This is a genomic window from Oleiphilus sp. HI0125 (assembly GCF_001635355.1).
Map to the genome: position 1 here is coordinate 1 of NZ_LWGF01001421.1, position 41,774 is coordinate 41,774.

A 41,774-nucleotide genomic window follows, 5' to 3' on the forward strand; every position below is an offset into this window, starting at 1 on the left:
GACCATAGCCTACGAGGCGTTGCGTGAGTTTGGGGCGAATAATGTCGATTATCTTGTTCCTGATCGCTTTAAATTTGGTTATGGGCTAACGCCTGAAATTGTTGATCTGGCCGCTCAATCAAATCCTACTCTAATAGTAACGGTTGATAATGGGATATCTAGTCACGAAGGTGTTGCGCGCGCGCATGCCTTGGGTATTAAGGTTATTGTCACTGATCACCATTTACCTGGCGACGAACTTCCAGATGCAGACGCGATTGTGAATCCGGCTCAGTACGGTTGCAACTTTCCCTCTAAGAATATGGCTGGTGTGGGTGTTATTTTTTATGTGATGTCCGCATTACGAGCCTCTCTCCGTACGATCAATTGGTTTCAAGATAAGAACCTTGTTGAGCCAAATATGGCTGCATATCTTGATCTTGTGGCATTAGGTACGGTGGCTGACTTGGTTGCTCTGGATTTTTATAATCGAATCCTCGTAGAGCAGGGTATGCGGCGAATTCGTGCGGGTAAAGCACGGCCGGGTATTTTGGCGTTATTTGAGGTTGCAGGTCGGAATTACGAAACAGCTGTTACAAGTGATCTTGGTTTTGCGGTTGGTCCTCGTTTAAACGCGGCGGGGCGATTAGATGATATGTCGACAGGTATTGAATGTTTGCTTTCGCGAGACATGCTTGATGCGCGTCAACGTGCTCAGGTTTTGAATGGCTTGAATCAGGAGCGCAAGCATATTGAGGAAGATATGCGAAGAGACGCCGATGCGGCATTTTCCCAAATCAATATAGACCAGCCTCCAAAGGCCTTTGTGCTATATGAAGAGCACTGGCATCAAGGTGTGATTGGTATTCTGGCTTCTCGCGTGAAAGAAAAGTTTCATCGTCCTGTTGTCGCGTTTGCACCTGAGAGCGATGACCCTGATCAGATCAATATATTGAAGGGGTCTGCACGCTCTATTCCTGGTTTGCATATGCGCGATGCCTTAGATGTCGTTGCGAAAAAGTATCCAGACGTTTTAGTTAAGTTCGGTGGTCATGCCATGGCCGCAGGTATGAGTATCGAGGTAGCTAAATTAAGTGTATTTGAATCAGCTTTCCAGGATGTTGTTGAATCTTTGCTCGGTGAAGAGGATCTTGAGGCGATCATTTATACGGATGGTGAGCTCGATCCAGCAGCGCTGACAATTTCAAATGTCGAGCAAATTGAACGTGCAGGGCCGTGGGGGCAAAAGTTTCCAGAGCCTTGTTTCGATGCACAAGTAAGGGTTGTGCAGAAGCGCGTATTAAAAGAGAAACACCTAAAGCTTGTTGTTGAGTTTGAAGGTGGCGAGCTATTCGATGCTATTCAGTTTTCAAGCCCCTATTGCTCGGAAGATCTCACTAATATTCGTTTAGTATTTCGTCCTTCAATCAATGAATTTAGGGGGCGACGGAGCGTTCAATTAATGATTGATTACATCGAGCCAGTAGACTAAAAAATAGCTGCGCTTAGTTTGTTTCTAAACGCGTGATGTTGATTTCGTACTTCTCGCCATCTGACTCTGTTTGAATGAACTTCAAAAGGGCATATGGTGATTCTGTATCGATCCAGAACTTTGTTTCTCTCTGGGCTTCTCCTTCACGAACCTTTTCGATTATCGTCGCTGTCTTTGTGCCAATCTTAGTTTCAATTGTTTGCTCTCCAATTGCTTTAAAACGATATTTCCTGATGCTGCCTTTATGAGCGACTTGATAGTCAAATTCGTCGGCGTTTGAAAATGCATTGTCGAGCTGTATTTGAAGTTGGTAGCTTAATCGATCTAAGGTTGGTCCTGCGTTAGTGTAAGTCCATTCTTTTTTCTTGTAGCGTTCTTTGATTTTCGTGTCGTCAAAAAATTCAACACGTTGATAGCGGTTTTTTATGAATGTTCCTTCGAGGGCGTAGCTATACAAAGAGGGAGTGATCATTTGATCAGTGATAGAAAAGGTCGATTGTTCATGGATTGTTGCCGGTAGCGTGTCGACATAGAACGTGTAAAGCCAGGCGTCATTCTCTAATTTGCGTAGCTCTCTCGTTGCTGTCCCGCTGAGCGATAATCCGTGATCAATGTGCGCTTCATAATGGGCTTTATGTGGGACTAACTGATGGGATGAGAGGGAGGTCGTTTCTGCATAGCATGACAATGCTATTAGGTTCGTTAATACGCAAATGAACTGTTTCATACCAACTCCCTTTAATCTTCAGCTATTTGTATTTAATGCAGTGTGCGCTTGTTATCCAATATTAAGCCCGAACCTGGGATTTCCTGAGAGTCGAGGTATACATTGTTTCCGTCAAGTGACAAGCGACCCTCTGCCATCCATTTTAGTGCAATTGGGTAAATAATGTGCTCTTGTTCTTGAACTTTTTTTGCAAGCGATTCTTGAGTCTCTGTTGCAGAAACGTCAACCTTAGCTTGAATGATATTCGGCCCCGCATCTAGTTCTGGGACAACATAATGCACTGTGACGCCATGCTCAGCATCCTGATTTTCTAGCGCTCTTTTGTGCGTGTTAAGTCCAGGATAAAGAGGAAGTAGCGACGGGTGAATATTTACAAGTTTGCCCAGATATTGGTTTACAAAATCTTTGCTCAAAATGCGCATAAAGCCGGCAAGTATGACTATATCCGGCTGGTATTCGTTTATTTGGCGAATCAACTGTACGTCAAATAATTCTCGTTGAGGATATTTTTTGTGCTCAATTACATGCGTTTTGATTTCTGCATCTGCCGCGCGTTCTAGTCCCTTTACATCTGGCACGTTCGAGATAACGGCGCAGATGTCTAAAGGGAGTTCGCCAGAGCTTGATGCATCAATAATGGCTTGAAGATTTGAACCATTTCCAGATATAAGGACGACAGCTTTTGGTAGAGGTGCTGGTTCCGCTTCCATTTTTTCTTAGCCTCTTAATTCAACGGCTTCTTCGTCGTCACTTTTGTCTTCAATTAGACCAATTAACCAAGCTTGTTCGCCTAGTTCATTGAGCTTGTTGACTGCCGCGTCGGCTTGATCTTGAGGTACGCAAACCACCATACCCACACCGCAGTTGAAGGTTCGATACATTTCGGTCGCATCAACGTTACCGTTGGCTTGCAGCCACTGAAAGATTGGCGGAAGCTCCCATGAAGAGCTATTAATGACGGCTTTACAGCTGTCGGGCAACACGCGTGGGATGTTTTCTAGTAAGCCGCCGCCGGTGATGTGCGATAGGGCATTTACTTGCAAGTCTGAGATAAGTGAAAGCAAATTCTTCACGTATATGCGCGTTGGTTGCATCAATGCGTCGGCAATGACTTGGCCATCATCTAACTGCGCTGAAACGTCTGCGCCAGATACTTCAATGATCTTGCGGATAAGCGAGTATCCATTAGAGTGTGGGCCACTTGAAGCGAGGCCGATAAGTGCATCACCTTGGCGAACATTTGAGCCATCTATGAGTTGTGATTTTTCGGCAACGCCTACGCAGAATCCTGCTAAGTCGTAATCATCACCGTGATACATGCCGGGCATCTCTGCGGTTTCACCGCCAACAAGTGCGCAGCCTGACTGTAAACAGCCTTCACCGATACCATTGACTACTTGCTCAGCTACATCTATGTTCAGTTTTCCTGTTGCATAGTAATCTAAGAAGAATAGAGGCTCTGCGCCAGCTACGATAAGATCGTTGACACACATAGCAACTAAATCGATACCGATGCTATCGTGCTTATTGAGATCCATGGCCAAGCGTAATTTAGTTCCAACGCCATCTGTGCCCGAAATGAGCACTGGCTCTTTGTAGTTCTTGGGAACTTCAAACAAGGCGCCAAATCCACCTAGCCCGCCTAAAACCCCTGGACGGGTAGTTTTCTTTGCAACGTTTTTGATTCTATCTACTAATTGATTTCCAGCATCAATATCAACGCCAGCGTCTTTATAACTTAGGGATTTCTCAGACATTATGAAGGGAACTCGCACGTGTGTGATCAAAGGTCGAGAGTTTACAGGTAGGATTAAGGGGATTCCATACGTGTTTGGCTTTAAAGGGGGCTAACTAATTTATTCAGCTTATTTGTTTCAGTTATTGTCATATCGGGAAAGGGCTAATATTATGACGCTAATTCTAATTATTCACCTCGGAATCACGCTCCTTGCTTAGGTTTACATCTATTTTTCTTCTGGTATTTACTTGCGTTGATTTTGCGGTGGCGGCGGAGCGCGTCCAGCTCTTCTATGCTGTCGTTCAGGTCGAATCACAGGATGCTTCTGAAAGAGACGAAGCATTTCCAGTCGCAATGGAGCAGGTACTTGGCAAGCTTACAGGTGCTTCTGTTCAAGATAATCCTGAACTATCTCCAATTATTTCTCAGGCTCAGCGTTATGTGCTGAGTTTTAGTTATAGAGCGAATCCAGACTTTTCGCCTGTGCTAAGTGATCAGGCGGAAGGTGAGGGCGAGACTGAAGTTGAAAAGAGCCTTAAGCTAGATTTTCCCGCGTCTGCACCTGAGAAACAATTTCTGCTGACTGTAAATTTTGCTGATCAAGCTATTTTGAAAGCATTGAGGGCAAGCAATGTTGCGATTTGGGGAAGCTTGAGGCCATCCATTTTAAGCTGGGTGGTTGTGCAAAGGGGCTATGAAAGACAATTGCTGACATCTGATTTACCGCAATTAGAAACGAGTTTTATGGAGTCAGCTTCTGAGTATGGCTTGGTCTCTTTTTTACCGGTCGGTGATTTAAGTGATCAGAATGCGATAGATATGGCAGGTCTTTGGGGCTTGTTTGACAGTTCAGTCAGCGAAGCTGGTAAGCGCTACCCGCACGATGCCGTATTACAAATGCGTGTATTTGAGGCAGAGGAAGGCTTAGATGCTAAATACGCCTTTCGGGAGAATGGTGTTGAAATAGAAGGGCGCTTTCGTGCAGCGGATTATTCTGCGCTGTTTGGGCTGGTCAACCAAGAGATCGCTTCAAACCTTTCTTCTCGCTACGCGATAAAAGCGAGCGAGCAAGATCAATATTTGCGTATCTCTGTTAGTAATGTGCAAACATTCTTAGATTATGTAAAAGTCGTTGAGCATTTGGGTAGCTTATCGACTGTCACTAACGTTCAGCTCGGAGCCTTGTATGGCAGTGATCTTTTGTTGGACCTCGAGTTGCGCGCAAGTGAAGATCAATTTGTACAGCAGCTAGCACTTGCAGGTATTTTAAAAGAAGAGTCTGCTCCATCATCGTCAGGTAATGTGTTGGCAACCTCTATTCAGCCTCAGCTTTATTATCAATGGCCGACTTCAATAGGTCTCAAATAAGTGTTGCGTCAAATACCAAACTTATTGACGCTATTGCGTATATTTCTTGTTATCCCTTTTGCGTTGTATTTTCTTCAAGGTCGATATGACTTGGCCTTGTTGTTGTTTGCTATAGCTGGCGTGTCGGATGGCGTTGATGGCTTTGTGGCTCGACAGTTTGGTTGGCACTCTCGTTTTGGTGCGATTGCAGACCCCTTAGCCGATAAGTTGCTGTTGGTCTCAACTTTTATCATTTTGGCATGGCTGAAATATATTCCTATGTGGCTATTCATTTTAGTATTTGGAAGAGATTTGTTATTGGTTTGTGGTGCTTTGTTTTTTCATTTCAGGATTGCGCATTACGACGTGAAGCCATCTTATTTAGGTAAGGCGTGTACGTTTATTCAAATTGCCTTTGCGGCGATTATGCTTCTGTATTTGTCAGGCTACCTTTTGAATGAGTCTTATATTGATGTAGGTATCGCGAGTGTGTCCATTATCACGTTTCTGAGTGGTATCCATTACATTTATCTATGGGTTAAAGAAGCCAAGTTCGCTCTTAATAAAGGTGTAGATAGTGAGCGCTGATAAATCGAGTCAGTTGTTATTAGGGCTAGGGTTTAAGAAAGAACTGTCATTTAGTAATTTTGTATCTCCTGCTGAACTGAATATTCCCCATCGTTTGAATCATTTACTCTTCGATCAGGCGGTCCCTTTTCTGTACTTAGTTGGCGCCAAAGATAGCGGGAAAACGCATTTATGTTCTGCGGCATATAGTGTTGCAAAAGAAAAAGGTATGAACGCCTATTTTGTATGTGGTCAGGATGTACGCCAAACCATGTCGGGTGAAGAGTTCTTAGGCTATTTGGAATTTCTAAAAGAATTCAATTTTCTTGTTGTTGACGGGATAGAGTGGTTTAGCGGTGACTCAGATTTTGAGTTTGCTTTGTTTAGTTTGTTTAATCACTTTCGAGATGCCGGCAATACTTTGGTGGTTAGTGCCTGCGATGTCCCTGGTCATTTATCTTTTTCGCTTAAGGATTTAGTGTCGCGATTAAGTTCTGGAATGACACAAAAAATTGAAGTGTTGAGTGACTTTGAAAAGAAGGCCGCTATATCTCAATATGCCGAGCAACGTGGTATTAGTCTGTCTGATGATGTGCTGAGCTACATATATGCTAGAAGTTCTCGTAGTTTAGGCGCATTATTGGAGGTTCTAGATAAGTTGGATCATGCCCAATTGCTTGAAAAGCGAAGTATTACAGTTCCGTTTGTAAAAAAGGTGTTGGGCTGGTGAGAGTGTCCTCGTCAAAGTTTAAGGAGAAGCGACAGTGATTCGAGTGGTGTTTAATCAAAAAGGTGGTGTTGGTAAATCTAGTATCACATGTAACTTGGCTGCAATTAGCGCATCCAAGGGGCGTCGTACGTTAGTGGTTGACCTTGATACTCAGGGCAACTCTACGCATTACTTGTTGGGCGTCTCCTCAAGTGAATTGAAACACACCGTCGCAGATTTTTTTGAGCAGACCTTGTCGTTTAATCTTTTCAATAAAGATGCGAGCGAGTTTGTTCATCAAAGCCCTTACGATAATTTATCGGTAATGCCTTCACATCCTGAGTTGGAGTTTCTAGAGCGTAAATTAGAAGCAAAGCACAAGATTTATAAATTAAAGACGGCATTAAGAGAAATGGAGTCTTTCTTCGATGATATTTACATCGACACTGCGCCAGCATTAAATTTTTATACCCGATCGGCGCTCATTGCTGCAGATCGTGTTTTGATACCTTTCGATTGTGATGACTTCTCTCGCAAAGCGCTCTACCAAATCATGGGTGAAATTCAGGATATCCAGGAAGATCATAATGATTCACTTAAAATAGAGGGAATTGTTGTGAATCAGTTTCAGCCAAGAGCAAGCCTACCTAGGAAGTTGGTTGAAGAGTTGGTTGAAGAGGGATTGCCTGTTCTCGATGTTAAATTATCAGCCAGCGTAAAAATGAAAGAGTCCCATCAAAATAATAAGCCGCTGGTCTATTTTGCACCTAAGCACGGTTTGACTGAACAATTCTTGGCATTGCATGAAGAGATTGTTGGTGAGCTACAGGACGCTTAAAGGGCGTCTTATAGTTCTGTGATCCCGAGTGGTAATGCTATTTGATCTCCCGAATGTAATTCTTTCTCACGGGCGTTGTTTAGCAGCAAGGCAATAAGGTGTTCGGCAGGTAGCGCCTCCGAATACATAAACCCTTGCACGTATTGGCAGTGATTTCTCTGCAAAAATGATTCTTGCGACAGGTTTTCCACGCCGGATGCAAAGCTCTTTATGCCAAGTTGTTTGGCAATCGCGAGCAAAGATTCAATAACAAGTTTGTTCTTTTTGTTGTGCAGGCAACTCGCTACGGTTTGTCGATCGAGTTTGATCATATCGATGGGGAGACTGTCGAGCTGCGTTAGCGATGATGAGTTCGCGCCAAAGCCATCAATAGTAATGACACAACCGAAACTCTTGAGTGTTTTGAGTTGTTTAATGGTGTCGCTACTAGATTGAGCAAGAGTGTTCTCTGACAGCTCTAGTATTAGACGATTGGGATTAAAGCTGTGCTCTATGCAGGCTCCTTTAAGCATATTCAGCAGACTAGGGTGGTTGTATTGTTTGCGAGTAAGATTGAACGCATAAGAAAGTTGTTTACCACAAGCTTTCTCGATTGATTTTGCTTCAATGCATAATTGGTTAAATGCCCATTTTCCAATGATCTGCAATAGTCCTGTTTGATCCGCAATGCTTAAAAAGTCATCCGGAAGTAATATTCCTTTGCTCGGGTGATTCCATCGGGTGAGCGCCTCAAGTGCAACGATCTCTCCATTATTGATGTCGATAATGGGCTGATAATAAAGCTCAAATTGATTTGTGTTGATGGCAGTCCGCAATGCTTGTTCAATTTCGCATTGTCGTTGCATCTCTTTGTTCATTTCTTCGTTATAAAATTGAATGTTATTTCTACCCGCATTTTTTGCTTTATACATCGCCATGTCGGCATTTTTGAGTAGTTTTTCATAGCTGTCACCATCGTCGGGGAAAAGTGTAATCCCTAGGCTTGAGGTGATAATTAGCTCATTGTTTTTTACTTCTATAGGCTTTGTGATGTGTTCGATTAGATTGCGGCCGACGAGCTCAGCGCCGTCTTGACCCGAAATATTCGATAGTAGTATTGCAAATTCATCTCCGCCGAGGCGTGCGATGGTGTCTTCTTTGCGCATGCCCTGCGTAAGACGTTCGACTAGCTCTATCAATAGTGCGTCGCCAATATCATGACCGAGTGTGTCGTTTATCTTTTTAAAGTGATCGATATCGATGCTAATTAAAGCTAGTTGGGTGTTATAGCGCTTCGCCGTTTCTATGCCTTGTTTGCAGCGGTCTTCAAATAATCGCCGGTTAGCGGCGCCAGTTAGTGTGTCAAAGTGAGCAAGGTAGTGTAGTTGGTTCTGTGTTTCTTTAATGTTTGATATATCTTGCCCAATGAGTAAAAACTGGCCATGTTCTTCCAAGTTTTCGTCGGATATGAAGTTAATATTCCACAGCATTGATCGTTTTGATTGTTGTGCAGTGAACAGCTTTGTTTCTACGTTTTCTTGATTCGTTGAGCTGGCAGCTGCTTTGTTGAGGCGCCAGATTAGGGATTCATGTTGTTCGCTTGGAATGCAGAGTCGTAGGAAATCTTTGCCCAACACTGCTTCATATCGATATCCGCTGACCGCTTCGCAAGCCGAATTCCAGTGTTCAATGAGATAATTATCGTTAATAACAATGACTGGAATGCCTGCGGTTTCGATGAGTGCGCGGTAACGTTTGTTCGATTTCTTTAGCTCGTCCTCGGTTGCAAAGCGCGTTCTTATTTCTTGGCGAAGTTCTTGATTTGCTTCATCTAATGCTTGGGTTCGCTCGATAACGCGTTGTTCTAGATTTTTTTCAGTTTTTCGTTGGTCTGCAAGTAGTGATGCTAGATAAAGAACTATCGCGCTGAGTGCGTACCAAGCGATTAGCTCAATATTGTGCGTGATCCAACTTGAGACTGATTGAGCCTCATAGGTTGAGTTCGTTTGCATAGGTGCAATAAATAGAGTTGTGATACCCAGAGCCAAGCACACACCGAACCAGCTAAATCTGACCACAGCCCATATTAGTAGTAACGCGCAAAGTGCTAACCATTCTCTCGTGAAAGATAAGCTGAGTAGGCTGATTACAATCAGGCAAACACTCCAAGCGGCATACTCTTTCGGATCCGAAGGTAAGCTAGGCCATTTTCGTTTGTATTTCCATATTGTGAGTGCGGGGCATAGGCAAGTAATCATCATTGCAGAGCTAACTGTCTGTCGCATGTATGTGGCAAGTAGGTCTGAGTGTATGTCGGCGCCGATTTTTATTGTTAGAGTGTACAGGCCAACACTGAGTGTTGATGCAATAAATGCCAGTACAATAAATTGAATTGTTTCGGTGCTATCTCCGAGTATTCTGTCACTTAGTTTTTCGTTTTCGTGCTTGTAGTAAGGGAGCAAAATAGATAATGACAAGGTCGTTAAATAGATTGATGTAGCTAGAAGACCTGTCAGTCCAATAGGGTAACTCGTGATATGTTGTGTGAAGGTGTTTGCACTGAGAGCTAGCACTAGCCCTGTGAAGCCGAATGTGTAGGTGAGTCCTACAGCTAGAGCGCCTAATAGCCATGTTAATGACTCAATACTTAGTGTTTGTGGTTGGTTTGCTAGGGCTAAATGGAGTGTAAAGAAAAGAACAACAATTAACGTGTAGTGATGACTATCCGATTGCGTCAGCCATGAGCGCATAAAGGGGATATTATCTTTGTTTATCAACGGCTTGAGCTTAAACACGTCTTTCCCTAGCATGAGCTGAAATCAATGTTTTCAGCGATCAATGTGGTCTTGGTTTTGAGGTGTAGAACTCTAGTCGTTAATCTGTGTTTCGCTATGTGAGATTGCGTGCAAACTGTAACGGTTTGTTACTGGTGCGACCGTTATTCTTGATGTTGGAAGCGCATCGATAAATCAATCGCTTTAACATTCTTCGTTAGTGCGCCGATAGAAATATAATCGACGCCCGTTTCAGCGATGGGTACGAGCGTCTTGTCGGTTACGTTGCCTGAAGCTTCTAGCTTGGCTCGTCCGCGAGAAAGCTCAACGCTTTTGCGCATCATGTCGAGACTAAAGTTATCAAGCATGATGATATCTGCGCCTGCATCAAGAGCTTGTTTGAGTTCGTCGAGAGACTCAACTTCTACTTCGACGGGTTTTCCGGGTGCGATTGTGTGAGCGTTGGAAACCGCATTTTCAATGGAGCCGCAGGCAATGATGTGGTTTTCCTTAATTAGAAATGCGTCGTATAAGCCGACGCGATGATTAGTGCAACCGCCAACGGCTACTGCGTGTTTCTGCGCAATACGTAGTCCAGGAAGCGTTTTTCGTGTATCAAGAATCTTTACGTCGGTATGCTTTACCAGTTGATGATAGTTGTTTGCGAGTGTAGCGGTCGCAGACATAGTTTGGACGAAATTTAAGGCGCATCGCTCTGCTGTCAAAATTGAGCGAGCATTTCCTTCTAGACTCAGAAAAGTTTGATTTGCCTCGAGTGAGTCTCCCTCTGAATAATGCCAAGTCACCTTTAGTGATGAGTCTACGGCTTCAAATACAGCATTAGCCCAATCTATGCCGCACAAAATGGCGGTCTCTCTAGTTATGACGGTGGCTGTTGCGCGTTGGTTTTCTGGAATGAGCATGGCGGTTATGTCGCCTGAGCCAATATCTTCACTTAATGCTAGCGAAACATTCGATTTAATGGCCTCAGCTATGGTGCTTTGCTCAATCATATGGGGTGCTCTCACATTGGTTGGACGCCGCATTATAAGGACTCTTGAAAAATAATCTATCTGTAGGATGAGTGTGCCGGAGTTATTTAAATTCTCTATCTATGTGAACTAATTCGCTTTGCAACATATTGTCACAGGCGATTATAAAATGACGCTATATACTTATATTGTGCGTTGATAAATTGACGCTCCAGCATCTTCATTTTGTTTAAATTATCGGAACAGTTTTATGGCGAGCGCTAAAGTAGTTGGTATTCATGGAGTTAAGGCCCCTCGAGGAGCGGCCGGTGTTCCATTGCCAAAAGAGCTTGTGAAAATTAGGGATATTGGCAAGGAGCAAATTCGTGCTGCCTTGATTGAGCTGTTTAATAACGCGGATGATGCTTTGTTTGCTATGGCTGACAAGGCTGAAAGTAATAATGATCAATCGTTGTATTTTGAGGCGATGCGGGAGCTTCGTCTCCAGAAAAAACAAATTGTACTATCAACGCTAAGTGCCGCGGTTAAGTCTTTTCAGCATCCATCTAAAAAGGAAGCTGACCCGAAAGTTAGCGAAGATGCTCCATCCATCGATTCGCTCAGTTTAGTGGATGATGAAAGTTTAGAGTTCGATGTAGCGATCGAAGGAATGGTGCAACGAGTCCGGTCTGGTTCGTCTGAAGACCTTTCAGCATTAAAAGCGCGTATGAAAGTGCTGTGGAACACGAGCGAATGTGAAGATCGAAATATACCGCTCGCGCCAGAAGCTTTGTGTGAAGGTTTTGTGGATGCGTGCAAAAGCTTAGAAGCGAATATTCGTGTTAAGCTGACCTTGTTTAAGCTTTTTGAACGTTATGTTCTTGTTGCTTTGCCGAAATTGTATGTTGATGTAAATCAAAGTCTTATTAACGATGGAGTATTGCCTGAATTTAAAGTAAGGCAGACAAACCGATCTGTACAGCAAAGCTCCGTTCCTTCTTCGAATGGCACAGCCTTCTCACCAAATTCAAGCATCGGCTCGGGAGTTGAAGCGCCTGAGTATGCGGATGCAGGCAATAGTGGAGTTAATCTAGACGCATTACGTCAACTTCTGCATCCTCAAGGTCAGCCTATTCAGGGTAATACGCCGGTTTCAGGATTGCATGCCAGCTCTTCCTCAGCCTCAGCTGCACCAGTTATTTCACAAAACGAGTTAGTTGCGATTTTATCTCGCGCTCAGTCACTTAGCTTAGAGCAAGCTGGGTCGTTCGTTGGAGAGAATCAAGCCATTGATTTTGCTGCTTTGCTAAGAGATCAGAGCGCTGGAGCGGTTGGAAAGGCTTATGAAAGTCTCGATGCTGACATGATCAACCTTGTGTCGATGCTATTTGAATTCATTCTTGAAGATCGTCAATTGCAGCCTGAAATGAAAGCCATCATTTCACGACTGCAGATACCTATTTTGAAAGTGGCGTTGATCGATGACAGTTTCTTTAACAAAGGTGGGCATCCTGCACGTAAGCTTCTTAATGAAATCGCGTCTTCAGCGATTGGTTGGAATGCGCCGCGTGAAGGAAGGCGTGATCGCTTTAAAGAAAAGCTTGAGGGTATCGTAGAGCAAATTATTAACGGCTTCGAGCAAGACGTGTCTATGTTCGACGGTTTATTGAGTGACTTTGAAAGCTTCGTTGATTCGGAAAGAAAACGAGGCCTGTTAGTTGAACAGCGTACTAGAGACTCTGAGCGTGGTAAAGCTGCAGCTAACGATGCGCGCCAAGCGGCGCAAGATGTTATCAACGAGGCGATTGAAGGGAAGTCAGTTCCGGATCTTGGTGTTGAACTACTACGCGATGCGTGGAGTAAAGTGTTGGTCTTTAAACTTCTGCGCGAGGGAGAGCAAAGCGAAGCTTGGAATGGGGCTAAAGCAATTGTAAATGAACTGGTTTGGTCCTTATGTCCAGATCCTTCAGAGCAAGATGCGAGAGCTAAACTTCTTAAAATGATTCCATCACTCGTTAAGCGTGTTCGTTTAGGGTTTGACGAGGTTGCTTTAGACGATACTTTGGCAAAAAGACTTCTGTCAGGTCTAGAGGATCAGCACGTATTGTCGCTTCAAGCTCTCCAGCAACAAATTGATTTGAGTGAAATTGCGCCAGTGGGGGAGGTTGACCAGCAAGAAGCTAGTGAACTCCTGCAAGATGATTTTTCAGAACAGAGTGATGAAGTAAGCGATCTAGTACGTTCAACTTTAGAGCTCGAAGATGATTTCAAACAATTACAAGAGGCATGCGAGCAGGCTAATGAGAAACGCGCGGCAATTGAAGCAGAAAACGAAAAGCTCCCCAAAAAACAGGAAAGTATCGTACTGGTTGACCAGCAAGCCGAAACTCGCGCGCCCGAGTTAGCGCCAGACAACCCTTTTGTTCAACAAGTCGAGCGCTTTGTAGTTGGATGTTGGTTTGAGTTTGGCGGTGGTGACAATAAAGAGCGCTGTAAGCTTGCCGCGATTATTAAATCAACGGGTAAGCACATTTTTGTAAATCGAGCTGGTGTGAAGGTTCACGAGAAGTACAAAGATGAGCTTGCTAAAGATTTATGTGAAGGCCAGCTCGTCGCGTTGAACGATGGCTTGTTATTTGATCGCGCGCTTGAATCCATCATCACAAATCTTCGTTCTTGATATAAGCTTACTGATAAAGCTTTTAATAATGGTTTTATCAATATGACCGTAAATGAAGGGTGGCTAACGCAAGTTCGTCGCCTTGATTCACCAAATTTCAATCAACGTCCTGATGGCTCTGAGCCGTCTTTATTGGTCATTCATAACATTAGTCTCCCGCCCGGCGTTTATGGTGGTAATGAGGTGGATGACTTTTTTCTCAATCGCCTCGACCACGATATGCATCCTTTTTTCGATGAAATTCGTGGAGTGGAAGTATCGGCTCATTTTTATATTCGACGTGATGGGCGTGTTACGCAGTTTGTGTCGTGTTTAGATCGCGCTTGGCATGCTGGTGTGTCCACATTCTGTGGTCGGGAAAACTGTAACGATTATTCCATTGGTGTTGAGCTTGAAGGGCAGGATGATGATGCTTTTACTGATGCGCAATACGAGTCTTTAGTTCACTTAACGCGTGCACTAATGGATGAGTACCCAATAGTTTCGAAAGATAATATTGTTGGTCATAGTGATATTGCGCCAGAAAGAAAAACAGACCCAGGACCTATGTTTGATTGGAATCGCTATTTCTCAATGATCTAGCTTCGAGCTATCTTCCTAGCCAAGCCGCGCCCCTTACGCCACTTGCATCGCCATATTTTGCGGGTTGTATTGGTGTTTCAAATTGTTCTGAAAATACATATTTTTTAATGCGTTTAGGAACCTCGATATACAGATCACGAAGATTGCTTAGTCCTCCTCCAAGAACAATTGCATTGGGGTCTAAGACGTTAACGACTTGGGCTAAAGCATACGCTAATCCTTCGTAGTAACGTTCAAATGCATCTTTAATCTGTGTGTCTTCAGTACTTAGCTTTAAAAGTTCTTGTACTGAAGAGGCCTCCGCTCCGGTTGTTTCTATAGTGCGTCTAACGAATGCTGGGCCGCTGAGGTAGGTTTCTATGCAATGTGTTTTTCCGCAATAGCATTGGGCAGCATTAGAATTAGTTTGCAGGGGTGCTGGCATGACGTTATGGCCCCATTCTCCTGTAATCGCATTTGGGCCTACCAGAATGTGTTGATTGATGCAGATTCCACCACCCACTCCAGTTCCGAGTATTACACCAAAAACACAGGTTTGATCTTTCGCTGCTCCATCTGATGCTTCGCTGAGCGTGAAACAATCAGCATCATTTGCTAAAGCGACAGGTCGACCAATGCTACACTCGAGGTCTTGTTTAAGGTTGTTGCCAATTAGCCAGGTTGAGTTAGCGTTTTGCACCAAGCCTGAAGTTGGCGATATGCTGCCAGGGATCCCAATTCCTATCGTGCACCTCTGTCCGAGTGATTTCTCTGCTTCGAGGATAAGTGAGGAGAGATTGGTCAATGTTTTTGTGTAATCGCCTTGTGGGCTCGCAACGCGCTTGTTGTAGACGGCCTTGTTATCAGCGTTTAATACCATGATTTCGGTTTTTGTTCCGCCTAGGTCAATTCCTAAGTGCATTTACGCGCTCCGTTAGCATTGTGTTCGTTGTTGCTGACAAACCTGATGCTATTAATTGTTTGGCCGCAAAACCGTTAATGTCGTTAATCTCGGTGTTCTTTCCTTGCCGGACGTCTTGAAGGGTAGAGCTGATATTAGCAGCGGTCGTTTCACAAACAGATAAGATCATTTCGACTATATTGGTTTTAGTCAGTTCTAACTTATAGATATTTGAAAGTCCGCTCAACTCGTCAATCAGTGAAGGCCAATACTGTTGGAAACTTTGAGTTGATCGTATTTGGCCGTTGGAACAATTCTCGATCGCAGTGAACGCGTTAATGCCGCAATTGATGAGTAATTTACGCTGCAAAGTAGATTTAATATTGTGCTTATAGTCTGCGTGAGAGCTTATTTTTGCTAGTGATGACGGCCAGTCATCATGTTGTGAAGCGTGCTTATTTAAAGGGCCGCAATGGGTTGTACCTTCACCAGCTAGAACGAGTCTATTTGGCTTCTCTATATTGGCGCCACTAGTAGTACTTGCTGCGTAGATAGGGCGATGCTGAATCCCTTCAACGATCTCATGTTGGCTTCCCATCCCATTTTGGAAAAGAACGAAAGGAATAGCTTTCAGTAGATTAGTGTCCAGAGCATGTGCTGTTGAACAAGCAGCATGACTTTTGGTGCAGATTAATACTGCTTCGATGTAGAGCTTAGTTTCTTTGAGTGTCTGTAGATTGTGCTGGCGAACAGTTAGCTCATTGGTAACTTGTTGATCTTGAACAGTAATGTTGATCGTTTTACTGGTTCCATTCGGTCTGGTATCGAGAAAAACGCAGTTGTCCGCACCCAGTTTATAGGCCCACATTTGACCTATGGCACCGGCACCAACAATTGCGATCATCGTGCTGACAGAATCTACTAAAACGAGGTAAACCGCATCGAATTACATCGATGCGATTTTTTCCATTTGCTCGCTTAGCGTCGCTAAGCTTTGCTCGGCTGCAGCAAGCTTTTCTTTTTCTTTTTCTACAACGTCAGCAGGCGCGTTGGCGACGAATTTTTCATTGCCAAGTTTTCCTTGTAAGCGTTTGATTTCTCCTTCCGCTTTACCTGCTTCTTTCTTCAAGCGCGCAAGCTCCGCTTCAACGTTAATCAAGCCTGCCATTGGTACAAGTACTTCCATTTTGCCAACCAACTGTGTTGCGCACATTGGCAGTTCTTCGCCATCAACCCAATCTAAGGATTCAAGTTTGGCGAGTGATTTGATTAGTGCGCCATTTTCTTCGAAACGGCGTTTATCTTCGTCGTTGCCGTTATGGATCAACGCTGGTATTGCTTTGGCTGGAGAGATGTCCATTTCGCCGCGAATATTACGCAAGCCAACGATGACACCTTTGACCCAATCAATATCAGCAATGGTTGCTTCGTCGATCTTGCTTTGATCACAAACAGGATAGGCTTGCGTCATGATGGTTTCGCCAGATTTTCCAGCAAGTGGCGCAATGCGCTGCCAAATTTCTTCTGTAATATATGGCATGAATGGGTGTGACAAGCGCAAGATTGCTTCAAGTACACGAACGAGAGTGCGGCGCGTACCAGCAAGAAGCTCAGCAGAGCTATTCTCGTCATTTAAGATCGGCTTAGAAAGCTCAAGATACCAGTCACAGTATTCATTCCAAATAAAGTCGTAAAGCGTTTGTGATGCGAGATCTAAACGGAATTCACTAACGGCTTTTTCAATAGTCGCTTCAGTTTGTTGAAGGCGAGAGATGATCCACTTGTCTGCGATACTTAACTCGTAATTATCATGATTCTGCGCGCAATCGTGCTCTTCTGTATTCATTAGAACATAACGTGCAGCATTCCAAATCTTGTTACAGAAGTTACGGTAGCCTTCTAAGCGCTTCATGTCCCAATTGATGTCGCGGCCAGTTGAAGCGAGTGAGTATAGGGTGAATCGCAATGCGTCAGTGCCGTGCGCTGAAATACCATCCGCGAAAGTTTTTCGCGTGCGCTTCTCGATTTTTTGAGCAAGCTGCGGCTGCATCATGTTACCAGTGCGTTTTTCGACGAGTGACTCTAAATCGATGCCATCAATCATGTCGAGAGGGTCTAGTACGTTACCCTTAGACTTTGACATTTTGTCGCCGTTTTCATCGCGAATAAGGCCGGTAACGTACACATATTTAAATGGTACTTGCGCTTTGCCATCGTCATCTTTGATGAAATGCATTGTCATCGTGATCATTCTAGCGACCCAGAAGAAAATAATGTCAAAACCGGTGACTAGTACATCTGTTGGATGGAAGGTCTTTAAGCGCTCAGTTGCTTCAGGCCAGCCAAGTGTGCCGAATGTCCAAAGTGCTGATGAGAACCATGTGTCTAGAACATCTTCATCTTGTGATAAGGCTACATCATCAGAAATGTTGTTATGCGCACGCGCTTCTTCTTCTGTGCGTGCAACATAGACATTACCTTCATTGTCATACCATGCTGGAATACGGTGTCCCCACCATAGCTGGCGTGAGATACACCAGTCTTGAATGTCGCGCATCCATGAGAAGTACATGTTTTCGTATTGCTTAGGTACGAATTGAATGTCGCCATCTTCTACAGCTTTAATCGCTGGCTCAGCTAGCGGGCCGGCACGAACGAACCACTGATCGGTAAGCAGCGGCTCTATCACGACGCCAGATCGGTCGCCATAAGGAATTGTTAGCGTGTGGTCGTCGATCTTGTCTAATAATCCAGCTTCGTCAAAAGCAGCAACGATTGCTTTTCGCGCAGCGAAACGCTCGAGACCTTGGAATTCGCTAGGAATTGTTACGTCAATGTCGGTGATGGCTTGGCCTGACACATCATACACTTCTGCTTGATCAAGAATTTCACCGTTCTTGTTCATGACATTGATCATTGGAAGCGAGCATCGCTTGCCGACCTCATTATCGTTAAAGTCGTGTGCAGGAGTAATCTTTACGCAGCCTGTGCCTTTTTCCATGTCTGCATGTTCGTCTCCGACAATCGGGATGCGACGACCGACTAATGGAAGAATGATTTCTTTTCCGATCAACGCTTTGTAGCGAGGGTCTTCAGGGTTTACCGCAACACCTGTATCCCCAAGCATCGTTTCGGGTCGAGTGGTAGCAACAACGATGTAATCTTTGCCTTCGCTTGTTGTTTCACCGTCTGCAAGTGGATACCGAAGATGCCACATATTGCCCTGTTTTTCTTTGTTCTCGACTTCCAGATCAGAAATAGCGGTGTGTAGTTTTGGGTCCCAGTTAACAAGGCGCTTGCCGCGATAAATAAGATCGTCTTTGTACAAACGAACAAATACTTCTTGAACAGCTTTATAGAAGCCGTCATCCATCGTAAAGCGTTCGTGATCCCAATCGACAGAGGCTCCTAGACGACGAAGTTGACGTGTGATGGTGCCACCTGATTCTTCCTTCCATTCCCAAATTTTATCGAGAAATGCTTCACGACCTAGGTCGTGTCGAGTTTTATCTTCTTCAGCGGCTAATTTTCTCTCAACAACCATTTGAGTCGCGATACCCGCGTGGTCAGTACCAACTTGCCATAGCGTGTTGTTGCCTTTCATTCGATGATAGCGAATTAAGGCATCCATGATGCTGTCTTGAAACGCGTGCCCCATGTGGAGGCTGCCAGTGACGTTCGGTGGGGGGATCATGATTGAATATGGCGTGCCTTCACCACTTGGTTTGAAGAAGCCTTCGTCTTCCCATTTTTGATACCAAGTTTGTTCAATTTCACTAGGTTGGTAGGTTTTATCCATCGTTGTGTTTCACTACTTTTTTGGCGTTGATTTTAGAAAGAGGCGCATTATATATCTGCGGGGGCAAACAAGGTAGTTATGTTCCCAATTAACGACGTAAGTCGTGCGTATTTATGTCTTCGCCGTTAGATTTAAGTTGCTTGAACAAGGCTCGTGCAGATTCCAGTTGCTTCTGGTCATTACGAACTATGAACATTCGTCGTTTCATCTGAGGTTCTTCGGCTAGCTTGGTCGGGCCAAGGTATACGCAAATGTTAGTGTCTGTGGCTTTGAATGAAGGATCATTCGCGCCCTGCGATGACGCAATAGCTATGGGGTAACTTGGGCTTGGGGATACTGATTGCTGATGCGGAAGAAAAGAGCTATCTCGATAAGACCAGAGCAGCTCGTCAAGACTTTTAGCATCGATGTCGCTTTCACACACAAATAATATAGTTTGATTTGCTGCGATGGCTTTTTCAGCGATCCGACAAGCTATGCTTGCCAGATCACTAAATGCATTCCCTTTGGAAATATAAATGTCGGTTTGTTTGTGCATTTATTTTGCGTGATTCATTAAGTAATTCAGTAGCAAAGGAACCGGTCGGCCTGTTGCGCCCTTGTTGGCGCCGGAAGTCCATGCAGTTCCAGCAATGTCTAGGTGTGCCCATGTGTATTTTTTGGCGAATTTAGACAAGAAGCAAGCGGCTGTGATACTGCCAGCGCCTTTTCCTCCAATATTTTGCATGTCGGCAAATGGGCTGTCTAATTGCTTATGGTATTCATCCCAGATTGGCAGTTGCCAAGCTTTATCATTTGCTTCTTGGCCACACTGTAATAGCGTTTCAGCGAACTCATCATTATTGCTCATTACGGCGCTAGTAGAGTGGCCAAGTGCAATAATGCATGCGCCCGTCAGCGTCGCAATATCAATAACTGATTTGGGTTTGAATTTCTCAACGTAGGTGAGTGCATCACAAAGAACGAGTCGTCCTTCTGCGTCCGTATTAAGAATTTCAACAGTTTGACCTGATGCGGTTGTAACGATATCTCCCGGCTTTGATGCGTTGCCCGCAGGCATATTCTCTGCAGCGGCGATTACGCCGATAATATTCTTTTTTGGAGCAAGTTCGGCTATTGCGCGCATTGTACCGAGCACGCTGGCTGCGCCGCACATGTCATACTTCATCTCGTCCATTGCTTGGCCAGGTTTTAAGCTGATACCGCCCGTGTCGAACGTAATGCCTTTACCAACCAGTACGTGAGGCGCAGATTTAGCTGCGCCGCCTTTGTATTCTAAAACAATCAGCTTTCCTGGCTCAGTACTGCCTTTGCTCACCGATAAGAATGCACCCATATTGAGCTTTTCCATATCTTTTTCTTCAAGAACTTTGCAGGACAAAGAGTTGAATTCTTTCGCCATTTCTTTTGCAACTTTTGCGAGGTAGCTTGGTGTCGCGACATTTCCGGGCTCATTTCCTAGGTCACGTGTGAGCGCCATACCAATTGATTTGGCTTGAGAATAACCAAGGGCTTTTTTGACTCCATTTTGTTCTTTTTTATCGCAAACAAAGGTGAGCTGTGTTGGTGTTGGTTTCTTTGATTTTTCAGATTTGTATGTTTCGAAGCGATAGCTTGCACTAGCGATTGAAGAGCTAAATGCCTCTGCAGCTTCAGCGGTGTGTTCCGCAAGGTCAGAGATGCCAAGGGTAATAGTCTTTGGCGTATGTGCGAGGATATCTTTAGTTGCTGATGCCGCTGCTTTTAATATTGACGCTTTATTAAGGGCTTTTTGCTCGCCCAGCCCAACAATAATTATTTGCTTCGAATTTGCGTCAAGAGAAGTGATTGTAATTGATGAGCCAAGCTCACTTTTGAAACCAAGGTTTTTGATAGATTTGCTTAAGCTTTGGTTAGTGGCTGTATCTAGGTCACTCGCTTGTTGCCCTAATGCCGATTTCTGGAAGCTAAATATGCAAGTAATATCGCTTTTAATTTCACTTAACTTGCGGATTGACGCGTTGTATTTCATTATTCCCACCTAAATTTCTTATTTCTAACTCTAGTTTAAGAGACGAATTACGCTTTGACTATTCGATTGTGCTGACTAGCTTTTAGAGTAGTACGTAAAGCGATATTTCTCGGGGTTTTCTTTGATTATTTTTTCATATTTGGCGAGACAAGTGTTGGGATCAATGCTTGCGGTCACATTTATCCTTTTGCTCATTTTTATGAGTGGCCGTTTTATTAAGTATTTATCGCAAGCTGCCGTCGGGAATATTTCTGCTGATATTCTGTTTTTAGTCATGGCATTTCGCTTGCCAGGTTTTTTAGAGTTGATTCTTCCTCTAGGGCTTTTTATGGGAATCCTCTTGGCGTACGGACGTATGTACATGGAAAGTGAGATGACTGTCCTGCATGCCTGTGGTTACAGCCAAAATAAGTTGCTTGCTTCGACTTGGGTAATCTCTGGCTTTGTTGCATTGAGTGTTGGTCTATTAACTTTGTACGTGTCGCCTGCGGGCATGGCCAAGGTAGAAAAGTTGTTTGCTGAACAAGCAAGTAAAACAGCGTTCGAGTTGCTTGTTCCGGGGCGCTTTCAGAATCTGAATATCGGAAATCGTATTACTTATGCGGGAGCATTGAGTGATGATAAGCAGACAATGTTTGATGTATTTATCGCCGAGTCTTCTGAGGATGATGCCGAGCGGCTCAACATATTGTATGCAGAAAAGGGTGTTCAGAGCGTAGATGCTGAAACCGGAGATCGATATCTTGTGCTTCACAACGGTAAACAATATCAAGGGGCTCCAGGTAATCACGACTATAGAGAGTTGTCGTTTGATACCTATGGAGTTCTTATCGCATCGCAGAGTAGCGAGCTTCGCAGAGTTAAGGAGGAAGCAATTCCGACACAAGCTCTGATTAGATCTGAGTCGAATGAGTATAGGTCTATTTTATATTGGCGTATATCGCTCGTTATCTTGATTCCAGTGGTGACGATGATTGCTGTTGCGGTGTGCAAAGTTAACCCTAGACAAGGCAGGTATCTCCATTTGGTGCCGGCGATGCTGCTTTATATTCTTTATTTAGGTTTACTTATACTTGCTAAGAAAAAAGGTGGGGAGGGCGATCTAGATCCGCTAATCGCATTTGGTGTTGTTCACATCATGTTTATATGCGCGGCAATAGCATTATTTTATCGAGAACGTTTGAGCGTTCTAGTAAGAGATAAATTTGGTCATGGTGGCGCCTCATGAAGCTAATTGATCGATATGTAGCGCAGGCTGTGATGACATCGACCTTGGTCGTTATGTTTGTCGTCCTCAGCCTAGATGTGGTGTTTGGATTTATTGCTGAGACCGAAGATATAAAAAATGACTACCAACTTTTAGATGTTGCTTTATACATTCTTTTGACCCTTCCCAGACGAATTTATGATTACCTTCCTCTTGGTGCATTCATGGGATGCCTAATAGGGTTGGGGGCTTTGGCAAAGAATAGTGAACTGACTGTTGTTCGAGCTGCAGGAGTTTCGCTGGCCCGCATTATTGGTTCGGCAATTAAACCAGTGCTTTTATTAATTATTTTTGGCGCTCTTTTAGGTGAGTTTGTTGCTCCGACTACTGAGAAATTAGCGCAGAGTGATAAAGCGCTCAAACAAGGGGCTCAATCAAGCATCGTCTACGGACAAGGGCTTTGGCATAAAGAAGGTGATGCGTTTATCCATATCAATGCCGTTGAACCAAATGGCGCGTTGCATGGTGTATCCATAAATACTTATGACGACGATAAAAGACTCATCATGAGTGAGTTTGCGGCCAAGGCTTTGTTTCACGAGCGTCAATGGAGTCTATTGGATGTAAAGAGGAGTTATTTTGGAGAGAGCAACATTACTGTCGCCCAAGAAGATGTTTCTTCTTGGGAAACTGAATTGACCCCAGAGTTGCTGAGTATACTAATCGTTAAGCCAGACAACTTGTCTATGAGTGGCTTGTTTTCTTATGCAAAGTATTTAAATGAGCAAGACTTAGATGGAGGGGTGTATGTCCTGTCGTTTTGGAAAAAAGCGCTCCAGCCGCTAACGACATTGTCTTTGGTTTTAGTTGCGATTTCTTTTGTATTTGGGCCGTTAAGAAGTGTCGCTATGGGGACTAGAGTCTTTGTCGGCCTAATCGTTGGTCTGACTTTTAAGTATGTTCAAGATTTGTTAGGACCTGCGAGTATGGTATTCGGATTTGAGCCGATCGTAGCAACGGTTCTACCAATACTGGCGTGCGTTACTTTCGGTGTGCTAATGATTAAGAGAGCAAGCTAGATCGATTAAAAAAACGCGCATTGAAAAATTTTGTGAATTAAGTTAGTCTAACGAGCAATAATAAATAAAAGTTACTTGCTCGAAAGTATGTGTTGTATTTCGAGGGAACAAAGTTCTGCTCGGAGATAAGTAATGAACACGTTTAAAAGGCTCAGTTTAGTTGTTGCAATTGGTGCAATTTCTAATGGGGCAAACGCTGAGTTCATAAAGTTAGAAGATCAAGATTTGCAAAACGTTACTGGTCAAGCTGGATTGACTATTGACGTCGAAGCACGCTATGAGATTGGCGAGTTTGCGTACAAAGACGCTGGTTTTCTATTACTGCAAGGCATTCGAATGGGTGGGCATGATTTGCATGACCCTTCCTCCTCTCAATACTTCATGGACAATCTTCGTTTAGAGATTGATGTTGCTGGCGATGGATCAACCCCTGGTGACAATGTTCTAGACTATGGTTTTTCTAAGATGCGTGACTACGCAGCGCTATATGCGATTTCAGGTAATGTTGACCAAAGGTTTACTGACGTAGCATTTGGTTACGATTCTAAGAGAGATCTTGCGATCGACGATAAGAAAACCTACCAGGACGGCGACTTAGTTATACATTTCGATATCACAGATCCTTGGCAGGTAGAAGGTGGGCAAGCTGCATTTTTAACTAGCGACCGTTATGAAACCGATGACTATGAGACTTTTGAGTTGATGACGGAGCACGCGGTTGATTTTGCGTTTGAAATTGATGCAATAGGGTTGGCACGGAGCGATTATGAAATAGGAAGCGCAGGGCTTGATATTGACTCAAATCATTCAACTGGACTGCACGAAGGCGAAGATGGTACGACCACTCTCATCAGTAATCTCAAAATGAAGGGATATCTCGGCCCTGAGGACCTCCATATTTCTAATAACGGCAATGGCTTTGGGGCTGAAGACCTGAATGGTGATGGTGATATCGATTCATTTGAGGCTTCTCAGAGTTCTGGTGTTGGAGATGCCAACTCTAAAATTACTTGGAGCGCATACTTTATGATTACCGATATGGAGTTGTATATTGATATAGCGGGTGTTCAAATCGAGGGTATGGCGATTCACAATAAGCGCGGTGACTTAAGCGGGCTAGACGGGACTTCTTCGTTTTATTTTGCTCACTCAATCCGAGAGATATACGCTGTAAAGGAGTCGGTCTTGAAAATGCGTAACGATACCGTTGATTTTGTTGATGGTATTGCTCTTAATACCAGTTTCAAAGGCGATATGGATATTAAGGCCTTATCCTTTGGCGATACAGGGACCTCTATTGGTGAGCTATATTGGACGGATATTGAATCTCATACGCGTTGGACAATTTCAGCACACTAGAAATATCTAGACTACTATTTAAACCCGCTTCGAGCGGGTTTTTTGTTTTTAGGACTTTTATTTTGGACATTCTTGTATTTCTTAATGCATTAACAGCATTAGTTGTGATCATCGACCCCATAGGTGTTGCTTTGATTTTTAACGCTTTGGTAGAGGGAAAGTCTGAAAGAGAAAGGGTGAGGGTCGCCTTTAAGGCAATCGTAATTAGTATGCTACTTTTGATTCTCTTTGCTCTGTACGGGCAAGAATTGTTAGGTCAGCTAGGTATTAATATTCAATCGTTGCGAATAGCTGGTGGATTACTATTGTTTTACACCGCTTTTAATATGATAACTCAGGACGTCGATTTTGCGAGTCTTGACGGACGAGGGGATATCGCTGTGTTTCCAATGTCTGTTCCCTTAATAGCTGGGCCAGGGTCTCTGACAATGGTCGTTTTGCTGTATTCGGGAGCCAGTACTCTAGATGCTAAGTTAGCGGTGTTTAGTGCAGTTATAGTCGTAGGATGCATCTCATTTATTTCATTATGCTTGGCTAGCCCAGTCAAAAAATTAATAGGTCGGACTGGTGATGAGGTGCTAAGAAGGTTTCTCGGCGTATTGCTTGCGGCACTTGCTATTCAGTTTATAGCAGACGGAATTATTGCGTTTTCTGCAATGATTTAGTTGGAATGAACGGTTGCTTTAACAGGCGATAAAAACCTTTGCTATTTTCATTAGTCATTTCATTTGAACCTATTGAGTAGTGCCGTCCGAGTGAACTTTCGGACTTATAGGTGCCAAATAATCTATCCCAAAACACGACACTAAATCCAAAATTTTGGTCGTGATCTGCATGATGAATGCTGTGGTGTACTCGATGAATACTGGGCGTAATTAATATTTTTCGCAGTACGTTTTCAGTTCTTGGTGTAAAGCGAATATTTGAATGATTGAATAATGCGAAAGCGTTGAGAGCTATTTCGAATATGACAATAGCTGCGAAGGGAATACCGAATACTAGGACGACGGTCGATTTTATTAGGGTTGATAGAAGCAGTTCAAAAGGGTGGAACCTAAGTGCGCTGCTTGCGTTTAAAGATGGATCGCTATGATGAACTCGATGTAGTTTCCATAGAAGAGGCACTCTGTGGAAAACTCTGTGCTGCCAGTAAATAATAAAATCCAAAATGATTACCGACACAATAACAATTATGGCAAGTTGGTTATTGTTGTCGCTGATTAGATAAAAAATGCCTATCTGCCAACTTTCATTCAGCAGAGCGATGTTGGCAGCCAGCACAACGGGGGCTATTTGAAGGGCAAGGCTCGTTAATCCTGTTAAGGATATGTTTTCGACAAAATGTCTTGGGTTATTTTTACCAGATTGACGTGCGGGGATTAGATGTTCAATAAGAGACAAAGACATAAGACATAATCCAAAAACGGATAGTCTTATGATGCTCTGATATTGTTCAATAACGCTTGAAAGCACTTCCATTAGTTATGTATAGATTTCACCTGGCTCGTAACTGATGTTGGGAATGAATATTTGACGATGCGCTTGAATACGCCCCAATACTGCCTCCCGAAGCTACCGGTATTGTATGGAATTCCGTGTTCTCTGCAAATTTCTTGCACTTTAGGAGCCATTTCTTGGTATCTAGGTGCTGGAATATCAGGGAACAGGTGGTGTTCAACCTGATAGCTTAAATGGCCAGTGAGGATATGGAAAAGTTTAGAGCCTTCAATATTGGATGAGCCTAGAATCTGGCGATAATACCATTGGCCTTTTGATTCGTTTTTGGTCGATTCCTCATCGAATGTTTGTGCTTCTTCGGTGAAATGGCCACAGAATATGATAGTCGCGGTCCATAGGTTGCGTAAAATATTTGCGATAATCGCGCAACATAATACTGGCAATGCGACAGGCCAGAATATGAGCGGAAAGAGGATATAGTCTTTGAGGATTTGCTTCCCGGCTTTCTTAAAAAATGCATTTCTTAAATCAAGTCTTGATATTGGGAGTTTACTGTTTTCTTTTTTCTTTCCAATGAATATGCGTTCACCTGCTAGCTCGTGATACGCAACGCCCCATTCAAACAGTAGGCTTAGGTTTAAATAGGTTATGATCTGATAAAGGTTTTTGGGGCGCCATTTCAAATTATCGCTCAGGCGCAAAAGACCGTAACCAAAGTCTCTGTCCTTGCCGATGATATTTGTATAAGTATGGTGCTCATAATTGTGGTACCTACGCCATGAATCGCTATCTCCAGCGTTATCCCAGTCGAATCGTTTAGAGTTTGTAATCGGATCGTGCATCCAGTCATATTGACCGTGCATTATGTTGTGCCCGATTTCCATGTTGTCGAGAATCTTTGAGAGAGCTAAGCCAAGCACAGATAAAGTCGCTATCGACCACATTAGATAGGCATCAAAAAATAAGAATGCACATGCAATTCCAATACGGCTGACAATATCGAGCAACCTCTGAAAACCAATAAGTTTCCGAATATAGTTGGCGTCTTCGGTCCCGACTTTTTTAAATGTTTGTTCTCTTAATTCTTCAAACTGCTTATCTAAAACATCAAATTGGATTTGTTGTGTCATTCGACTCTCTCCTGAATCTCTATCTCCAAATCGCTTTCTGCAAAGCTGCAACAAATTTGTATTTTTTCTCCGTGCTCTCGATGAGTTTGATCCGTTAATACGTTTTTCACCGATCCGCTTAATAAAGTTGCCGAGCATTGGTGGCACGCTCCTGCCCGACATCCAAAAACGGGTTTGTGGCCAGCGCTTTCGAGTGAATCTAATATGGGCTCATTGCCAATGCTGGTTGCCGTTGCGTTTTTATTCACTGTGATTGTATGTTCAGATGTGCTGCCAGAAATCTTAGGTATAACGAAGGTCTCGGAGTATATTGATGGAAGCGTTTGATTAAGCTTTTTGGCGCGTTGCTGAAGTAAATTTCCGGCAGTCTGTATGAAGCCAATTGGTCCGCAGATATAAGCATCCGAAACGGATTTTTCCGATAGCGCGTGCTCCAAGTGTTTGTCGCTAATTCTGTTATTAATCTCAGTGTCGATTATTTTCAGATCTAAACCATTCTCTGCTAACAAGCGTAATGATTTAGTTGCTGGGGATTGTACATTCCCTCTCTGGTACCATATTGCTTTATGTTTTGTTAATTCTTCTCTTGGTAATGATTTCAGCATTGAAAGGATTGGCGAGATTCCGCTGCCAGCGGCAAGGAATAACTGCATCGCCGATGATGAGTTATCGCTGATAACGAAGCTTCCTTGAGCTTTCGCAATATTAATCATATCTCCGGCTTTTAATTCGTCAGCGATAAAACTCGTAACCGTACCATCTGGAATTTTCTTGATGTAGAACTCGACAACTTTATTTTCATATAAGTCTTTAGGTGTTGAAGCAGCACTGAAGGTTCTTGTGAGAAATCGACCATTTATCTCAAACGAAAGCTGGAAGTGTTGACCCGGTTTGAAAGCCAATTTTTCTATGTGGCTGACCTTTAGGCGAAGGGATATGCATTCGTCGTCTAACGTTTCACAGAAAAGTACTTTTGCTGGAGCAAGCTTTCGCTTGTAGTTAGGAGATAGCAGTTGCCTGATTGGGGTAAGGTAATGCGCTAGTTGTTCGGTTTGTTTTGGCGAAAATGTTCTTAACATATCAAATCGACTTTAATTGCTAACATTTGTTAGCTTAAATATTATCGATTCTAATATTTCATGTCTAGCTTATACTTACTATTTTTATCTTGGAGCGTCTAATGGAACGTTGGGCATTAGCAAATGTATGTCTGCATTGGATCATCGCTAGTCTTTTGATAGCACTATTCTTTCTAGGCGATTACATGGTCGCGCTGGATTATTATGATCCTTGGTATCAGTCAGCGCCTTTCTGGCATAAGTCATTTGGCTTGTTGGTAGTCGTCTTAATGTTGGCAAGAGTTGCTGCGCGAATTTACTGGACTCGTCCTAAGCGCATTGAACCTTCTAAGTTCGAGATGGTGGTAACACGTCTTGTGCATGTTTTCTTTTATGTTGCCGTGCTCGCTATTTGCTTGTCGGGCTACTTGATATCGACAGCGGACGGACGTCCTGTTAGTTTCTTTGGACTGATTGATGTTGTGTCGTTAGGCGAGTTTGTACCTAACCAGGAAGACGTCGCTGGGTTGTGGCATGAGCGTATTGTTGATGCAGTTCTAATTGTTGCGATCATCCATGCCGTTGCAGCATTGAAGCATCACTTTGTAAATCGAGATTCAGTCCTAAAGCGTATGCTTTGGATCAAGTCCTAACATCTGAATAAGAGGAAGATTATGGTTAAAATAATGAAAGCAAGTGCAGTTGCGTTGCTACTTTCATTGAATAGTATCGCAGTAAATGCCGCGGACTATGTCATTGACACAAAGGGCGCACATGCCTTTATTCAGTTCCGTGTGATGCATCTCGGCTACAGCTGGTTATACGGTCGCTTTAATGAATTTTCAGGTGATTTTTCGTTCGACCCAGAAAAACCTGACGCTTCAAACATTATGGTAGACATTAACGTTGATAGTATCGATTCGAACCACGCTGAACGAGACAAGCACTTGCGAGGTAGCAAGTTTCTTGATGTGGCGCAGTTTCCTACTGCTAAGTTTGTGAGCACTCGGGTCGAAATGGCAAATGCTGAAAGTGGCACCTTATATGGCAACTTAAGCCTTAAAGATGTAACAAAAGAAGTTGCGATTGAGTTTGATGTTGTGGGCATGGGGGCTGATCCTTGGGGCGGACAACGAGTAGGTTTCGAGGGAAAAACTAAGTTTCGTATGAAAGATTTCAATATCATGCGTGATCTTGGGCCACTGTCTCAGGACGTAGAGATGATTCTCTCTGTTGAAGGTATTAAAAAATAACAATGGTTAAGTTGGGGGCAGACTATTTAAAGAAGTTACAGCGCGAGTTTGACGATGCGATTGAGCGTCAAGACTTCGATAAGTTGATTGAACTTGATCACTCAATTCGTTCTATCCTTCAGTCAAACGCCAACGAGAATTCGACCGCTGAGCTTAAAGCACTGTTACGAATGTACGATGACTTAACTATCTCTGTAGCGAACTTACGTGAACAATTTGCGAAGGAACTTGCTGGTATGCAATCAAACAAGAAGGGCATTAAGGCTTATCGTACAAGTTAGAGCGTTCTCTTAAATCCCTTTAATTAATGAACCGACAAAAAATTGAACGTTTTTTGTCGTTTTTTTTATTTCTTATGCGTGATGACGTTTTATTGACTATTTTCAGCTTAGTGGCTTTAATTATCGTATTCGTAATTGCAAAATGCACATCCAATAACAAGCAAGGCAAATAGCTATTGCTGCATAATAAAGGCAGACCTTAATGTCGCAAGATACAAGTGTTCTGGTTATCAGTGATAACCATGGGGTTCTTCGTGATATCTCCGTAATTTTAAATTTTCTTGGCGAAACAGTTGTATCTGTTGGGCGCAATCAATGGGACTCAGATAAAGAGCAGTTGTTAGCTGTTAATAATAGCGATGATCAAATTTGCGTGGGAACAGTGTTTTTAGACGCAAGTGTTGATTCAGGTGCTGAAATCGTCGCGCAGTTAGATGAACTGAACCAAGCTGTTCCAATTCTCACGATTGGCGATGCAGGGCATTTCAATTTGGATGATGTGTTACGTAAAAAAGTCATCGCATCGCTCGAATCCTCTCTGGAATACAACCAAACCATTGATAGCTTATATCGTGCTCAGTTGTACCGAGATCAATTTGCTACGAACCGAAAGCGTGGACAGCAGCGAGAAGCTGAATTGTTTAGAAGCTTGGTCGGTACTAGTCGCCCAATTCAAGAAGTTAGAGCTCTTATGGGACAAGTGGCTGACAAAGATGTTAGCGTTTTGATCACTGGTCAGTCTGGTACGGGTAAGGAAGTAGTAGCGCGCAATTTGCACTACAACTCACATCGTCGCAATGAGCCTTTTGTTCCCGTTAACTGTGGTGCTATTCCTGCTGAGCTTCTAGAAAGCGAATTATTTGGCCATGAAAAGGGCGCATTTACTGGTGCGATAACTGCCCGTTCAGGTCGCTTTGAGCTTGCTGAGGGTGGCACGTTGTTTCTGGATGAGATCGGAGACATGCCGCTAAATATGCAGGTGAAAATTCTTCGCGTATTGCAAGAAAAAACCTACGAGCGAGTCGGTGGAACAAAAACGATTCCTACTGATGTGCGTATTATTGCAGCGACGCACAAAAATCTCGAAGAGATGATCGAAGAGGGTACATTCCGAGAAGATCTGTATTACCGACTGAATGTCTTCCCGATTGAAATGCCTGCTTTAAAGGAGCGTGAGGAAGATATTCCTTTGTTGATCAACGAACTCATTTCGCGTATGGAAACTGAGAAGCGCGGATCTATTCGTTTCAACTCCGCTGCGATTTTGAGTTTATGCCGCCATGAATGGCCGGGTAATGTTCGTGAGCTTGCTAATTTAGTTGAGCGCTTGGCGATTATGTATCCTTATGATGTGATTGGTGTTAAAGAGCTTCCACAGAAGTACCGTCATGTTGAGGTAGAGGATGAGTTCCTTGAGAGTGAGGATACTGCAACGCAGGTACAAGGTTTGGCGGGTGTTGATTCTCCAGCTTTGTTGCCGATTAACGGTATCGATCTTAAGGAATATTTGGCAAGCCTTGAAAAATCATTGATACGACAAGCGCTTGATGAGTCTTCTGGTGTTGTAGCTCGAGCTGCAGAGCGATTGAGAATTCGACGTACTACCTTGGTTGAGAAGGTTCGAAAGTACGAACTCAATGGGTAGTAGTGTCAGAAAAATGAACACAAAAAAGCCAAGTTATTAACTTGGCTTTTTTGTGTCGTAATATTGACAGTCTTACCTTGTCTACTTCATTTAAATCTCTTCAAGCTATTGAAATATATAATCTTTTATGTTTTGGCCTAACACCTGCTTTATCTGTCCCCAATAGTGTTTTGCATCCGACCTTCGAAGTAAGTGAGATAGTAAATGGGACAGTCTTATAGTAAGACTCAAGAGCGTCAGACCGAAGACCAGAAACAAATTGCGGCTCAATTAGCAGCAGTTGAACGTGTTCGTTCTGAACTTAAACAAAAAAAATCAGCGAAGCTCGTTAATCTCAGCTCATCGCAGCTCCGTCAATATCGTGAACTAGAGCAACGTGTTGTCGCACTCAAAAGCGAGCTATCTGAAGCAGAATCACACACCGCACAACAAGAAAAAGAAAAGCAAGCGCTAGAGCATCGTCACTCTGCGTTGTTAGAAGTACTGCCCGCTGGCGTCGTGGTCCTTGATGGCAAAGGCATTATACGAGAATACAATCCTGCGGCTGTTGAACTTTTAGGTGAGCCTCTTGAGGGAGAACGGTGGTTTGACGTTATTAAACGTTGTTTTGCGCCTAAGCATGACGATGGTCACGAAGTGTCCCTAAAAGATGGTCGCAAGCTTGGCATACAGACGCGTTCACTTAAGTCTGGCGACGGCCAATTAATATTACTCAACGACCTTACCGAAACGCGTGCTTTGCAAGCCCAAGTTAGTCGCACCGAAAGACTAAGTTCGTTAGGTCGAATGGTGGCCAGTTTGGCGCATCAGATTAGAACTCCTCTTTCTACGGCCATGCTATATGCGGGACATCTTAGACGACCAAAAATGAATGAAGAGATGCGTATTGAGTGTGCTGAAAAATTGCTTTCTCGTCTCACACATCTAGAGCATCAAATACGCGATATGCTTGTTTTTGCAAAAGGCGAAACTCGATTAGCCGAGCAGGTGCGCATGCAAGCATTCTTTGAGAGTTTGCAGACTGCTGCAAAGCCTTTGCTTGATAAACACATGGTCAGTTCGACTTGGTCAAATGCCTCACAGGGGCAAATACTGTGTAACCAAGAAACCTTGGTCGGCGCGTGTATCAACTTAATTAATAACAGCATTGAAGCTCACGAAAGCTCAGATGCGCGACGTCAGTTGGAAATTAATATTGACTCATTCGATGCCGATGGCCGCTTCGCTTGTATTCAAATCAACGACAACGGGCCGGGCATTCCAAACACCATTGCGCGACAGATTCATGAACCTTTTTTTACAACAAAATCACAAGGCACGGGCTTAGGCCTCGCCGTTGTTGAGGCGGTAGTAAAAGCGCACAAAGGTAAATTTTCACTGCGATCAACCGATAGTGGTGCGCAGGCGACAATCTTAATTCCACTGTTTAAACCTAAGCAAAATATTCTGAACCCAGCAATGGCTAGAGAGGTAACAAAATGAGTACTCCTAATGTTCTTATCGTCGAAGATGATCGCGAGCTTAGAGAAGCGCTTTGCACCACACTAAAACTTGCTGGTATGAAGTACTTTGAGGCCGATTGCGCAGAAAATGCTTTGATCGCCTTGGAAAAACGAAACTTTGACATTGTCGTGAGTGATGTAAATATGCCGGGCATGAGCGGTCATGAGCTATTAGCGCAGGTTAAGTCAAAGGTTCCGGGTTTACCTATGATGTTGATTACAGCATTTGGGCAGATCAAAGATGCGGTAGATGCAATGCAATCTGGCGCAGATGACTACCTAGTTAAACCATTTGAGCCGCAGACGCTGATTGATTCGATCGATAAAATAGTTGGTGCTAACAGCAATCCTGAAATTAGTGATGAGCCGGTTGCAAACGCTAAATTTACCAAAGAGTTTTTTAAGGTTGCGCGCAAGGTCGCGAAAACCGATTCGACTGTCATGATTTCCGGTGAGAGTGGAACGGGTAAGGAAGTATTGGCGCGATACATTCACGCGAATTCACCAAGAAAAAACAAGCCATTTGTCGCAATCAACTGTGCGGCGATTCCTGAAAACATGCTAGAAGCAATGTTGTTTGGCCATGAAAAAGGTGCATTCACCGGCGCTTACAACAGCTCTCCAGGTAAATTTGAACAAGCCAATGGCGGTACGTTGCTTCTTGATGAAGTGTCAGAGATGGATTTAGGGCTTCAGGCCAAGTTGCTGCGTGTATTGCAAGAACGTGAAGTAGAGCGCGTTGGTGGTAAGAAACCAATAAAACTGGATGTTCGTGTGCTTGCGACGACCAACCGTGCCTTGAAGTCATACGTCGACGAAGGGAAATTCCGAGAAGATTTGTTTTACCGTTTAAGTGTATTCCCAATGTCATGGAAACCACTTCGCGAGCGCCCAGACGATATTCTACCTATTGCTAAGCGATTGCTTGAAGTGCATGCCGCGAAAATGCGTCGAGGAAAGGTTGTACTGAACGATGAATGCAAAGCCTTGTTATTGAATTATCCTTGGCCTGGTAACGTTCGTGAACTCGACAACGCCGTACAGAGATCTTTGATCCTGGCAGAGGGCGGGGTGATAAAAGCCTCAGACTTTATTTTGGATATGCCAGGAATATCGTCATCAGACGATTATTTGAGTTCCGATAGCCACATTATGGTCGATGAGCCTCAATCAACTACTGGCGAGAATTTGACAGAGTCGATGATTAGTCAGAATACAGTGGAGCAAACGTCGCCACAAAGCTTGAACGTGGATATCGACAGCAGTGCTCTAGGCAAAGATTTAAAACTTCGTGAATATCAAATTATTATCGATACTCTCAAGGATGAAGGGGGTAAGAAGAAGCAAACCGCCGAGAAACTAGGCATCAGTCCGAGAACCTTGCGTTATAAATTAGCGCAAATGCGCGAACTTGGCATCGACATTGCTTCAGAGTTAGCAGCATAGAAAAAAGTGTCAGATTTTTGATACCGAACACTATCGCTAAGTAGTAATTTAGTTTGTCAATCTGCTGATTCGGGGCCTATTTAGGCCCCATTTTTTTGCCCGCTAGAAATGTTCAATAGTCAGTAATTGTTTTGGCCTGATTTGTGCAGTTGTCACTAACTATTACTGTTTACAACGAAAAATTGACATTCAACTAGAGGGGAGCGCTTATGTCAGGAATCAATTCAGTCACTGGCCGAGCCGATATCTCAAAAGTATTGGCAGAGATGCGTAACATCCGCGCGCAGATTCAACCTGCAGAGCAGTTAAAGCCAGAAGTCTCTCCAACTCAAATCAACCCGACTAACAAGGTTGATGAGATCCCGAAGTTTAGTGATTTGTTATCTAACGCTGTCAACTCGGTGAATGACGCACAACAGAAATCTAGCGCATTACAAACAGCTTATTCTCAAGGCGATCCAAACGTCAGCATCACTCAGGTAATGATCCAGTCTCAGAAAGCTTCAGTCGCGTTTGAGGCTGTCACACAGGTACGCAACAAAGTAGTGAAAGCGTACGAAGATATCATGAAGATGCCGGTTTAATAGGTAGGATTAGAGCAATATCATGGCAGCAAATATGAGCGAAGCAAGCGTACCAGCAACGACAGTAGGTTCAGGATCTACTGATATGCTAGCTGATCCAGCACAAAGCGACCTAATGACAGGTGTTAATCGTCTAGGTTTGTTTCGTCAAATTGGTTTGATGATTGGTTTGGCGGGCAGTGTTGCACTAGGTCTTGCGTTAGTCCTCTGGTTACAAGAGCCAAATTACCAACCCGCCATGCAAAACATCGCAGCGCAAGATATGGAAGAAGTGACGCGGGTACTAAATTTAAATGGCATAGATTTTAAAGTTGACCCTCAGAGTGGGGTGCTTCTAGTTGCGTCAGAGCAACTGTATCAAGCAAAAATAAAATTGGCCGCTGTCGGAATATCGTCTGATCAATCGATAGGTTATGAGCTACTAGATCAAGACCAAGGTTTGGGTAGTTCCCAGTTTATGGAGTCGACTCGTTTTAAGCGCGGACTAGAAGGTGAGCTTTCACGCACGATCTCTAGTTTCCGAAATATCCGACACGCACGTGTCCATCTTGCAATTCCAAAGCGTTCCGTTTTCGTTCGCGATTCACGCAAACCATCAGCCTCTGTATTAATCGAAGTTCCCGCTATGCGTGGTGTTTCAAGAGAGCAGGTTGAAGCAATCGTTAACCTCGTTGCTGGGAGTGTTCCTGAGATGATGAAGAGTGACGTGACTGTCGTAGATCAGCGAGGTAATTTGCTTTCTAAGAATAACGAAACAGAAGAAGACGCAAGAGTTTCTCGTGAATTTGAATACTCGCGCAAGATAGAGTCGGTTCTAAATAATCGAATCACAAGTATTCTTGATCCGGTACTAGGCTCTGGTCGTTTTCGTTCTGAAGTATCAGCTGACGTTGACTTTACAGAAATCGAAGAAGCAGAAGAGTTGTTCAATCCTGATATGGGTGCGGTACGCAGCGAACAGACTCTGGATGAGCAAAAAGCAAATGGTGTCGACGGTGGTATCCCAGGAGCTTTGGCTAATCAACCGCCAGTGAATGCAGAAGTGCCTGAAGAAGCGGGTGAGGGCGCTGCGCAGCCGGAACAAGCAGCACCTGTTAATTTGCGTAAGCAAGCAACACGAAATTATGAAGTCGACCGAACGGTGAGCTACACCCGTCATCAAAAGGGACGCGTTTCACGTCTGACTGTTGCAGTTGCAGTGGATGACATTCGTAACATCAACCCTGAAACAGGAGAAGTGTTGTTCCAAAAGTGGAGCGATGCAGAGCTTGAGCGTCTAACATTACTTGTACGCAACGCCGTTGGATATGATGCAACACGCGGCGACAGCGTTAACGTCGTCAACACTCCGTTTGCGCCGCAAGAGATCGAAGAATTTGTAGAACCCGAGATCTGGGAACAGGCATGGTTTTGGGAAGTTGTTTGGAAAGCCTTGGCAGTCGTTGTTGCCTTAATTGTAGTGTTCGCGATTATTCGCCCGATATTTAAAAGCCTTGTAAGTTCAGGTGCCGAAGCAAAAGAGTTAGCATTAGGTGGTATGGACGGTTCGGGTCCAACGCTAGACTCGTTTGAACGTATGGACGGCGATAACCGCGCGATGGCTGCATTAGGAACAAATGGTGAAGACTTTATGTTGCCTGGCGCATCTGAAGGTTACGATAAACAAATTAATGCGCTCAAAGGTTTAATCGCTGAAGATCCAGCACGAGTGGCACAAGTAGTGAGAACTTGGGTAAATCAAGATGGCTGATAACACAGAAGCAGCACAATTACCGACACTTCCTCGTTTAGAGGCAGCAGCAGTGCTGCTATTGAGTTTAGGTGAAGCTGATGCGGCGCAAATTCTCAAACATATGGGCCCAAAAGAAGTTCATCGTGTCGGTTCGACCATGGCTAGCTTGACCAATATTACCCAAGAGCAAGTTGAAGCCGTCCTGATTGAGTTCATCGAAGAAGTCGGTCGTCAAACTGGTATGGGCATTGGCTCAGACCAGTACATTAAGAACATGCTGAATGAGGCCTTGGGTGAAGATAAAGCCTCAGGATTAATCGATCGTATCTTAGTTGGTGGTAATACGACTGGACTCGATACCTTAAAATGGATGGAAGGGCGAGCAGTCGCTGAGCTTATCCGTTATGAACACCCTCAAATTCAAGCGATCGTTGTGTCATATCTGGAGCCCGACCAAGCGGCTGAAGTTCTTGGTATCCTCGATGAAAAAGTGCGCTTAGACGTTATGATGCGTGTCGCTTCTTTGGATTCGATTCAGCCACAGGCCCTGCAAGAATTAAACGATATTCTTGAGAAACAATTCTCGGGGAATACCGCGACAGCGACCAGTAAAATTGGTGGTGTTAAAACGGCAGCTGACATAATGAACTTTATGGAGTCTTCGATCGAAGGCGATTTGATGGACAACATCAAAGAGATCGATTCAGACCTTGGTAACGAAATCGAAGAGCTCATGTTCGTCTTCGACAACCTGAAAGATGTTGATGATCGTGGCATCCAAACACTACTCAGAGAAGTTTCTAGCGAAGTGTTGATTGTCGCACTCAAGGGTGCAGACACTGACCTACAAGAGAAAATATTCAACAACATGTCGAAACGTGCTGCAGAGCTTCTTCGCGATGATCTTGAAGCGAAAGGACCTGTTAAAGTATCGGAAGTTGAAGCATCTCAAAAAGATATCCTTACTATTGCTCGTCGTTTGGCAGACTCTGGCGAAATAGCCTTGGGTGGAAGCGGTGAGGAAATGATCTAAGTATTGGTATGAGTGAACAAAATCCACCTAAGGACGATCGTCCTGTTGAAAGCTTGAGTGCTTACGAGCGCTGGGAGCTACCTAATCTCAATTCAGGTGAAGACTATACCGATAGTGCAAAAGTAAAACCGTTGACAGCAGACGACTTGGAGGCGATCCGCGCGGAAGCCTATGCAGAGGGGCTTAAGCAAGGAAAAGCCGATGGTTACAACGCCGGCGTCGAAGAAGGGCGTACCGTTGGTATCGAACAAGGTAAGCAAGAAGGCTTAGAGCAGGGGCGTCAACAAGCTGACAGTGAGTTGCAATCGCACAAACAAGCTCTTTCAGATCAATTAATGGCCTTGCTTGATCCTATAGAAAGTCAACGCGATCAACTAGAAGACGCCTTGCTCAATACCATATTAGCCGTTGTGCGTGCTGTCATTCATACAGAAACCAAGCAGAGTACCGATGTTATTCGTTTGGCGCTCCAGAATGCGATAAATTCGCTGCCCAAGCGTGCACGCGAATTTAGTATTTCTCTTAATCCTCAAGATATTCCAATCGTACAGCCACTCATTGAAGAGATCGATAAGGAGGTCGCAGTCGTGCCATCACCACATTTGGCGAGGGGCGGCTGCTTAGTTGAGACAAGTCAGCAGGTGGTTGACTACACGATTGAAAAACGCTTCCAGCACGCTGTACAAAGCATGCTGTTGCAAGCAGCGAAATCTCAAAATTTCGAGGTCCATCAAGAATCCCCCGCGACATTAGAAAGCCATGTTGATTTCGCGAGCGAAGTGCTAGAAGACGCGCCTGACCAAGATATTTCGCAAGATGAAAATGGATTAAATCCAGATGGCTGATCTGCTATCACGCATTACCGATTTTCAGCAAGCATCGGAGAATATTGAACACTTCGAGCCTGTCATCAGTGGGCGACTTACGCGAATGATTGGCCTTACCCTTGAGGCAAAAGGTTGTAAAGCAGTCGTCGGTGACCGCTGTTTAATTCAAGGCGCCAATAACCAAGAAGTCGAAGCAGAAGTCGTCGGTTTTGACGAAGACAGCACCTATCTTATGCCGCTAAGCGTGGTGAAGGGGTTTCAACCTGGAGCCAAAGTGACTCCGCTACCCAGCGCTAATGATGTGCCCGTAGGTATGTCGTTACTTGGTCGAGTGCTCGATGGCTGTGGTAACCCTATTGATGGTAAAGGCGATTTGCTTGCCGAGAGCTATGTACCTGCTTCAGCAGATATTATTAACCCTCTAGCGCGGGCGCCAATTCGCGCGCCTTTAGATGTTGGTATAAAAGCGATCAACGCCTTGCTTTCGGTTGGCGTTGGACAACGACTCGGTTTGTTTGCCGGTAGTGGTGTTGGCAAGAGTATGTTGCTTGGAATGATGACGCGTTTTACCAACGCCGATGTTGTAGTGGTCGGGTTGATTGGTGAACGGGGACGTGAGGTAAAAGAGTTCATCGAGGATATTCTTGGCGAAGAAGGCTTAAGCCGTTCTGTTGTGGTTGCATCGCCCGCGGATGATTCGCCGCTCATGCGAATGCGAGCATCAACGTTATGTACGCGCATTGCTGAATACTATAGAGATAAAGGCCAGCGTGTGTTGCTATTAATGGATTCTCTTACTCGTTATGCCCAAGCACAACGAGAGATTGCCTTGTCCGTTGGCGAACCTCCCGCTACCAAAGGCTATCCACCTTCTGTTTTCGCAAAAATTCCGCAACTTGTTGAACGCGCAGGTAATGGCGTTGAAGGAGGCGGTTCAATTACTGCTTTTTATACCGTGTTAACAGAAGGCGATGACCAGCAAGATCCGATCGCGGATGCAACGCGTGCAATCTTAGACGGCCACATAGTTTTGTCGCGAGCATTAGCGGAAGAAGGGCATTACCCCGCAATCGATATTGAAGCTTCTATTAGTCGTGTTATGCCGCAGGTAACTGATCCACAGCACTTTAAAGATGCTCAGCGCTTTAAGCAGTTGTATGCAAAATATCAGCAAGCGAGAGATCTCATTTCTGTTGGTGCTTATGCGCAAGGCTCAGATCCATTAACCGATTTTGCGGTTTCTAGAATCGACTTAATGCGCAACTTCTTACAGCAAGGGCTCAATGAACGAGCAACGAGCGATGTCTCGATTATGCAATTAAAAAGCGTGGTCGCTCCTGACGCTGAAACAAGCGCTGAAGGCTAATTTCTGTGGCCCTTTCAAAGAAAGTAAATCGTTTGCGTTTGCTCGTAGATCTGGCAACGAAAGAGGAAGACCAAGCTAGTACCATTTTGCGTCAGGCTAGGCAGGCGCTTGATGATGCTCAACAACAATTGGATAGTTTGAAGGAGTATCGAGAATCCTACCTTGCAGGTGTTAGTAATTCCATGAAAGGAGCTTCTAACCCCTATACACTAACTAGCTACCAGCAGTTCGTCGCACAACTCGATAATGCGATTGATCAACAATCTCTTGTTGTGAACAATGTAAGTTTGCAATTTGAACAAGCAAAAAAACATTGGGTGACACTGCGAGAAAAAACCAAATCGCTTGCTCAATTGCGTGACGATACGCATCGCCAAGAACTCGCAAAGGAAGAAAAAAAGCAAGAATCGAGAATGCTCGATGATTTTATTTCGAGTAAGTATCGTTAGTATCTTGGCAGCTAGCATGAACTAACCCAATGTTGGGTTATAACCTAATTATCTAAGCCCTCCCGCCAATCCCCGTGCATTTATAAAAATTCAAACTACAGTTGAGGCATCGCAGTAATGTTGCGTGTGTTTTTATGGTCAATTTTTTGAATTTTAACGAAAGATAGGGTCAAACATGGCAGGCAACGAATTAACGCTTGAAGGTCCTGCAACTATTGCAAAGGCTGAAGCTTTGCATCACGAGATCGACACGTTGTTGTCAGAGTCCGAAACCCTCCATATCAACGCAAGCGCAGTTGAAAGAGCTGATACAGCAATTATTCAACTTTTGTCGAGTACCTGCACAACAGCAGATAACTTGAACATTCAAGTTGAGATAACAGCGTCAGATGGTTTGAGAGAATGTACCGATTTACTCGGATTTAAACAGCTTTCTGAACGCTACCAATAACGCAATTGGTTGTTGTGTCAACGATAAAGATATAAGGCGAATGGACAACTACTAGAGGTATTCGAATGGCGACAATTCTCGCAGTCGATGATTCTGCATCAATGCGGCAGATGGTGACATTTACTCTTAAGGGTGCTGGTTTCGATGTAATTGAAGCTGGAGATGGGCAAGAAGCGTTGGAAAAAGCGAAAGGTGCCAATATTGACCTCGTTTTATCAGACGTAAATATGCCAGTAATGGATGGCATTGAGCTCGTCAAGAATCTACGAACACTTCCTGATTATAAGTTCACGCCGATACTTATGTTAACGACGGAATCCGCTGGCGATAAGAAATCCGAAGGTAAAGAGGCTGGCGCCACGGGCTGGTTTGTTAAACCGTTTAATCCGGACCAGTTACTCGCGACCATCAAGAAAGTGATGGGGTAGTGTTAAGCACCATTTTCATGGGGTGAAGTATGAGCGTAGATCTCAGTCAGTTTCATCAGGTCTTCTTTGAAGAAAGTAACGAAGGCTTAGACATAATGGAGGCAGCTCTCTTAGAGCTGGACCCTGACAATCTAGATTCTGAGCGCATTGATGAAATATTTCGTGCTGCGCACTCAATTAAGGGTGGTAGTGGTACCTTTGGTTTTCAGCAAATTGCAGATTTTACACACGTCGTAGAAACGCTTCTTGATCTGATTCGATCAGATCAATTCAAAATTCTTGCAGAGCATGTTGATCTACTCCTTCGTTCAGTCGATTGCCTGCGAACAATGGTCACGCAATTGGAACAAGACGAGGAATGCGAGACCGAATTATCCAATTCACTTAAATCAGAATTTGAAGATATTTTAAAT

The 41,774-nt window shown here is 44.0% G+C and carries 39 protein-coding genes; 26 read left to right on the forward strand and 13 right to left on the reverse strand.

Annotation, left to right across the window (positions count from 1 at the left end):
* On the forward strand, positions 1 to 1,471 hold a 1,471-nt coding region (gene recJ, locus A3762_RS24100), incomplete at its 5' end, for a single-stranded-DNA-specific exonuclease RecJ (RefSeq protein ID WP_068758005.1).
* Positions 1,472 to 1,484: 13 nt separating this feature from the next.
* Here the strand turns inward: recJ and A3762_RS24105 are convergent.
* The 3 genes from A3762_RS24105 to purM are packed head-to-tail and all read right to left on the reverse strand — an operon-like array spanning position 1,485 to position 3,955.
* The gene (locus A3762_RS24105; RefSeq protein ID WP_068479398.1) at positions 1,485 to 2,198 is read right to left on the reverse strand and encodes a DUF3108 domain-containing protein; all 714 of its coding nucleotides are present in this window, start codon (positions 2,196 to 2,198) and stop codon (positions 1,485 to 1,487) included.
* Positions 2,199 to 2,230: 32 nt separating this feature from the next.
* Positions 2,231 to 2,908 carry a phosphoribosylglycinamide formyltransferase gene (gene purN / locus A3762_RS24110; protein WP_068479400.1) on the reverse strand — a complete coding sequence of 226 codons (678 nt, stop codon included), beginning with the start codon at positions 2,906 to 2,908 and terminating at the stop codon, positions 2,231 to 2,233.
* Positions 2,909 to 2,914: 6 nt separating this feature from the next.
* On the reverse strand, positions 2,915 to 3,955 hold the full coding sequence (gene purM, locus A3762_RS24115) for a phosphoribosylformylglycinamidine cyclo-ligase (RefSeq protein ID WP_068758006.1): 1,041 nt from the start codon (positions 3,953 to 3,955) through the stop codon (positions 2,915 to 2,917).
* Between the two features lie 245 nt (positions 3,956 to 4,200).
* Here purM and A3762_RS24120 point away from each other — a divergent pair, with 245 nt between their 5' ends.
* From A3762_RS24120 to A3762_RS24135, 4 genes are read left to right on the forward strand one after another with little or no spacing between them, the layout of a single operon-like run.
* A complete protein-coding gene (locus A3762_RS24120) occupies positions 4,201 to 5,304 on the forward strand; it encodes a DUF2066 domain-containing protein (RefSeq protein ID WP_197472493.1) in 1,104 nt (367 codons plus the stop codon).
* Positions 5,305 to 5,871 (forward strand): CDP-alcohol phosphatidyltransferase family protein, encoded by a 567-nt coding sequence (locus A3762_RS24125; protein WP_068479406.1) that lies wholly within the window; start codon positions 5,305 to 5,307, stop codon positions 5,869 to 5,871.
* On the forward strand, positions 5,861 to 6,580 hold the full coding sequence (locus tag A3762_RS24130) for a DnaA ATPase domain-containing protein (RefSeq protein WP_068474625.1): 720 nt from the start codon (positions 5,861 to 5,863) through the stop codon (positions 6,578 to 6,580). The genes A3762_RS24125 and A3762_RS24130 overlap by 11 nt, the downstream gene beginning before the upstream one ends.
* A gap of 34 nt (positions 6,581 to 6,614) precedes the next feature.
* Positions 6,615 to 7,397, forward strand: coding sequence for a ParA family protein (locus A3762_RS24135; protein WP_068479408.1), 783 nt, complete (start codon positions 6,615 to 6,617; stop codon positions 7,395 to 7,397).
* A gap of 8 nt (positions 7,398 to 7,405) precedes the next feature.
* On the opposite strand, the gene A3762_RS24140 is transcribed toward A3762_RS24135, so the two are convergent.
* Both A3762_RS24140 and nadC read right to left on the reverse strand, forming a co-directional pair.
* Positions 7,406 to 10,171, reverse strand: a complete 2,766-nt coding sequence (locus A3762_RS24140) for an EAL domain-containing protein (RefSeq protein ID WP_068502763.1) — start codon at positions 10,169 to 10,171, stop codon at positions 7,406 to 7,408.
* A gap of 143 nt (positions 10,172 to 10,314) precedes the next feature.
* Entirely contained in the window at positions 10,315 to 11,196 is an 882-nt protein-coding gene (gene nadC, locus A3762_RS24145; RefSeq protein ID WP_068758008.1) for a carboxylating nicotinate-nucleotide diphosphorylase, read from the reverse strand.
* Positions 11,197 to 11,392: 196 nt separating this feature from the next.
* Between nadC and A3762_RS24150 the strand changes: the two genes are divergently transcribed.
* Positions 11,393 to 13,801 carry a DUF1631 domain-containing protein gene (locus tag A3762_RS24150; RefSeq protein ID WP_068758010.1) on the forward strand — a complete coding sequence of 803 codons (2,409 nt, stop codon included), beginning with the start codon at positions 11,393 to 11,395 and terminating at the stop codon, positions 13,799 to 13,801.
* 42 nt (positions 13,802 to 13,843) lie between these two features.
* Positions 13,844 to 14,383: a 1,6-anhydro-N-acetylmuramyl-L-alanine amidase AmpD gene (gene ampD, locus A3762_RS24155; protein WP_156493719.1), complete on the forward strand. Its 540-nt coding sequence runs from the start codon at positions 13,844 to 13,846 to the stop codon at positions 14,381 to 14,383.
* A 7-nt stretch (positions 14,384 to 14,390) separates the two neighbouring features.
* On the opposite strand, the gene A3762_RS24160 is transcribed toward ampD, so the two are convergent.
* The 5 genes from A3762_RS24160 to A3762_RS24180 all read right to left on the reverse strand — a co-directional run bounded on the left by A3762_RS24160 (position 14,391) and on the right by A3762_RS24180 (position 21,073).
* Positions 14,391 to 15,284: an ROK family protein gene (locus A3762_RS24160; protein ID WP_068479417.1), complete on the reverse strand. Its 894-nt coding sequence runs from the start codon at positions 15,282 to 15,284 to the stop codon at positions 14,391 to 14,393.
* The gene (locus A3762_RS24165) at positions 15,268 to 16,167 is read right to left on the reverse strand and encodes a ketopantoate reductase family protein (protein WP_068758012.1); all 900 of its coding nucleotides are present in this window, start codon (positions 16,165 to 16,167) and stop codon (positions 15,268 to 15,270) included. Before A3762_RS24165 ends, A3762_RS24160 begins: the two co-directional genes overlap by 17 nt.
* Before the next feature lie 42 nt (positions 16,168 to 16,209).
* On the reverse strand, positions 16,210 to 19,062 hold the full coding sequence (locus A3762_RS24170) for a valine--tRNA ligase (RefSeq protein WP_068758014.1): 2,853 nt from the start codon (positions 19,060 to 19,062) through the stop codon (positions 16,210 to 16,212).
* Between the two features lie 88 nt (positions 19,063 to 19,150).
* Complete coding sequence (locus tag A3762_RS24175) at positions 19,151 to 19,600, reverse strand: DNA polymerase III subunit chi (RefSeq protein WP_068755526.1); 450 nt, start codon at positions 19,598 to 19,600, stop codon at positions 19,151 to 19,153.
* Positions 19,601 to 21,073, reverse strand: coding sequence for a leucyl aminopeptidase (locus tag A3762_RS24180; protein WP_068755528.1), 1,473 nt, complete (start codon positions 21,071 to 21,073; stop codon positions 19,601 to 19,603).
* 121 nt (positions 21,074 to 21,194) lie between these two features.
* Between A3762_RS24180 and lptF the strand changes: the two genes are divergently transcribed.
* From lptF to A3762_RS24200, 4 genes are all read left to right on the forward strand, one after another.
* Positions 21,195 to 22,301 carry an LPS export ABC transporter permease LptF gene (lptF, locus tag A3762_RS24185; RefSeq protein ID WP_231878914.1) on the forward strand — a complete coding sequence of 369 codons (1,107 nt, stop codon included), beginning with the start codon at positions 21,195 to 21,197 and terminating at the stop codon, positions 22,299 to 22,301.
* Entirely contained in the window at positions 22,298 to 23,359 is a 1,062-nt protein-coding gene (lptG, locus tag A3762_RS24190) for an LPS export ABC transporter permease LptG (RefSeq protein ID WP_068479429.1), read from the forward strand. The genes lptF and lptG overlap by 4 nt, the downstream gene beginning before the upstream one ends.
* A 132-nt stretch (positions 23,360 to 23,491) precedes the next feature.
* The gene (locus A3762_RS24195) at positions 23,492 to 24,718 is read left to right on the forward strand and encodes a DUF6160 family protein (RefSeq protein WP_068758019.1); all 1,227 of its coding nucleotides are present in this window, start codon (positions 23,492 to 23,494) and stop codon (positions 24,716 to 24,718) included.
* Positions 24,719 to 24,780: 62 nt separating this feature from the next.
* The gene (locus tag A3762_RS24200; RefSeq protein WP_068758022.1) at positions 24,781 to 25,383 is read left to right on the forward strand and encodes a MarC family protein; all 603 of its coding nucleotides are present in this window, start codon (positions 24,781 to 24,783) and stop codon (positions 25,381 to 25,383) included.
* Here the strand turns inward: A3762_RS24200 and A3762_RS24205 are convergent.
* From A3762_RS24205 to A3762_RS24215, 3 genes are read right to left on the reverse strand one after another with little or no spacing between them, the layout of a single operon-like run.
* Positions 25,358 to 26,197 carry a sterol desaturase family protein gene (locus A3762_RS24205; protein ID WP_082869336.1) on the reverse strand — a complete coding sequence of 280 codons (840 nt, stop codon included), beginning with the start codon at positions 26,195 to 26,197 and terminating at the stop codon, positions 25,358 to 25,360. The genes A3762_RS24200 and A3762_RS24205 overlap by 26 nt on opposite strands.
* Entirely contained in the window at positions 26,197 to 27,306 is a 1,110-nt protein-coding gene (locus A3762_RS24210) for an acyl-CoA desaturase (RefSeq protein WP_068758024.1), read from the reverse strand. Before A3762_RS24210 ends, A3762_RS24205 begins: the two co-directional genes overlap by 1 nt.
* Complete coding sequence (locus tag A3762_RS24215; RefSeq protein WP_068758025.1) at positions 27,303 to 28,385, reverse strand: flavin reductase family protein; 1,083 nt, start codon at positions 28,383 to 28,385, stop codon at positions 27,303 to 27,305. Before A3762_RS24215 ends, A3762_RS24210 begins: the two co-directional genes overlap by 4 nt.
* 101 nt (positions 28,386 to 28,486) lie before the next feature.
* Here A3762_RS24215 and A3762_RS24220 point away from each other — a divergent pair, with 101 nt between their 5' ends.
* The 15 genes from A3762_RS24220 to A3762_RS24290 form a co-directional block, all read left to right on the forward strand.
* The gene (locus tag A3762_RS24220; RefSeq protein WP_068479440.1) at positions 28,487 to 29,017 is read left to right on the forward strand and encodes a cytochrome b; all 531 of its coding nucleotides are present in this window, start codon (positions 28,487 to 28,489) and stop codon (positions 29,015 to 29,017) included.
* A 33-nt stretch (positions 29,018 to 29,050) separates the two neighbouring features.
* Positions 29,051 to 29,617: a YceI family protein gene (locus A3762_RS24225; RefSeq protein WP_082869339.1), complete on the forward strand. Its 567-nt coding sequence runs from the start codon at positions 29,051 to 29,053 to the stop codon at positions 29,615 to 29,617.
* A gap of 2 nt (positions 29,618 to 29,619) precedes the next feature.
* The gene (locus A3762_RS24230) at positions 29,620 to 29,898 is read left to right on the forward strand and encodes a hypothetical protein (protein WP_068479143.1); all 279 of its coding nucleotides are present in this window, start codon (positions 29,620 to 29,622) and stop codon (positions 29,896 to 29,898) included.
* Positions 29,899 to 30,100: 202 nt separating this feature from the next.
* Complete coding sequence (locus tag A3762_RS24235; RefSeq protein ID WP_068479140.1) at positions 30,101 to 31,543, forward strand: sigma-54 dependent transcriptional regulator; 1,443 nt, start codon at positions 30,101 to 30,103, stop codon at positions 31,541 to 31,543.
* Positions 31,544 to 31,747: 204 nt separating this feature from the next.
* Positions 31,748 to 33,025: an ATP-binding protein gene (locus A3762_RS24240; protein WP_068758029.1), complete on the forward strand. Its 1,278-nt coding sequence runs from the start codon at positions 31,748 to 31,750 to the stop codon at positions 33,023 to 33,025.
* The gene (locus A3762_RS24245) at positions 33,022 to 34,491 is read left to right on the forward strand and encodes a sigma-54 dependent transcriptional regulator (RefSeq protein WP_068758030.1); all 1,470 of its coding nucleotides are present in this window, start codon (positions 33,022 to 33,024) and stop codon (positions 34,489 to 34,491) included. Before A3762_RS24240 ends, A3762_RS24245 begins: the two co-directional genes overlap by 4 nt.
* Positions 34,492 to 34,700: 209 nt before the next feature.
* Positions 34,701 to 35,075, forward strand: coding sequence for a flagellar hook-basal body complex protein FliE (fliE, locus tag A3762_RS24250; RefSeq protein ID WP_068757827.1), 375 nt, complete (start codon positions 34,701 to 34,703; stop codon positions 35,073 to 35,075).
* A 34-nt stretch (positions 35,076 to 35,109) separates the two neighbouring features.
* A complete protein-coding gene (gene fliF / locus A3762_RS24255; protein WP_068758045.1) occupies positions 35,110 to 36,825 on the forward strand; it encodes a flagellar basal-body MS-ring/collar protein FliF in 1,716 nt (571 codons plus the stop codon).
* On the forward strand, positions 36,818 to 37,840 hold the full coding sequence (gene fliG / locus A3762_RS24260) for a flagellar motor switch protein FliG (RefSeq protein ID WP_068758033.1): 1,023 nt from the start codon (positions 36,818 to 36,820) through the stop codon (positions 37,838 to 37,840). The genes fliF and fliG overlap by 8 nt, the downstream gene beginning before the upstream one ends.
* Before the next feature lie 8 nt (positions 37,841 to 37,848).
* Positions 37,849 to 38,685 (forward strand): FliH/SctL family protein, encoded by an 837-nt coding sequence (locus A3762_RS24265; protein ID WP_068758035.1) that lies wholly within the window; start codon positions 37,849 to 37,851, stop codon positions 38,683 to 38,685.
* Positions 38,678 to 40,033: a flagellar protein export ATPase FliI gene (gene fliI / locus A3762_RS24270; protein ID WP_082869337.1), complete on the forward strand. Its 1,356-nt coding sequence runs from the start codon at positions 38,678 to 38,680 to the stop codon at positions 40,031 to 40,033. The genes A3762_RS24265 and fliI overlap by 8 nt, the downstream gene beginning before the upstream one ends.
* 5 nt (positions 40,034 to 40,038) lie before the next feature.
* Positions 40,039 to 40,482, forward strand: a complete 444-nt coding sequence (gene fliJ, locus A3762_RS24275) for a flagellar export protein FliJ (RefSeq protein ID WP_068758036.1) — start codon at positions 40,039 to 40,041, stop codon at positions 40,480 to 40,482.
* Positions 40,483 to 40,657: 175 nt separating this feature from the next.
* Positions 40,658 to 40,933 (forward strand): lipid asymmetry maintenance protein MlaB, encoded by a 276-nt coding sequence (locus A3762_RS24280; RefSeq protein ID WP_068758039.1) that lies wholly within the window; start codon positions 40,658 to 40,660, stop codon positions 40,931 to 40,933.
* A 65-nt stretch (positions 40,934 to 40,998) separates the two neighbouring features.
* Positions 40,999 to 41,361: a response regulator gene (locus tag A3762_RS24285; protein ID WP_068758041.1), complete on the forward strand. Its 363-nt coding sequence runs from the start codon at positions 40,999 to 41,001 to the stop codon at positions 41,359 to 41,361.
* Positions 41,362 to 41,390: 29 nt separating this feature from the next.
* On the forward strand, positions 41,391 to 41,774 hold a 384-nt coding region (locus tag A3762_RS24290), incomplete at its 3' end, for an Hpt domain-containing protein (RefSeq protein WP_197469559.1).

Excerpts from the sequence above, each read along its gene's own strand:
- A3762_RS24280 (WP_068758039.1), top strand. The coding sequence starts at position 40,658 with ATGGCAGGCAACGAATTAACGCTTGAAGGTCCTGCAACTATTGCAAAG.
- A3762_RS24180 (WP_068755528.1), bottom strand. The coding sequence starts at position 21,073 with ATGAAATACAACGCGTCAATCCGCAAGTTAAGTGAAATTAAAAGCGAT.
- A3762_RS24170 (WP_068758014.1), bottom strand. The coding sequence starts at position 19,062 with ATGGATAAAACCTACCAACCTAGTGAAATTGAACAAACTTGGTATCAA.
- A3762_RS24160 (WP_068479417.1), bottom strand. The coding sequence starts at position 15,284 with ATGCACTTAGGAATTGACCTAGGCGGAACAAAAACCGAAATCATGGTA.
- fliF (WP_068758045.1), top strand. The coding sequence starts at position 35,110 with ATGAGCGAAGCAAGCGTACCAGCAACGACAGTAGGTTCAGGATCTACT.
- A3762_RS24175 (WP_068755526.1), bottom strand. The coding sequence starts at position 19,600 with ATGCACAAACAAACCGACATTTATATTTCCAAAGGGAATGCATTTAGT.
- A3762_RS24235 (WP_068479140.1), top strand. The coding sequence starts at position 30,101 with ATGTCGCAAGATACAAGTGTTCTGGTTATCAGTGATAACCATGGGGTT.
- A3762_RS24210 (WP_068758024.1), bottom strand. The coding sequence starts at position 27,306 with ATGACACAACAAATCCAATTTGATGTTTTAGATAAGCAGTTTGAAGAA.
- A3762_RS24215 (WP_068758025.1), bottom strand. The coding sequence starts at position 28,385 with ATGTTAAGAACATTTTCGCCAAAACAAACCGAACAACTAGCGCATTAC.
- ampD (WP_156493719.1), top strand. The coding sequence starts at position 13,844 with ATGACCGTAAATGAAGGGTGGCTAACGCAAGTTCGTCGCCTTGATTCA.
- purN (WP_068479400.1), bottom strand. The coding sequence starts at position 2,908 with ATGGAAGCGGAACCAGCACCTCTACCAAAAGCTGTCGTCCTTATATCT.
- A3762_RS24230 (WP_068479143.1), top strand. The coding sequence starts at position 29,620 with ATGGTTAAGTTGGGGGCAGACTATTTAAAGAAGTTACAGCGCGAGTTT.
- A3762_RS24240 (WP_068758029.1), top strand. The coding sequence starts at position 31,748 with ATGGGACAGTCTTATAGTAAGACTCAAGAGCGTCAGACCGAAGACCAG.
- nadC (WP_068758008.1), bottom strand. The coding sequence starts at position 11,196 with ATGCGGCGTCCAACCAATGTGAGAGCACCCCATATGATTGAGCAAAGC.
- A3762_RS24225 (WP_082869339.1), top strand. The coding sequence starts at position 29,051 with ATGAAAGCAAGTGCAGTTGCGTTGCTACTTTCATTGAATAGTATCGCA.
- fliG (WP_068758033.1), top strand. The coding sequence starts at position 36,818 with ATGGCTGATAACACAGAAGCAGCACAATTACCGACACTTCCTCGTTTA.
- A3762_RS24285 (WP_068758041.1), top strand. The coding sequence starts at position 40,999 with ATGGCGACAATTCTCGCAGTCGATGATTCTGCATCAATGCGGCAGATG.
- A3762_RS24195 (WP_068758019.1), top strand. The coding sequence starts at position 23,492 with ATGAACACGTTTAAAAGGCTCAGTTTAGTTGTTGCAATTGGTGCAATT.
- lptG (WP_068479429.1), top strand. The coding sequence starts at position 22,298 with ATGAAGCTAATTGATCGATATGTAGCGCAGGCTGTGATGACATCGACC.
- fliI (WP_082869337.1), top strand. The coding sequence starts at position 38,678 with ATGGCTGATCTGCTATCACGCATTACCGATTTTCAGCAAGCATCGGAG.
- A3762_RS24165 (WP_068758012.1), bottom strand. The coding sequence starts at position 16,167 with ATGATCGCAATTGTTGGTGCCGGTGCCATAGGTCAAATGTGGGCCTAT.
- A3762_RS24265 (WP_068758035.1), top strand. The coding sequence starts at position 37,849 with ATGAGTGAACAAAATCCACCTAAGGACGATCGTCCTGTTGAAAGCTTG.
- fliE (WP_068757827.1), top strand. The coding sequence starts at position 34,701 with ATGTCAGGAATCAATTCAGTCACTGGCCGAGCCGATATCTCAAAAGTA.
- purM (WP_068758006.1), bottom strand. The coding sequence starts at position 3,955 with ATGTCTGAGAAATCCCTAAGTTATAAAGACGCTGGCGTTGATATTGAT.
- A3762_RS24150 (WP_068758010.1), top strand. The coding sequence starts at position 11,393 with ATGGCGAGCGCTAAAGTAGTTGGTATTCATGGAGTTAAGGCCCCTCGA.
- A3762_RS24245 (WP_068758030.1), top strand. The coding sequence starts at position 33,022 with ATGAGTACTCCTAATGTTCTTATCGTCGAAGATGATCGCGAGCTTAGA.
- A3762_RS24105 (WP_068479398.1), bottom strand. The coding sequence starts at position 2,198 with ATGAAACAGTTCATTTGCGTATTAACGAACCTAATAGCATTGTCATGC.
- A3762_RS24220 (WP_068479440.1), top strand. The coding sequence starts at position 28,487 with ATGGAACGTTGGGCATTAGCAAATGTATGTCTGCATTGGATCATCGCT.
- A3762_RS24205 (WP_082869336.1), bottom strand. The coding sequence starts at position 26,197 with ATGGAAGTGCTTTCAAGCGTTATTGAACAATATCAGAGCATCATAAGA.